Origin of the sequence: Paraburkholderia madseniana (genome assembly GCF_009690905.1) — a bacterium.
GTDB lineage: Bacteria > Pseudomonadota > Gammaproteobacteria > Burkholderiales > Burkholderiaceae > Paraburkholderia > Paraburkholderia madseniana.
The window spans coordinates 56,271-105,896 of the sequence record NZ_VOSW01000021.1 but is presented as its reverse complement, the minus strand read 5'-3'; the positions used below and the strand labels follow the sequence as shown (position 1 = coordinate 105,896).

At 60.4% G+C, this 49,626-nt stretch carries 49 protein-coding genes and 1 pseudogene (1 of these 50 cut by a window edge); 25 read left to right on the top strand and 25 right to left on the bottom strand.

Features of this window, described 5'->3' with window-relative positions; genetic code table 11:
* The 5 genes from FSO04_RS13495 to FSO04_RS13475 form a co-directional block, all read right to left on the bottom strand.
* Positions 1-3,295, bottom strand: a 3,295-nt coding sequence (locus tag FSO04_RS13495) for an efflux RND transporter permease subunit (RefSeq protein WP_154560157.1), incomplete at its 3' end; no start/stop codon positions are given.
* A gap of 3 nt (positions 3,296-3,298) precedes the next feature.
* Positions 3,299-6,421, bottom strand: coding sequence for an MdtB/MuxB family multidrug efflux RND transporter permease subunit (locus tag FSO04_RS13490; protein ID WP_154560156.1), 3,123 nt, complete (start codon positions 6,419-6,421; stop codon positions 3,299-3,301).
* Between the two features lie 18 nt (positions 6,422-6,439).
* The gene (locus FSO04_RS13485) at positions 6,440-7,864 is read right to left on the bottom strand and encodes an MdtA/MuxA family multidrug efflux RND transporter periplasmic adaptor subunit (protein ID WP_154560155.1); all 1,425 of its coding nucleotides are present in this window, start codon (positions 7,862-7,864) and stop codon (positions 6,440-6,442) included.
* 375 nt (positions 7,865-8,239) lie between these two features.
* Positions 8,240-9,076, bottom strand: a complete 837-nt coding sequence (locus tag FSO04_RS13480) for an IclR family transcriptional regulator (RefSeq protein WP_154560154.1) — start codon at positions 9,074-9,076, stop codon at positions 8,240-8,242.
* Positions 9,077-9,734: 658 nt separating this feature from the next.
* Positions 9,735-10,079, bottom strand: a complete 345-nt coding sequence (locus FSO04_RS13475) for a helix-turn-helix domain-containing protein (protein ID WP_166618179.1) — start codon at positions 10,077-10,079, stop codon at positions 9,735-9,737.
* Between the two features lie 636 nt (positions 10,080-10,715).
* Here FSO04_RS13475 and FSO04_RS13470 point away from each other — a divergent pair.
* Positions 10,716-10,988, top strand: a complete 273-nt coding sequence (locus tag FSO04_RS13470; protein ID WP_154560152.1) for a response regulator — start codon at positions 10,716-10,718, stop codon at positions 10,986-10,988.
* Between the two features lie 126 nt (positions 10,989-11,114).
* The gene (locus FSO04_RS13465; protein WP_154560151.1) at positions 11,115-11,540 is read left to right on the top strand and encodes a VOC family protein; all 426 of its coding nucleotides are present in this window, start codon (positions 11,115-11,117) and stop codon (positions 11,538-11,540) included.
* A gap of 239 nt (positions 11,541-11,779) precedes the next feature.
* Here FSO04_RS13465 and FSO04_RS13460 read toward each other — a convergent pair whose 3' ends face one another.
* Positions 11,780-12,112: a hypothetical protein gene (locus FSO04_RS13460; protein ID WP_154560150.1), complete on the bottom strand. Its 333-nt coding sequence runs from the start codon at positions 12,110-12,112 to the stop codon at positions 11,780-11,782.
* A 344-nt stretch (positions 12,113-12,456) separates the two neighbouring features.
* On the opposite strand from FSO04_RS13460, the gene FSO04_RS13455 reads away from it, so the two are divergent.
* Positions 12,457-12,678, top strand: coding sequence for a hypothetical protein (locus FSO04_RS13455; protein WP_154560149.1), 222 nt, complete (start codon positions 12,457-12,459; stop codon positions 12,676-12,678).
* A 221-nt stretch (positions 12,679-12,899) separates the two neighbouring features.
* On the opposite strand, the gene FSO04_RS13450 is transcribed toward FSO04_RS13455, so the two are convergent.
* From FSO04_RS13450 to FSO04_RS13410, 9 genes are all read right to left on the bottom strand, one after another.
* Positions 12,900-13,187: a hypothetical protein gene (locus FSO04_RS13450; protein ID WP_233464830.1), complete on the bottom strand. Its 288-nt coding sequence runs from the start codon at positions 13,185-13,187 to the stop codon at positions 12,900-12,902.
* Positions 13,188-13,413: 226 nt separating this feature from the next.
* Positions 13,414-13,968: a fasciclin domain-containing protein gene (locus tag FSO04_RS13445; RefSeq protein ID WP_154560148.1), complete on the bottom strand. Its 555-nt coding sequence runs from the start codon at positions 13,966-13,968 to the stop codon at positions 13,414-13,416.
* A 234-nt stretch (positions 13,969-14,202) separates the two neighbouring features.
* Complete coding sequence (locus tag FSO04_RS13440) at positions 14,203-14,673, bottom strand: MaoC family dehydratase (RefSeq protein WP_154560147.1); 471 nt, start codon at positions 14,671-14,673, stop codon at positions 14,203-14,205.
* A 118-nt stretch (positions 14,674-14,791) separates the two neighbouring features.
* On the bottom strand, positions 14,792-15,979 hold the full coding sequence (locus FSO04_RS13435) for a porin (protein ID WP_154560146.1): 1,188 nt from the start codon (positions 15,977-15,979) through the stop codon (positions 14,792-14,794).
* Between the two features lie 161 nt (positions 15,980-16,140).
* Positions 16,141-17,361, bottom strand: coding sequence for a CaiB/BaiF CoA transferase family protein (locus FSO04_RS13430; RefSeq protein ID WP_154560145.1), 1,221 nt, complete (start codon positions 17,359-17,361; stop codon positions 16,141-16,143).
* Between the two features lie 179 nt (positions 17,362-17,540).
* The gene (locus FSO04_RS13425) at positions 17,541-18,893 is read right to left on the bottom strand and encodes an MFS transporter (protein WP_154560144.1); all 1,353 of its coding nucleotides are present in this window, start codon (positions 18,891-18,893) and stop codon (positions 17,541-17,543) included.
* A gap of 110 nt (positions 18,894-19,003) precedes the next feature.
* Positions 19,004-20,341: a fumarylacetoacetase gene (gene fahA / locus FSO04_RS13420; RefSeq protein WP_154560143.1), complete on the bottom strand. Its 1,338-nt coding sequence runs from the start codon at positions 20,339-20,341 to the stop codon at positions 19,004-19,006.
* Positions 20,331-21,566 carry a CaiB/BaiF CoA transferase family protein gene (locus FSO04_RS13415; protein WP_154560142.1) on the bottom strand — a complete coding sequence of 412 codons (1,236 nt, stop codon included), beginning with the start codon at positions 21,564-21,566 and terminating at the stop codon, positions 20,331-20,333. Before FSO04_RS13415 ends, fahA begins: the two co-directional genes overlap by 11 nt.
* A gap of 2 nt (positions 21,567-21,568) precedes the next feature.
* Positions 21,569-22,333: an enoyl-CoA hydratase/isomerase family protein gene (locus FSO04_RS13410; protein ID WP_154560141.1), complete on the bottom strand. Its 765-nt coding sequence runs from the start codon at positions 22,331-22,333 to the stop codon at positions 21,569-21,571.
* A 372-nt stretch (positions 22,334-22,705) separates the two neighbouring features.
* On the opposite strand from FSO04_RS13410, the gene FSO04_RS13405 reads away from it, so the two are divergent.
* From FSO04_RS13405 to FSO04_RS13385, 5 genes are all read left to right on the top strand, one after another.
* Positions 22,706-23,410: a TetR/AcrR family transcriptional regulator gene (locus FSO04_RS13405; RefSeq protein ID WP_168435671.1), complete on the top strand. Its 705-nt coding sequence runs from the start codon at positions 22,706-22,708 to the stop codon at positions 23,408-23,410.
* A gap of 32 nt (positions 23,411-23,442) precedes the next feature.
* On the top strand, positions 23,443-23,784 hold the full coding sequence (locus FSO04_RS13400; RefSeq protein WP_154560140.1) for a plasmid pRiA4b ORF-3 family protein: 342 nt from the start codon (positions 23,443-23,445) through the stop codon (positions 23,782-23,784).
* Between the two features lie 112 nt (positions 23,785-23,896).
* Positions 23,897-25,294: an MFS transporter gene (locus FSO04_RS13395; RefSeq protein WP_168435670.1), complete on the top strand. Its 1,398-nt coding sequence runs from the start codon at positions 23,897-23,899 to the stop codon at positions 25,292-25,294.
* Between the two features lie 66 nt (positions 25,295-25,360).
* Entirely contained in the window at positions 25,361-26,344 is a 984-nt protein-coding gene (locus tag FSO04_RS13390; protein ID WP_154560138.1) for a LysR family transcriptional regulator, read from the top strand.
* A complete protein-coding gene (locus tag FSO04_RS13385; RefSeq protein WP_154560137.1) occupies positions 26,337-27,749 on the top strand; it encodes an aspartate ammonia-lyase in 1,413 nt (470 codons plus the stop codon). The genes FSO04_RS13390 and FSO04_RS13385 overlap by 8 nt, the downstream gene beginning before the upstream one ends.
* 128 nt (positions 27,750-27,877) lie before the next feature.
* Here FSO04_RS13385 and FSO04_RS13380 read toward each other — a convergent pair whose 3' ends face one another.
* Together FSO04_RS13380 and FSO04_RS13375 are read right to left on the bottom strand one after the other, a co-directional pair.
* A complete protein-coding gene (locus tag FSO04_RS13380) occupies positions 27,878-28,549 on the bottom strand; it encodes an SDR family NAD(P)-dependent oxidoreductase (RefSeq protein ID WP_233464834.1) in 672 nt (223 codons plus the stop codon).
* 126 nt (positions 28,550-28,675) lie between these two features.
* Complete coding sequence (locus tag FSO04_RS13375) at positions 28,676-29,560, bottom strand: SDR family oxidoreductase (RefSeq protein ID WP_154560135.1); 885 nt, start codon at positions 29,558-29,560, stop codon at positions 28,676-28,678.
* Positions 29,561-29,796: 236 nt separating this feature from the next.
* Here FSO04_RS13375 and FSO04_RS13370 point away from each other — a divergent pair, with 236 nt between their 5' ends.
* The 3 genes from FSO04_RS13370 to FSO04_RS13360 all read left to right on the top strand — a co-directional run bounded on the left by FSO04_RS13370 (position 29,797) and on the right by FSO04_RS13360 (position 31,571).
* The gene (locus FSO04_RS13370; RefSeq protein WP_154560134.1) at positions 29,797-30,156 is read left to right on the top strand and encodes a superinfection immunity protein; all 360 of its coding nucleotides are present in this window, start codon (positions 29,797-29,799) and stop codon (positions 30,154-30,156) included.
* 143 nt (positions 30,157-30,299) lie between these two features.
* Positions 30,300-30,449, top strand: coding sequence for a DUF2934 domain-containing protein (locus FSO04_RS13365; RefSeq protein WP_154560133.1), 150 nt, complete (start codon positions 30,300-30,302; stop codon positions 30,447-30,449).
* Positions 30,450-30,593: 144 nt separating this feature from the next.
* Positions 30,594-31,571 (top strand): helix-turn-helix domain-containing protein, encoded by a 978-nt coding sequence (locus FSO04_RS13360; protein WP_168435669.1) that lies wholly within the window; start codon positions 30,594-30,596, stop codon positions 31,569-31,571.
* Positions 31,572-31,633: 62 nt separating this feature from the next.
* Here the strand turns inward: FSO04_RS13360 and FSO04_RS13355 are convergent, their stop codons facing one another.
* From FSO04_RS13355 to FSO04_RS13345, 3 genes are all read right to left on the bottom strand, one after another.
* Positions 31,634-32,029: a VOC family protein gene (locus FSO04_RS13355; protein WP_154560132.1), complete on the bottom strand. Its 396-nt coding sequence runs from the start codon at positions 32,027-32,029 to the stop codon at positions 31,634-31,636.
* Positions 32,030-32,173: 144 nt separating this feature from the next.
* Positions 32,174-32,530 carry a nuclear transport factor 2-like protein gene (locus FSO04_RS13350; RefSeq protein ID WP_154560131.1) on the bottom strand — a complete coding sequence of 119 codons (357 nt, stop codon included), beginning with the start codon at positions 32,528-32,530 and terminating at the stop codon, positions 32,174-32,176.
* A gap of 80 nt (positions 32,531-32,610) precedes the next feature.
* Positions 32,611-33,150, bottom strand: a complete 540-nt coding sequence (locus tag FSO04_RS13345) for a 2,4'-dihydroxyacetophenone dioxygenase family protein (protein WP_233464828.1) — start codon at positions 33,148-33,150, stop codon at positions 32,611-32,613.
* Positions 33,151-33,375: 225 nt separating this feature from the next.
* Between FSO04_RS13345 and FSO04_RS13340 the strand changes: the two genes are divergently transcribed.
* On the top strand, positions 33,376-34,698 hold the full coding sequence (locus FSO04_RS13340; protein ID WP_154560130.1) for a TIGR00366 family protein: 1,323 nt from the start codon (positions 33,376-33,378) through the stop codon (positions 34,696-34,698).
* Positions 34,699-34,745: 47 nt separating this feature from the next.
* On the opposite strand, the gene FSO04_RS13335 is transcribed toward FSO04_RS13340, so the two are convergent.
* Both FSO04_RS13335 and FSO04_RS13330 read right to left on the bottom strand, forming a co-directional pair.
* Complete coding sequence (locus tag FSO04_RS13335; protein ID WP_154560129.1) at positions 34,746-34,964, bottom strand: hypothetical protein; 219 nt, start codon at positions 34,962-34,964, stop codon at positions 34,746-34,748.
* A gap of 343 nt (positions 34,965-35,307) precedes the next feature.
* On the bottom strand, positions 35,308-35,622 hold the full coding sequence (locus FSO04_RS13330) for a hypothetical protein (RefSeq protein ID WP_154560128.1): 315 nt from the start codon (positions 35,620-35,622) through the stop codon (positions 35,308-35,310).
* Positions 35,623-35,918: 296 nt separating this feature from the next.
* On the opposite strand from FSO04_RS13330, the gene trpS reads away from it, so the two are divergent.
* The 7 genes from trpS (at position 35,919) to FSO04_RS13295 (ending at position 42,003) form a co-directional block, all read left to right on the top strand.
* The gene (gene trpS / locus FSO04_RS13325) at positions 35,919-36,941 is read left to right on the top strand and encodes a tryptophan--tRNA ligase (RefSeq protein ID WP_154560127.1); all 1,023 of its coding nucleotides are present in this window, start codon (positions 35,919-35,921) and stop codon (positions 36,939-36,941) included.
* A 146-nt stretch (positions 36,942-37,087) separates the two neighbouring features.
* The gene (locus tag FSO04_RS13320; RefSeq protein WP_054040088.1) at positions 37,088-37,372 is read left to right on the top strand and encodes a hypothetical protein; all 285 of its coding nucleotides are present in this window, start codon (positions 37,088-37,090) and stop codon (positions 37,370-37,372) included.
* Positions 37,373-37,486: 114 nt separating this feature from the next.
* A complete protein-coding gene (locus FSO04_RS47070; protein WP_154560126.1) occupies positions 37,487-37,825 on the top strand; it encodes a hypothetical protein in 339 nt (112 codons plus the stop codon).
* A 198-nt stretch (positions 37,826-38,023) separates the two neighbouring features.
* The gene (locus FSO04_RS13310) at positions 38,024-38,734 is read left to right on the top strand and encodes a lysophospholipid acyltransferase family protein (protein WP_154560125.1); all 711 of its coding nucleotides are present in this window, start codon (positions 38,024-38,026) and stop codon (positions 38,732-38,734) included.
* 152 nt (positions 38,735-38,886) lie between these two features.
* Positions 38,887-39,372: an aminoacyl-tRNA deacylase gene (locus FSO04_RS13305; RefSeq protein ID WP_154560124.1), complete on the top strand. Its 486-nt coding sequence runs from the start codon at positions 38,887-38,889 to the stop codon at positions 39,370-39,372.
* 82 nt (positions 39,373-39,454) lie between these two features.
* Entirely contained in the window at positions 39,455-40,192 is a 738-nt protein-coding gene (locus FSO04_RS13300) for a BON domain-containing protein (RefSeq protein WP_154560123.1), read from the top strand.
* Between the two features lie 68 nt (positions 40,193-40,260).
* Complete coding sequence (locus FSO04_RS13295; protein ID WP_154560122.1) at positions 40,261-42,003, top strand: tetratricopeptide repeat protein; 1,743 nt, start codon at positions 40,261-40,263, stop codon at positions 42,001-42,003.
* Between the two features lie 71 nt (positions 42,004-42,074).
* Here FSO04_RS13295 and FSO04_RS13290 read toward each other — a convergent pair whose 3' ends face one another.
* From FSO04_RS13290 to FSO04_RS13280, 3 genes and pseudogenes are all read right to left on the bottom strand, one after another.
* Positions 42,075-43,241: a patatin-like phospholipase family protein gene (locus FSO04_RS13290; RefSeq protein ID WP_154560121.1), complete on the bottom strand. Its 1,167-nt coding sequence runs from the start codon at positions 43,239-43,241 to the stop codon at positions 42,075-42,077.
* Positions 43,242-43,382: 141 nt separating this feature from the next.
* Positions 43,383-44,759, bottom strand: coding sequence for a sensor domain-containing diguanylate cyclase (locus tag FSO04_RS13285; protein ID WP_154560120.1), 1,377 nt, complete (start codon positions 44,757-44,759; stop codon positions 43,383-43,385).
* Positions 44,760-44,953: 194 nt separating this feature from the next.
* Positions 44,954-45,160, bottom strand: a pseudogene (locus FSO04_RS13280) (LysR substrate-binding domain-containing protein); the annotation flags it as partial.
* Positions 45,161-45,293: 133 nt separating this feature from the next.
* Here FSO04_RS13280 and FSO04_RS13275 point away from each other — a divergent pair.
* From FSO04_RS13275 to FSO04_RS13250, 6 genes are all read left to right on the top strand, one after another.
* Positions 45,294-45,542: a hypothetical protein gene (locus FSO04_RS13275; protein ID WP_154560118.1), complete on the top strand. Its 249-nt coding sequence runs from the start codon at positions 45,294-45,296 to the stop codon at positions 45,540-45,542.
* A 220-nt stretch (positions 45,543-45,762) separates the two neighbouring features.
* Positions 45,763-46,230 (top strand): rhodanese-like domain-containing protein, encoded by a 468-nt coding sequence (locus tag FSO04_RS13270; protein WP_154560117.1) that lies wholly within the window; start codon positions 45,763-45,765, stop codon positions 46,228-46,230.
* Positions 46,231-46,272: 42 nt separating this feature from the next.
* Positions 46,273-47,250, top strand: coding sequence for a serine O-acetyltransferase EpsC (gene epsC / locus FSO04_RS13265; RefSeq protein WP_168435667.1), 978 nt, complete (start codon positions 46,273-46,275; stop codon positions 47,248-47,250).
* On the top strand, positions 47,247-47,522 hold the full coding sequence (locus FSO04_RS13260; protein WP_154560116.1) for a helix-turn-helix domain-containing protein: 276 nt from the start codon (positions 47,247-47,249) through the stop codon (positions 47,520-47,522). Before epsC ends, FSO04_RS13260 begins: the two co-directional genes overlap by 4 nt.
* Before the next feature lie 108 nt (positions 47,523-47,630).
* Positions 47,631-48,563, top strand: coding sequence for a family 2A encapsulin nanocompartment shell protein (locus FSO04_RS13255; RefSeq protein WP_154560115.1), 933 nt, complete (start codon positions 47,631-47,633; stop codon positions 48,561-48,563).
* Positions 48,538-49,626, top strand: the 5' portion of a protein-coding gene (locus FSO04_RS13250) for a family 2A encapsulin nanocompartment cargo protein cysteine desulfurase (RefSeq protein WP_154560114.1). Its footprint extends 972 nt past the window's final position; the window shows 1,089 of its 2,061 coding nt (coding positions 1-1,089); it begins with the start codon at positions 48,538-48,540; the stop codon falls past the right edge of the window. Before FSO04_RS13255 ends, FSO04_RS13250 begins: the two co-directional genes overlap by 26 nt.

Below are 49,626 nucleotides of genomic sequence, written 5' to 3'. Positions count from 1 at the left end.
GCCCCTTGCGGGCCTCCCACCGCACCCGAATCCGATCCATATACAGATACACCACGGGAGTGGTATACAGCGTCAGCATCTGACTAACAATCAACCCACCCACAATAGCAATCCCCAACGGAGCCCGAAGCTCCGCCCCTTCACCACTTCCAAAGGCCAGCGGCAACGCCCCAAGAAGCGCAGCACAGGTAGTCATCATGATCGGCCGAAACCGCAGCAAACAAGCCTGAAAAATCGCATCCCGCGACGACAACCCCTGCCGGGAGGCCTCAATAGCAAAGTCCACCATCATGATTGCGTTCTTCTTCACGATGCCGATCAGCAAGATCACCCCGATCAACGCAATGATGCTGAACTCAGTCTTAAACAGCAGCAAAGCCAGCAACGCCCCCACGCCCGCGGAGGGCAGCGTGGACAAAATCGTCAGCGGGTGGATATAGCTCTCATACAACATCCCCAGCACGATATACACCGCCGCCAACGCGGCCAGAATCAGGATCGGCTGGTCCGACATCGACTGCTGGAACGCCTGGGCCGTGCCCTGGAAGCTGCCGTGGATCGTCCCCGGCATGCCGATCTGCGCCATCGTGTCGTAGATCACCTGCGTCGCGGTCGATAACGATACGCCCGGCGGCAGATTGAACGAAATCGTCGAGGCCACGAACTGGCTCTGGTGATTCACCGACAACGGCGTATTCCCCGGCCCGAAGCTCGCGATCGCCGACAACGGCACCATCGTTTCCTTCGACGTCGACACGGCCGCACCCGACGAAGCACTCGACTTGCCGCTCGCCGCAATCGAATTGATCGCCTGGTTGCGCGCGGAGTCGGCCGCGATGCTCGCCACGCTCGATGCAGTCGTGCCCGCCGTGCCGCCTGTCGTCGCGCTCGTGCTCGCTGTAGCCGTAGCCGTGGTCCGCGCGGTCACCGTGCCGGCCGGCGCGTTGGTGGTCTGCGCGCCGCTCGCGCTGCCGCCCGAGGTGCTGACGTAAATCTGTTTCAGCATGTCCGGGCTCTGCCAGTACTTGGGCGCCACTTCCATCACGACGTGATACTGGTTCAGCGGGTTGTAAATCGTCGAGACCTGGCGCTGGCCGAACGCGTCGTACAAGGTGTTATCGATCTGCGCCGGCTTGATGCCGAGGCGCGCGGCGGTTGCGCGGTCGATCGTCACCATCGCCTCGAGGCCGCCTTGCTGCTGGTCGGAATTCACGTCGGCGAGTTCGGGGCGCGCCTGCAGCGCCTCAGTCAGCTTCGGTCCCCACAGATACAGATCGGTCGTCGAATCGGCCAGCAGCGTGAACTGATACTGCGCGTTCGATTGCCGGCCCCCTACGCGAATGTCCTGCACCGCTTGCAGGAAAGTCCGCGCGCCGGCCACCTCGCCGAGCGGGGCGCGCAGTTGCTGGATCACCTGGTCGGCGGATAGCTTGCGCTCGCTTTTCGGCTTCAGCGAAACGAACATGAAACCGGAGTTGGTCTGCCGGCCGCCGGTGAAACCCGCCACGCTGTCGACGGCGGGATTCTTGCCGACGATCTCCATCATCTCCGAGAACTTGCTCTTCATCGCCTGGAACGACGTGCTCTGGTCGGCCTGAATGCCGCCGACCAACCGGCCCGTGTCCTGCTGAGGAAAGAAGCCCTTCGGCACGATGATGTACAGCCAGATGTTCAGTCCGATGGTCGCGAGCAGAATCATCACGATCAGGCGCGGATGCCGCAGCGCCCAGCCGAGGGTACGCTCATAACCGCGATGCATCGACATGAAGCCGCGTTCGAGCCAGAGGCCGAAACGTCCTTCTTCCTTTTTCTCATGCGGCTCGCGCAGGAGGCGCGAACACATCATCGGGGTCAAGGTGAGCGAGACGATCAGCGACACGCCGATCGCGAGCGACAGCGTCAGCGCAAACTCGCGGAACAGCCGCCCGACAATGCCGCCCATCAGCAGAATAGGCAGGAACACGGCGACCAGCGAGATACTGATCGACAGCACCGTGAAGCCGACTTCGCGCGCGCCGAGGAACGCGGCCTTCATGCGCGGCACGCCATTCTCGATATGCCGTGAGATGTTCTCCAGCACCACGATCGCATCGTCGACCACGAAGCCGGTCGCGATCGTCAACGCCATCAGCGACAGGTTGTCGATCGAAAAGCCCAGCATATACATCGCGGCGAACGTGCCGATGATCGAGATCGGCACCGCCACGCTCGGAATCAGCGTGGCGCGCCAGTTGCGCAGGAACAGGAACACCACCATCACCACCAGCGCCACCGCGATCATCAGCGTGCGCTCGGTGTCTCTCAGCGACGCGCGGATCGTCGTGGAGCGGTCGGCGGCCGGCGCGATGTCCACGTCGGCGGGCAGCGACGCGTGCAACTGCGGCAGCATCGCCGTCACGCGGTCGATGGTGTCGATGATGTTCGCGCCGGGCTGGCGGTACAGAATCACCAGCACCGAACGCTTGCCGTTGAAGAGGCCCAGGTTGCGCAGGTCTTCGACCGAATCGACCACTTCCGCGACGTCGGACAGCTTCACCGCCGCGCCATTGCGGTACGCGATGACCAGATCCTTATACTGCGACGCCTTGCTCGCCTGGTCGTTGGTATAGATCTGCACGCGGTTCGGGCCGAATTCGATCGAGCCTTTCGGGCTGTTCGCATTGGCCGCGGCGAGCGCCGCGCGTACGTCTTCGAGGCCGATGCCGTAGTGGGACAGGGCATTCGGTTCAAGTTCGACACGCACAGCCGGATTCGCCGAACCGCTCACGTCTACTTCGCCGACGCCGTCCACCTGGGAGAGCGACTGCTGCAACACGGTGGCCGCCGAGTCGTACAGTTGACCGGCGGTCAGCGTCTTCGACGTGAGCGCGAGAATCAGGATCGGCGCGTCGGCCGGATTCACCTTGTGGTACGTCGGGTTGCTGCGCAAGCTCGCCGGCAGATCGGCGCGTGCGGCGTTGATGGCCGCTTGCACGTCGCGCGCGGCGCCGTCGATGTTGCGGTTCAGGCCAAACTGCAGCGTAATGCGCGTCGAGCCGACCGAACTCTGCGAGGTCATTTCGGTGACGTCGGCGATCGAGCCGAGATGCCGTTCGAGCGGACTCGCGACGCTGGTCGCGACCGTGTCCGGGCTCGCGCCCGGCAGCGTCGCCTGCACCGAAATGGTCGGGAAATCGACTTGCGGTAGCGGCGCGACCGGCAGCTTGGTGAACGCGAAAATACCGGCCAGCGCGATGCCGATCGCCAACAGCGTGGTGGCGACCGGGCGGGAAATAAACGGACGCGACAGGTTCATCGCTTAAGTCCCTGCATCGGTGGCGGGCGGCACAGGCTTGCCGCGATTGAAGCGCTCACGCACGCGGCGGGCGAGTGCGTCGAAGCCGAGATAGATCACCGGCGTCGTAAACAGCGTGAGCAACTGGCTGACGATCAAACCGCCGGCAATCGCGATACCGAGCGGGCGGCGCAACTCCGAACCCGCGCCGGTGCCGAGCATCAGCGGCAGGGCGCCGAGCAGGGCGGCGAGCGTGGTCATCAGGATCGGCCGGAAACGCAGCAGACACGCCTGATAAATGGCTTCGCGTGGGGGCTTGCCTTCCTCGCGCTCGGCGTAGAGCGCGAAGTCGATCATCATGATGGCGTTCTTCTTCACGATACCGATCAGCAGCACGATACCGATGATGCCGATGATGTCGAGATCGTGCCCGGTGATCAACAGGGCGAGCAGGGCGCCGACGCCGGCCGACGGCAGCGTCGACAGAATCGTGATCGGGTGGATGAAGCTCTCGTACAGCACGCCGAGCACGATATACATCGTGACGATCGCCGCCAGAATCAGGAACAGTTCGTTCGACAGCGATGCCTGGAACGCCAGCGCCGCACCCTGGAAGCGCGTCTGGAACGACGCCGGCAGCCCGATATCCTTCTCCGCCTGATCGATCGCTTTCACCGCCGCGCCGAGCGACGAGCCGGGCGCGAGGTTGAACGAAACGGTAGTGGCCGGGAACTGGCTCAGGTGCGTGACGAGCAGTGGCGCGGGTTTCTCGATGAACTTCGCGATCGACGACAGCGGCACCTGGCCACCCGACGAGGTGGAAGAGGGCAGGTAGATCGAGTTCAGCGACTCGGTGTAGTGCTGCATCTGCGGCTGCGCTTCCAGAATCACGCGGTACTGGTTCGATTGCGTGAAGATGGTCGAGATGATGCGCTGGCCGAATGCGTCATACAGCGCACTATCCACGGTAGCCGGCGTGATGCCGTAACGCGACGCCGTGGCGCGGTCGATTTCGATGTACACCGACTGGCCGTTGTCCTGCAGGTCGGTGGCCACGTCCGCCAGTTCCGGCGACTGCTTCAGCCGGTCGACCAGCTTCGGCACCCAGGTGGTGAATTCGCTGATGTTCGGGTCGGTCAGCATGAACTGGTACTGCGTCGGGCTGACGGTGGAATCGATCGTCAGATCCTGCACCGGCTGCATGTACAGCGAGGCGCCCGGAATGTGCGCGACGTCCTGCTGCAACTGGCGGATCACGTCGCTCGCGGTGTTGCTGCGGTCGTCGCGCGGCTTCAGGTTGATCAGCATGCGGCCGCTGTTCAACGTGATGTTGCTGCCGTCCACGCCGATGAACGAGGTGAGGCTTTCCACGTCCGGGTTCTTCAGGATCTGCGCGGCGAGTTCCTGCTGACGCTCGGCCATCGACGCATACGACACCGACTGCGGCGCCTGCGTGATTGCCTGGATCACGCCGGTGTCCTGCACCGGGAAGAAGCCCTTCGGAATGTACACGTACAGCACGCCGGTCAGTACCAGCGTGAGCACCGCGACGAACAGTGTGGAGCGTTGCCGGTTCAGCACCCAGGTGAGCGCGACCGCGTAGCGGGCGATCACCCAGTCGATCGATTTATGGGCCTTCGCTTCGAAACTGTGGCTTTCATGCGGCGGCGTGTGGCGCAGGAGCTTCGCGCACATCATCGGCACGAGCGTGAGGGAGACGATCGCCGAAATCACGATCGTTACGGCCAGCGTGATCGCGAATTCGTGGAACAGGCGTCCCACCACGTCACCCATGAAGAGCAGCGGAATCAGCACGGCGATCAGCGAAACCGTCAGCGAAATGATCGTGAAGCCGATCTGTTTCGAGCCCTTCAGCGCGGCTTCCAGCGGCGATTCGCCTTCTTCGACATAGCGCGCGATGTTCTCGATCATCACGATCGCATCGTCCACCACGAAGCCGGTTGCGATGGTCAACGCCATCAACGACAGGTTATCCAGCGAGAAACCGCACAGGTACATCACCGCGAGCGTGCCGATCAGCGAGAGCGGCACCGACAGACTCGGAATGATGGTCGCGTAGACGTTGGCGAGGAACAGGTACATCACCAGCACCACCAGCACGACCGACATCAGCAATTCGAACTGCACGTCGCGCACGGAAGCGCGGATCGTGGTGGTACGGTCGGTGACGATTTCCACGTTGAGCGCAGCGGGCAGCGACTGTTGCAGTTGCGGCAGCAGTGCCTTGATGCTGTCGACCACCTGGATCACGTTCGCGCCCGGCTGGCGCTGCACGTTCAGGATGATCGCCGGCGTGTTGTTGACCCATGCGCCGAGCTTGGTGTTCTCCGCGCCCTGCACGATGTTCGCGACGTCCGTCAGCATGACCGGGCGGCCGCCCTTGTACGCGACCACGGCGCTCTTGTAGGCGTCGGCGTCGGTCAGTTGATCGTTCGCGTTGATCGTGTAGTTGCGGGTCGGGCCGTCGAAGTTACCCTTCGGCGTGTTGACGTTCAGGTTCGAAATCGTGGTGCGCAAGTCGTCCAGATTCAGACCGTACGCGGCGAGCGCGCGCGGGTTCGCCTGAATCCGCACGGCCGGGCGTTGGCCGCCAGACAGGCTCACCAGACCCACACCCGCCACCTGCGAGATCTTCTGCGCGAGACGCGTGTCGGCCAGGTCTTGCACCTGCGTGAGCGGCATCGTCTTCGAGGTGATCGCGAGCGTGATGATCGGTGCGTCGGCGGGATTGACCTTCGCGTAGATCGGCGGCGCGGGCAGATCGGATGGCAGCAGGTTGCCCGCGGCGTTGATCGCCGCCTGGACTTCCTGCTCGGCGATATCGAGCGGCAGATCGAGGCTGAACTGCAGCGTGATGATCGACGAGCCGGCCGAGCTTTGCGACGACATCTGATTCAACGACGGCATCTGCCCGAACTGGCGTTCGAGCGGCGCGGTGACCGACGAGGTCATCACGTCCGGGCTCGCGCCCGGATAGAAGGTCTGCACCTGGATCGTCGGATAGTCGACTTCGGGCAGCGCGGAAAGCGGCAGAAAGCGCAGCGCGACGAGACCGACCAGCATGATCGCCGCCATCAGCAGCGCGGTGCCGACGGGGCGCAGAATAAAGGCGCGGGATGGATTCATGCGATAGTTGCCGTGCCTTTATTGCGAGGCTTGCGCCGCGTGATTGCGATGATGTCCATGCGCGCCGGATGCGCCCGAAGCGGCAGCCGCGCCGCTTGCACCGCTCGCACCACGCGCGCCCGAAGCGCTGCGCGGCTTGTCGGCCGGAATCGTGATCTTCGCGCCTTCCTTCAGCCGGTCCGAGCCGTCGATCACGACGCGCTCGCCGACCTGCAGGCCGGATTTGATGCTGGTGCGTTCGCCGTCCACCGGACCCACCTTGACCGCACGCACCGTCACCGTGTTGTCCGGCTTCACGACGTACACGAACTGACCCATCGAGCCGTTCAATACGGCCGGCGTCGGCACGATCACTGCGTCCTTGATCGTGTCCACGAGCAGGCGCGTATTCACGAACTGATTCGGGAACAGCCGGTTCTTGTCGTTCTGGAAGGTCGCGCGCAGTTTGACCGTGCCGGTCGTGGTGTCGATCTGGTTATCCAGGGTTTCGAGCGAGCCGCCTTCGAGCGAGGTGGTGTTGCTGCGGTCGTACGCGGTGACCGAGAGCTTCGCGCCCGTTTGGGTCTGCTGGATGATCTGCTGAAGGTTGTCTTCGGAGGTCGTGAAGATCACGCTGATCGGCTGCAACTGCGTAATCACGACGATGCCGTTGGTCAGGCTCGGTGTCACGTAGTTGCCCGGATCGACCTGGCGCAAACCGACGCGCCCCGACACCGGCGCGGTGATGCGCGCATAAACGAGGTCGAGCTTGAAGGTGTCGACGTTTGCCTGGTCGGACTTCACCGTGCCTTCATACTGCCGCACGAGCGAGGCCTGCGTATCGACCTGCTGGCTGGCGATCGAGTCTTGCGAGAGCAGCGTCTGATAGCGCTTCAGGTCGAGGCGGGCGGTTTGCAACAGCGCCTGGTCGCGCGCGAGGGTGCCTTGCGCGTTTTCCAGCGAGATCTGATAGGGGCGCGGGTCGATCTGGGCGAGCACGTCGCCCTTCTTGACCATCTGGCCTTCCTTGAAATACACGTCCTGCAGCACGCCGCTCAACTGCGGCAACACGGTGACGTTGGCGAGCGGCGTGACCGTGCCGAGCGCGGTCAGCACCACGGGCATCTCACCTTGTGCGGCGGTCGCCACGTGAACAGGCTGCGCCATGTTGGCGAGGCCGCCAGGGCCACCACGGCCCGGGCGGCCGCCGCTCGCGCCGCTTGCACCGGCAGCCCCGCTCGCGCCTCCGGGCCCGCCCCACGGATGCCAGCGCCACAACACGACCCCAAGGATGACCAGCGCCGCAACGATCAGCGCGATGTTGCGCCCGCGATGGCTTTTTGCTGCGACCGGCGTTTTCCCGGGACCGCCGACAGGTTTCCCGGTGGCTGACGGTTGCGAACCGGGTTGAGAAGCCGGGGCGGCAGGGCGTGTGGTTTCCGAATGCTTTTGTTGTTCGTCCATCGGTTCGGTCTGGTGGCTGGCTTTGATGTGAGCCGCTCGTGCGTTTGTGCCGCTTCAACAGTTCGGCGGACCGGCACGCAGGCGGCATGACAGGCGGTTTCGACAGCGGGCGCGCCGCAAATGTTCAGCGCGATGCTACCCGAGGCGCGGGACAACGATGTTAACGCAGTGCGGCATCATGGCAGCTCGGCGGGACGTTATCGAAGGGCGATAGCGGCAAGCCGGGCGAGCGCCCGCGACGGGAATGCGTGATCCTACGTCGCAGGCTCTGTAACAGTCCACCCGTGTATTTTTCTTTTGATTACGAAGGTTACAGTGCGAGTGGAGGGCGGCTGGAAAATGCCGTGGCCGCCGACCGGCGAGCGTCTGCGCGTTTCAGTTGTCGAGGCGGCGTCCAGGCGTGCCGCCGATCTCGAGAACGATCTTGCTGATGCATTCGAGCAGGGCCGGCGCCGCACGTGAGATCAGCCAGTCGCGCGGACACTGATCCGCGGAGCCGCCGCAATTGACTGCGTAGCGCTCGCCCGAGGGGCCGGTGAATCCTGATGCGATGGCGTTCAAACCGTCGTACCATTCGCCCGTGGCGATCGCGAAGCCTTGCTCCGCCGTTTCCCGTAATGCGCTCGTCAGACGGCTGCTGACGTGGCCCCAGTCGTCGCCTTCGGCGGCCTGCAGGCCGATCAGCAATTTTTCCCGCTCCGGTTCGGCAAGCGCCGACAGATAGGCGCGGCCGACTGCGGTGCGGCTGAGGTTCATGCGCGAGCCGATTTCGAGGCGCGATACCAGCACCGCCGAACGTGGCCGGATCGCGTCGATGACCACCATGTCGAGGCGGTCGCGTACGGCCAGATGCACGGACAACGCGGTGCGTTCGGCGAGTTCGATGAGGAAGGGGCGCGCCCGGGCCCGGATGTCGAAGTTGCGCAGAAAGCCGTTGCTCAACTCCAGTACAGACGAGGTCAGCACGAATCGCTCGCTGTCGGGCAAGCGGAACAGGAAGCCTGCGCCGACGAGCGTGGCGGTAATGCGTGAGACGGTGGGCTTCGGAATGCCGGTCAGCTCGGTCAACTCGCGGTTGCTGAGCGGCGCATCGGCCGCGGCGATCGAACGCAGCACGGTCAAACCACGTGCCAGCGCGGTGACTTCGTCGCCCGAGCCGTCTTTGTCTTTGGCTGGGCCTGCGGCAGTTCGGGAGGACGTGGGTCGGGTCATGTCGTTTTTCTGGAACTATATTTCAGTTTTCTGTTCGCTTGCCTGTCAGCAACCGATCCGCAGAGGTGCGGCGGAGGCCCCAAAATGGGGCGCGAAGTGCATTTTTCGTCAGAAGATTCATTGTATCGGAATATTTTGCCGAGACGAATGAGGTCTCTTTAGATTTTGCTTGACTTAGTCAGCATAACCATAAAAAATGGAACCTCATTTCGAAAGACGGTTTCAGGTTCTGCATTTTGAAATTCTGAACCAACCGTGGTCCGCGGAGTGTCTGGTCGAGTACCTCTAACAGTCCCCCGTAGCAGTCCACGCAGTGTCTGTCTCGAGTCCGGCGTCCAACATCGCGCACCCGTCCAACTTTCGAATACCGTCTCTCAGGTTCTAGCACGGCCCTCGGAATGGCTAGAACTTTTTAAGGCGTCACGGAAACGTGACGCTTTTTTTTTGTGCTATCGGCGCACATCAAAGTCTGCGGCATTCATAAAACGCCCCTTTGCGTGCAACAAAGTCTGCAGGTTTTGGATTAATTCTGCTGCGCGGCAGCAATTCTGGGTCTTTGCCATCACCCTCGATGGTCAATGTGCGGTCCGTCAGTCTGAGCCGACTTTCCCGTTCAGAAGATACTTAATTCGCCCTACGGTGGTTTCTCTTGCCAGTATCAAACCAGTAGTTGCCAGGTTTCAACGCCTACCACCCGCGCCAATGCGTCCAAGGTATCGAGCGTTGCTGCGACCGTCTTGCTTTCAATCTTGTAGGCATAGACGCGTCCGAGACCTGCCGAAGTTGCGGCCTGTTCTTGGGTCAGGCTCAGCCGAAGCCTAAGTCGTTTCAGATTTTGGGCTACCGAGTCGCCAAGCGGCCGCTCGGCGTAGTCTCCAGGCGCTTCCACTGGGTCAGATGACAACGGAAGGCAAGGGTCGACGTCCAGGGCAATGGCAAGCCGGTTGACTGTATCCAGGCGGACATTTGCTGCCTGATTTTCGATATTGGTAACGGTATGCACGCCCAATCCGGCGGCGCGGCTGCTGCCATCCTGTCCGCCCTCATTTAAATGGCGCGGACCATCGCCGCTTCCTCGACGGCGCGAGTTCCCGAAAGCGGCGCCGTCCTTCCTCGCTCCACCGTCAGTTGCCGCTCCCTTGCGTCCACAAAGGGTCCACAATGCAACTCATCATTCTTGGACTCTATGTCCAAGCACCCCCAGGCACCTTTTTGCGAGCAGTCTAAAATTTCACCGGCAGCGCCTCGGCGTGTCACAGGTGACGCTCACCCTCAGCTAGCTTCATCACTGAACTGGGGAGCAGGAGTCGGAGGCGAACGCTGCGAAACAATTAGGTCGCACAAATCACCACTCCTTGCACGATATTTAGAATAGTCGCGCGCTGGCTTAGGTGCTCGTCGGCGCTTAATGCATGGATTGCAGAGTAGCAAGCCAAATTGACCCATCCAGCTACATTTTCTGCGCACTTTCCCATACCTTTGGTAATGCAAGGCGACTATGTAGGGTCTGCAGAAAAGAGGCTTCAAAAATGAGATGCTCGCGACGCCAGCATTGGCGCGGGCTTGCGGCGGACATCAGCGCAATATCGAGGTGTTCGAAAGCGTCCGGCCGCTACTCTTAAGACATGCGTTATAGGGAATGTCCCAGGTTAGGTGCATTACGCACCCTGAGGTTGCAATCATCGACGTGGGGATGCCGGAAATAGACGGCTTCGAAGTCGCACGCGCAGTTCGACTTGAACGAGCACTCGACGACATCGTGCTCGTGGCGCTTACGGGCTATGCATCCGAATCCGACAAATCGAGGGCTTTGGCGGCCGGTTTCGATTTTCATCTGACCAAGCCCCTTTCGCTCGATATGCAGTACATCCTGGTGAAACGTGCCGACGGTACGCTGCGGGGCATTGTCTAAGGTCGGCGCGCCCTTTGTCGCGAGTTTTAGGGCTACAAAAAGTCGGCTGGACTTAGGGGGCATAGGCCCGAGCGGGCAGAAACGCGTCTACCACCTGCCGCATCTGCAGCCAAAGGAGGAGTTCACATGCAAGAGTTTGAGCGTATCAAGGTCCTGTTCGTTGCCGGGTTTGGACCAATCGTCCGCGATAAAATCGCGGGCCGAAACTTGTACGGTGAGACGTTCAACATCTCATTCAAGGAGGAGCCGGGCGGTTATCTGCATACTGAGGCTCTGAAAGGAGTTCAGAGTTTTGCCTTGTGGCCGCTCGAGCAGGCGGCACAGTCCTGCTTTGGCAAAGATTCCTGGCCGGACAGCACGCCCGTTCCCCAGGCATGGCTCGAATTTGATGTCGAGGACGTTGAAGGAGCAACCGCGGAACTGGAATCGCGAGGCTATCGAATTCTCATCAAGAACAAGAAGGAACCCTGGGGTCAGACGGTCACACGATTTCTTTCTCCGGAAGGACTGCTGGTTGGCCTAACAATTACTCCGTCGATGCGGCACTCGTGAATATCACGGGGACCCGTGGTTTCCAGATGTCCGTTTGACCCGAACCAGGGGTGACGATGGAAGTGCCGTGTTGCGGATACTAACCGCTGGATAATTCGGCTAATGGAGCCGCAAGCCTGGTGCATGTGGTCACCCAAACGAATGGGTGCGTTAATTTTCTGAGCCTGCGGCTCCACGACTTAAGATAATGCTATTGCTGCCGCGACCGGTTTCGATAGTGACGACGCGCGTGGGTCTGCTCATGCACCAGCACCGCCGGTTGGGTCCGGACGGAGTGGCGTCTGCAGGAGCGGCGACGGCCCCCACATCTCGACCTTGAAATTGGTCGCGAAGGTCCGTAGTTCTTGCTCCAGCGCGCGCCATGGCCCGTCTGCGAACGTCGCCCAGTCGATTGTGGACCTCCAACAGGTGGTCGTTCGAATCTGCGGGGCGCCCAGCATATTCCGGTTCGCGCGAAGTTCGACCAGACCTGGCTGCTGCACAATCGTTTCCGCCGCCTTCCTGGCCCATTCGGCGTAAGACTCCAGATTCACGCCTAGCTGCAGGTCGTACGTATTCGTCACCTCTATCATGGACGTCTCCTCACCGATGGAGTTGGGTTCCGGCAGGTACATGTCCACTGCCAGTTCGCCGGTATGGCAATGCGCCGCGTCTCTGATACTGCCTTCGTTCGCCCCAGCGGGTCAAGCAGCGCTTCCATGACAAAACATCGAACTTGCTCTCGGAGACGGCCGGAAACGGGACGCTTGGCTTCTCGTCGATTGATACGGACACGCTCGCATCCGCCCACGGGGGCAAGCCGCGGACGGCTGTCGTTCTGCTCGCTCATCTCGTTCTCTTTCGTCGTCGTGGCCGCGCTAGCTCGGCAGGTACGCCTGAAAGCCGCAAATCGCGCGGCACCGATGCCGCAGCGAGGATGAAAACCAATGCATCGCGCTGCTTACTGCCAGCCACAGACATCGTAGTGCTTTTCCGTCACGAGCCTAAGCAATCAGCCTACGTGCCATGGCCCGAGCTGATTAAGGAGTGTGAGCACCTGATGAAACCTACCGAGCATCTGCCGGTCCGCTACGAGGTAAAGGCGTTTCCCGAAGAAGTGCTTTTTCAGGCATGGTGTACTCGCTTCGATAAGGTTTGAAAAGGAAAGCACGCTCCTTAAACGTCCGGGATACACGGCATAAGGACACCGAGGCTAAACCGCAGGCAAAGCAGGCAGCGCGGAGACAGAAGTCAGATGCGCCGCCGGCAAGACGAAAGATGCCGATATCACCAAAACCGAAGCACCACGGAGGTACCGAAGCTCCAATTCGCGAGCGACCTGACCTTGGAATGGCCGCATGCCGGCAATTCTGAAAGGTCTTACTGGACAGTCTTCGTTGACATGCTGCTGTCTTCGTGGCGCATAGTGGACATGCTCATGCCACTCGTGGTGTCCGCGCTCTTGCTCATGTCGCCAGGAACCCGGTTCCACGGGCTCGAGACGGGCTCGCCGTGGTACGTCATCCCAGCGGTTGCGGCACCGTGAGCGCCGCCGCTGCCATTTCCACCGTTGCCATTCCCGCCAGCCTGCGCAAACGTCGCGGCGCACGCGCAGAGCGACGCGACAGCGACACGCGCGAACAGAGCCTTCATCGTCGACTTGTCCATGGTAATTCTCCTGTGATATCGACCCGTGCGTTTGCAGCGCCGAAGTCTCATATACCGCTAAAGTCTGACTGATTGCGCAGCGGCGGAGCGCAAGCAGCTACTCCCATCTGAACAGGGCAGACATTTGCTGCGTCCAGATGCGAGACATGTGAGTCAGTCGTGACTCAGCGCCGAAAATGACAACGCTGCGCTGAATTCGCACTTCTTGTCGTGCGCATTTGCCCTTTTACTTCGGCATCAGTACCTTATCGACCACCATGATGACGCCGTTGCTCTGGGTGACGTCGTAGGTCGATATGTCGGCAGTGTGGCCACTGGCATCCATTACTACGATGTTGTGCGGGCCGTTTTCACTGAACGTCAGAAGCTCTCCATTGACTGTCTTCAGTTCCGCCTTGCCGCCACCGGCCTTGATAGCCTGGTCGAGCTTGCGGAAGTCATAACGTCCAGGAACAACGTGGTATGTCAGGATGCTGGTCAACGTCGCCTTGTTTTCAGGCTTCACGAGCGTGTCGACTGTGCCAGCCGGCAGCGCGGCAAACGCCTCGTTCGTTGGTGCAAAAACCGTAAACGGTCCTGGGCTCTTTAACGTATCGACGAGGCCCGCGGCTTTGACTGCAGCGACGAGCGTGGTGTGGTCAGCCGAGTTGACCGCGTTGTCCACGATGTCCTTGCTCGGATACATCGCCTGACCACCGACCATGACCGTGTCGCTGGCCGCAAAGGCGCCAGAGACGGCTGCTGACAGTGCGACAGCGACGAACATAGGCTTGCATTTCATGGTGCACTCCCCAGAGTTGCCACGCGTAATTGCACGGCTCTGACCGCATATACGGGGAATACTCGCGCCTGGATTCAAAAACGGTCTGCATCCCGACGATGTAGCCTGATGTGTCCCTGCCTTGGGCCCGTCTTCGGGGGAAATTGCATCGACAAAGCTGATCGATCACGGTGCACGACTTGAAGACGCGGATGCGTTGACGAGCAACGCACGGCGGTGCCGTGCTTCCGGACCTTAAGCGGGGCGACCGGCCAGCAACCGCTTCGCGGTGTATGAAAGAACGCGCTCATCACGCTGATTCAACACGTCGATGCGGCTCGTCACGACTGCACGATTGTTTTTGGATGTGGGTTTCACTTCCTCGACTTCCACTATCCCATAGATCGAATCGTTGACGAGAACCGGACCGTGAGCCTTTAACGTCAGATCCAGAAGTGCCAGACCGGTGCCTTGTATCATCGTCTGGAATAACAGTCCTTCGATCAGGCCGCTCGTCAGCGCAGCGGGGACCGCACGGCCACGCATGGCGCCGTGCTCGTAGTCCGCGTCGATGAAAATGGCCTCGAGCATGCCGGTCACCGAGATGAAATTGACAAGGTCGGTTTCGGTTACCGTGCGACGATACGTGCGAAAGCGCTGACCGGCCTGAATCTCCTGCCAGTAGAAACCACGCCCCAGCAGTTGGGCGTCTTGTAGGGAACTCATATTTACTCCGGATGGGTAAGTGACTGTCGATCCCGCCCGCAGTCGGTTCTGCGGGCGATTGTCGGTTGACGGGACGTCGCGTTCGAATAGCAATAACTTTGCTATCGGGGAAGCTGTACTAGAACCTGACGCGCAAGCCAGCGGTAACGGCGAGCTGGTATTTCGAATTGGAGCCCGTTGGACCGCCCACGCTGTCGATCGTTGCGGTCAGGGCATCGCCCAGGGCCTTCTGATAGACCGCGGCGACATACGTTGTCGTAGTTTTGCTAAGCAGGTATTGCGCCCCCAGGTTTATCTGCGCCCAACGAGGGTGGGTCCCATCAGTAATGTTAGCTATTTTCGAGGCACCACCTACCTTTCCGTCGCTGTAAATGAATGCGACGCCAGCAAGAAAGGCCGGGGTAATCTGGTACTTTGTGTTGGCCTCATAGTTCGAAAGAGAAAAGCTCGAATGGTCGACGTACCGCAACTTGGCCACTGTATATGCGAACCCCAGCGTCGCTGCGTCCAACTGGTATGCCACGCCTGCGCCGGTGACGTCCTGGGTCTTGACCGGACGTGCATAGAAGATATCGGTGACGCTCGTGTAATCGCCGACGATGGCGCCGCCAGTATTGCTTCCTCCCGTACCCCCGGCCGAAGGGCTTGAGAGGTGCAGGTGACCAGCTCCCAGCGTTACAGGTCCCGCTGCGTAGCTCGCGCCGACGCTCCATGCGCTATTGTTTGAGAAGCCGGTGCCAGCTGAACCGGCAGCCTGATTGCTGAAGGCGTATAACCCTCCGAAGGCCAGCCCACGATAGGTGGGACTGGTGTACTTGACGGAGTTGTTGATGCGGAAGGTGGTGTAGAGATTGTCGATGTCACCGACGTGCGCGCCATATTGAGTCGCCCATTGTCTGGAAGAAACAAAAGGTCCGACGAAGTCGACGACCGAGTCGTACTGTCTCCCGAAGGTCGCGGTCCCCAGATCCTTGTTGACCAGTCCAACATATGCCTGGCGGCCGAATAAACGTGAACCTTGCAATAGCGTGCCGCTGGCGACGCTGAAGCCGTTCTCGAGCACGAAGATGGCGGAATTGCCGCCACCCAGATCCTCGACCCCGCGAAAGCCCCATCGGGACGGGGCACCGACACCGGATGTTTCCTGTATTTTGCGGGCACCGATGGCTCCGGGCCGGCTGGCCACGTTGTTCACATAACCGATACCTGCATCAACCAGACCGTAGAGCGTCACGCTGCTTTGCGCGCAGGCCGATGCGCTAGCCAGTCCGCTGGTCGCAAGAAAAATCGCCTTCCTCAATTCCATGTATGTCCCCATCGAAGCGTTATAGGTAAATATTGATTCAGCAATGTGCCGTTGGTCTCCTGGCGACCTGAGCGGCGGAACGGCTCACTTCAAAAACCCGCGGTGCTGGCATTGCACTGCCTGACACCGCGCACAAATCGAGGCAGCACCCGGACGGCCCTTCAGATCACCAAGTTTTCGCGTAATGCCGCGATTCGTTCATCGTCATAGCCCAGGACGACGCGCAGAACGTCAGTTGTATGTTCGCCAAGCTGAGGCGGGTGGATGAGCGCCTGAGGCGGCGTTGCGCTCATGTTGATCGGGTTGCGCACCACCTTCACGGTGCCGCCGGATGGGTGGGGCAGGTCGAGTTGCAGTCCGCGCGCCACCACCTGCTCGTTCTCGAATACCTCGCCGAGATCGTTGATTGGGCCGCAGGGCACGCTGGCAGCTTCGAGTGCAGCGATCCATTCATGCTTTCCGCGTACGCGGACCATCTCCGCGAGAATCGGCACCAGGGTCTCGCGATTGCGCACGCGCGCCGGATTGGTGGCGAAGCGCTCGTCGTCGGCCAGTTCCAGCCGGCCGCCGGCTTCGACAAATTTCCGGAACTGCCCGTCGTTGCCGACCGCGACGATGATCCAGCCATCGCTGGTCTGGAAGGTCTGGTAGGGCACGATGTTCGGATGCGCGTTGCCCCAGCGCACCGGCGGCTGGCCGCTGGCGAGGAAGTTCGAGCTAACGTTCGCGAGCATGGCGACCTGCACGTCGAGCAGCGCCATGTCGATGTACTGGCCTTCGCCGGTACGGTCGCGATGGGTGAGGGCAGTCAGCACGGCGACGCTTGAGTACATACCCGTCATCAGGTCTGTGATCGCCACCCCTGCCTTTTGAGGGCCGCCGCCAGGCAAGCCGTCGCGCTCCCCGGTGATGCTCATGAAGCCGCCTATTCCCTGGATGATGAAGTCGTAGCCCGCACGCTGCGCATAGGGTCCAGTCTGGCCAAATCCGGTCACCGAGCAATAGATGATGTCCGGCTTGATTTCTTTCAGCGAGGCGTAGTCGAGGCCATATTTCTTCAACTGGCCGACCTTGTAGTTCTCCAGCACCACGTCGCTGTGGGCGACCAGCTCGCGGACAATGCGCTGCCCTTCGGGCGTCGCGATATCCACGGTCACCGAGCGCTTGTTGCGGTTCGCGGCGAGATAGTAGGCTGCCTCGCGCGTATCTGCGCCGTCCGGCGTCTTCAGGTACGGAGGGCCCCAGTGACGCGTGTCGTCGCCGACTTCGGGTCGTTCGATCTTGATGACGTCGGCGCCGAAATCGGCGAGCGTCTGTGCGCACCACGGACCGGCCAGCACGCGGGTGAGATCCAGCACGCGGATATGATTGAGAGCGCCCATAATTGGTAAAAATATAGTCGTTTAGTAATGCTATTAATTTGGTATGAAGCGTTGCGCAGCGAGTGTCAAGTGCCCGGGCACGGAAGCCGATTTCTGGACTTAAAGGGTTACGCCGGGTTGGCTAAAATCCGGCGCAACGATCGGTTCGCTACGGGGTAGTACGGTCGCGGGCGGCAGCATCATCCCTCACTGGAAAGGAGAGGCTGATTCTTACGGGAAGCAATAGGCAAGATCACAACGAGCATGACCGCGGCCAATGCTTGCATGCACGCAGCGGTGACAAAGCCACTTGTATAGGTGCCGGTAGCTTCCCGTACGTACCCGGTAAGCCACGGCGTCAGAAAACCTGCGAGGTTCGCAACCGAACTGATGAAGGCCACTCCGACCGTGGCCCCACTAGCCTTCAGGTACCGCATCGGAATCTGCCAGAAAAGAGAGATGCCGGCACCTGTGCCTGCGAGCGCGAGGGCGAGCGTCACAAAGGTGGCGGTGCGACTGCTGTGCCACACGAGTACCAGCAGAAGCAGGCTCGCGACGCTCACCACAGAGGCAATCGAGCAGTGGTAGCGGAGGTCACCATGACGGCTCGCGTATGTGCAGAATGCAATGTTGCCGACAGCGCCAAGAATACAGATGGCCGCGATAGCGTTGCCGATCGCTGTGTAGCCACCAAATCCCGCATCCCGCAGAATGGTCGGAATGAAGAAGCTCAGCGCCGTATTGGCACTGAGGATGCAAAAATAGACGGCAACCAGTACCCAGACAACCGGATTGGCAAGCAGCGGTCGCTGGTGGTTCACTTCCGCAGAGGCGCGTTTGCGGTCGCGAGCGAGGTCGGCCCCGATGAGCAGCCGTTCTTCAGGGGACAGCCAGGACGCTGTCTCCGGCCCATCGGAGAGGACAAATAGTACGAGGCAGCCCAGCAGCAGGGTGGGGGCTGCCTGCACCAGAAACATCCAGCGCCAGCCCGCGAGGGACAACACGCCGCTCATATGTTGCAGCACGAAGCCGCCGGACAGGCCTACGGCGACAGTCGAACAAATAGCGGCCGAATGGAAAATGCTGAAGTTTCGGGTTCTCCGTTTCGTTGGAAACCATAGATTCAGATAGAGAATTACGCCCGGATAGAAGCCAGCCTCGAACGCGCCCAGCAGGAACCGCAGAAAGTAGAAGAGCGGCGCGCTACGGACGAACATCATTGCAATGCTGGTGAGTCCCCAACCGATGGCAATCACGGAGATCGTTCGTCTTGCACCGAGCCTTTGCTGAACTGTCGTGCTGGGTATGCCGAACACCACATAACCGAGGAAGAACAGTCCCGCACCGAAGCCGTACACCGTTTCACTGAAGTGCAGATCGGAAAGCATCTGCAATTTCGCGAACGCGACATTGGCACGATCGACCCACGCGAGCAGCCATAGCAGGAAGAGAAGTGGAATGATTCTCCATTCCGAAGCCGAATAGGCGCGTCGTAGCGTGATTTCGGATGCGTCGCTCAAGGCGTTCGTATCGGCGTCATAGAGCGAGTTCATGAAGTGTCTCCTTGGTGATATGCCCGGATCTGTTTGGCCGGTGTCATGACAGTTTCAGTGCGGGAGCGGGCGTTGTTGCCCGCGTTTCCGCGATGGTGCAGCAACGGCTTCTACACCACCGTTCGCGCGGGCAGTACTGCTCCGCGGTTCTCTCCGAACCCGATGCGCGCAAATCCGGGCCGCTCACACCAACCCTTCATGACGACCGCATCGCCGTCCTCCAGGAAGCCGCGCGTTTCGCCATTGCCCAGAGCGACGGGTGTCTTTCCTGCGGCAGTGAGTTCGATCAAGGCGCCAGCCTCAGCGGCCGTTGGTCCCGAGATCGTGCCGCTACCGAGCAGGTCACCGCTCTGCAGATTGCAGCCACCAATGGTGTGATGCGCGACCATTTGCGCGATCGTCCAGTACTGGTGACGGAAGCTCGTGTGCGACAGCCGTGCGGCAGGTGCCTGACTTGCACGCTGCCGCTCGGACTCCAGCCATACCTCGAGTTGGATGTCGATACTCCCTTCGCTGCGGTTGGCGGGCGCATCGAGATACGTCAGCGGTTGAGGCTCGTCTGCGGGCCGCTCCCACGCATGACGAAACGGCGCCAGCGCTTCCATGGTGACGATCCACGGAGAGATTGTGGTAGCGAAATTCTTCGCGAGAAACGGCCCCAAAGGTGTCGATTCCCACATCTGTATGTCGCGAGCGGACCAGTCGTTCAGCAGGCAAAGGCCGAACACATGTTGTTCGGCACTCGTGACGGGAATCGGCTCACCCTGCTGGTTGCCAACGCCGATGAAGATTCCCAGTTCGAGCTCATAGTCCAACCGCGCACACGCGGATACCTCAGGCACGCTGTGCCCCGCAGCAAGTCGTTGTCCAAGCGGTCGCCGGACTTCCTCGCCGGATATTCCAATGCTCGAGACACGTCCGTGATAGGCGATAGGCATCCACTGAAAGTTTGGCGACAGTACCGGGTCAGGGCGCAGCAGCTTGACGATGTTGCGGGCATGGTCGATCGACGTATAGAAATCGGTGTAGTCGCCGATGCGGGCTGGCAAGCTGTATTCGACCAGCGCCTGCGGAACGAGACACCGGCGCAGCACGTCGGTATCAGGCGTCGCCGACACGTTTCCCGCTGGCGCTTCGAAAAGCGCGAAGGCGGCGTGCCTCAAGGCTCGCCATGCGCCCGGGCCCATGGCGAAGAACTCGTTGAGCGAAGGTTGCGTGCAGGCGATGGCCGCCTGCATGGCGAGGCCGCTGAGGCAGCGTTCGCGAAGGAGGGCGGCCAGGTCGATGACCTGGTCTCCCAGCGCGATACCTGCGCGAAACGCCTCCGACTCTCCCTTGCGGCGAAAGATCGCGTAGGGGAGATTCTGCAGCGGAAAGTCGCAGTGAGGCTCATTGGCCGATGCAAGCCAGCTCTTGACAGCCGCATCGTGCGTACGGTCAAGGTTCATCGAATTCACCCCGCAGGCTCCGGCGGCTAAGCAGCACACGGCGTTGACGCAGTTCCTCGATCAAAGCGGGATCGACGTCGCGCTCGGCGAGTAACTCGACGTTGTGTTCGCCCTGGAAAGCAGGGACGCCAGGCGGCGGCAAGGTTGCGCTACTGAAGCGCCATGGCACGCCCGGCATGCGCATCGTGCCGCCCGAGCGATCGTCCACCTGGACAATCGCGCCCCAGTCTTGCGCCCACTCAGATTCCGCGAGGTCATTCGTGCTGCGGACCACACCGACAGCGAGGCCTTGTTCGCTCACCTGCGCCTGAAGTTCCTCCAGGTCGGTGAAGGTGAGAATCCAGGCGCGGACTTCGCTCAGCAGGGCATCGAGGTTCAGGCGGCGCAGTGGCGCGGTCGCAAAGCGCGGGTCGAGCAGCAGATCCGTTCGACGCATCATGGAGCAGTAGCGGACGAACATCGGCGAGTAGATGGGACTCGCGGCGATGGTCAACTGACGTCCGTCCGGTAGCTTGAAGATATGGGATTCAGGCGCGCTCAGCGCCGGTGGCTCGCCCTGTGTGTCAATCCCGGACAGTTGCGCGCCAGCGCGCTCGTTGACCGCGAGCATGGTCGCGGCCATCGCGACATCGACGTGCTGTCCTTCCCCGGTGCGGTTGCGATGCTGGATTGCGGCGAGCACCGCAATTGCGGCATGCAGGCCGGTGTAGACATCCGCATGGCTGCAGGCATCGTTCTTGAGTTCAGAAAGCGATTCGCCGTAGTGCTGTTGCAGAATGTCGGTCAAGCCGGTTTCCGCTTGCACCGTCGGGGCAAACGCGGGTCGGTTGCGCCACGGCCCGGTCTGTCCATAGCCGCTGATGGAAACGTAGACGACTCCCGGATTAAACTCGCGAACCTGCTCATAGCCAAGACCGAAGCGGTTGAGCGTGCCGGGGCGAAAATTCTCAACGATGACGTCGGCGTCGCGGCACATGTCGATCACGATTTCGCGTGCTTCGGGCCAGTTCAGGTCGATGCTGAGATTGCGCTTACCCGCATTCTGCTGCGCATAGTAGACCGACATCCCGTCAATGTGAGGCACGCCTCCGCGGCCCGAGTCGCCACCGGGCGGTTCGATCTTGGTCACGTCGGCGCCGAGATCGCGCAGTGTTTTGGTACACAGCGGGCCCGCGAGCACGCGTGTGAAGTCGATGACTTTCAGCCCGTCGAGTGGTGCGTTCATGATCAGTTCCCCTCGAATACTGCGGAGCCCGGACCGGTCTTCGCGAAGGACTGCAGACCGCGCTTCTGGTCGGCGCTTGCCCACATCATGTTGTTCACCTCGGTCTGCTGTGCATCGGCACCTTCGATGCCACGGCGCGCCGAAAGATTCGCCAATTTCTTGATACCGCCCAGGGCGACCGTGGGGCCGGCTGCAAGCTGGCGGGCCCATGACATCGACACATTCGGCAATTCGGCCTCGGCGACGACGAGGTTGATGGCACCCCAGCGTTCGAGTGCTGCCGGATCGTGACGCCGGCCGAACATTGCCATTTCTTTGGCGCGTGCCACGCCCACACGCTGCACGACTCTCTGAACGCCGCCGAGCAGCGGCAACAGACCGAGAGACGCTTCAGCCATACCGAAGAAAGCCGTGTCGGCCGCCAGGATCATGTCGCAGGTCAATGCCAGTTCGAAGCCACCGCCGAGCGCACCGCCATGCACGGCCGCTACCACAGGGATGCGGATATTCTCGAGGGCATCGAGCAGCGCCTCGAGGTTAGTCTGATCGCGGCGTCGCCCGCCCGCTGCGAATGCTGTCACGTCCGCGCCGGCGCAGAAGTGGCGCATGCCGCTACGCAGGAGAATCGATCGGCACCCTTCCTCGACGGCTCTGCTGTATGCGGCGAGCAGTTCCTGAATAAAGATATCGTCGAGCAGGTTGTGGGGCGGTTTTGCCATGGTGACGACGCCGACGGCGCCGTCTTTTTCAAAGAGAACGATGCTCATGTCTTATCCTGCGTGTTGGTCCGATGGGTTGCCGGACGAATTGTTACGAAGACTGTAAAAAATATAGGAATGCGAAATACAAGGTATATGCCTACCTTGAGAGCGTGTCAGGCCAGGCCGGTTTGCCGTTTTCAACGATCTGGCTGTGCGTTCCGCGCCTACGCCGCGCAAAAACTGTCCATGCCTTGTGCCGTGCGAATCAATGACTTGATCCTAACACTGATAAGTTGGTTTAAAATTAGGGTATTCCCGATGCTGGGGGAGAGGAGAGTGCGATTAGCATGTGCGCCGGGATATCGGCAAGCGGCGTGCGAGGCGTGTTGCGAAGCAGATTTGTACTTTTAATAGTCTGACCACTTTCATGGTGCCATCGTGAATTCAAAAGCATCGACTGACGTGTCCGTGCCATATCACCACGGAAATCTGCGTAATGCACTGATTGCAGAGGGGCGTCGCGCTTTGGAGGAGATAGGCGTGCACGAACTCAGTCTGCGTTACCTGGCACGTAAAGCAGGTGTGTCGGAGGCGGCGCCTTCTCACCATTTCGCCGGCAAGGAAGGCCTGCTGGCTGCCATTGCAGCAGATGGCTTTCGCGATCTTGCGGCGCTGCGCGCCACAATAGCGGCATCCGACGAGACGGCGCTTTCGAAGGCATATCGGATGATGAGGGTCTATGTCGAGTTTGCCCAGCGCTATAACGGGTTATTCGAATTGATGGTCGGTCCTCGGATCGTCGCGCGCGATTCTTACCCGGAGCTCAGCACGGAGATCACGAAGTCGTTCCGGCTTTTCGCTTCGTCTGTTGAGCAATTTGCGTTGGAAAAGCAATGGGAAGAGCAATCGCTGACGCTCGTCACCCATGCTGCCTGGAGCGTGGAGCACGGACTCGCGACGCTGATCCTCTCAGATCGCATGCCTCGATCCGATAAACCGCTTTCAATCGATCAGGTGGTGGAGTTTTCAATCAGCATGTTCCTCAGTGCGGTTGCGGCAGGCGCATCGAGTCTCGAAGAGGTCATTCGGCAACTCCCCGACTCGGAGACCGCGCCAAAGTGGGGGCTGAAGTCTGACCTGTGAATATGGCTCGGGGGAGCAGCTATAGTGGGTCGATGTTCGGTGATTCTTCCCAAACCACTTCCGTGCTCCAGTTGCGAATCAGTCTACGGGGCGTCAGCCCGCCGGTCTGGCGGCGCCTGCTGGTTCCCGAGCAGATTACGATCGCGCAACTGCATCATGTGATGCAGCTCGCCATGGGCTGGAACGACGCACATCTGCACCAGTTCGTCATTCGCTGCTGGCGTTACGGCGGGCATCCCGACGGCGCGCTGCAGTTCTTTGACGGTCCAGACACCCTGTCACTGGCTATGCGCACACAACAAAGTGTGCTCGCAGATCTCGCCATAAGCCTCGAGCTATCTGCAGCTCGCAGATTCAGTTCCAATGCGGCATAGTATTAGAGTTAGTGATACTGACTTGTGACATGCTGTTTTCCTGAAGTCGTCACCATACACTGGTTTCCAAGGTGCAGTCTGATTGAGCACCAGAACGAGACAGGAGACGATTGTGAACAAACAGGTGTTGCTGGAGGATTTACCGCTCCGCCCCTTTCACATAGGGGTGGCTTTCAGCGGAACAGGCGGGCAGTTCAGCGATGGTTTTGTGCTGGGGATTATCGGCATTGCCGTCAGCATGGCTGCCGGTCCGTTACGTCTCAATGCCGTCTGGATGGGGTTGCTTGGAGCGGCGTCGCTGGCGGGGCTCTTCTTCGGCAGCATGCTGGCAGGCCCGATTGCGGACAAGTACGGCCGCCGGACGATTTTTGCGTTCGACATGCTGCTCTTCGCGGTCGTCTCGGCCGCTCAATATTTCGTGACGTCACCCGCACAGTTGCTGGTGTTGCGCCTCGTGCTCGGGTTCATCCTCGGCGCCGACTATGTGGTCAGCAAATCCCTTGTGACGGAGTACTCGCCGCGCCGCTATCGCGGACGTCTGCTTAGCGTGCTCGCTGCGGCGTGGGCAGCGGGGTATGTCGGTGCCTATCTTGCCGGCTTCGCCATGCGGGACATCGGCCCTGACGCATGGCGGCTCATGCTTGCCGCGAGCGGAATTCCGGCCCTGCTGATTCTTCCGTTCCGCCTCATCGTGCCTGAGTCGCCGATGTGGCTCATGAAACGTGGACGTGGCGACGAAGCGCTTGCGATCATCCGTCGCAAGTTCGGCCCTGACGTCATGCTTTCTAAGCCGGCTGGTGCGTCTCAACAGCATCGCGGTGCCTGGTCGGAGCTGTTCTCGCCGCGTTGGCGCAAGAACACCATCGTTGGCTGCGTCTTCTACACGTGCCAGGTCATTCCGTATTTTGCGTTGGGCACGTTTTCGCCGAAGGTTCTCGAGGCGCTGCAAGTAAAAGACAAGTTCGTGGGCGGCCTCGTCTACAACATCCTGCTCTTTGCCGGCGCCGTGATTGGTCTGTTGCTCATCGATAAGCTCTCCCGTCGCACGTTCCTCATCGGGACCTTCTACTTTGCGGCGCTTGCTTTGGCTGTGCTCGCCTATGCCAGCTTTGGACCCATCGGCACGATGCTGGCGTTCGGCCTCTTCGCATGCATTCTCTCGGCTGCGGCGAACCTCGAATTTGTCTATCCGCCCGAACTCTTCCCGACGCACCTTCGAGCATCTGGCGTTGGCCTCGCGGTCGCCGCGAGCCGCTTCGGTTCAGCCATCAGCACGTTTCTGCTGCCGCTCGCCGTTCAGCACGTCGGCATTCACGCTTCATTGGGTGTCTGTGTCGCGGTGCTGCTTTTCGGCGGAGTCTTCTGTCACATGCTGGCGCCCGAAACAGGTGGGGAAAGCCTCGCGGACGTAAAGTCCGACTCCGCAACCGATGACCAACCGATAGCTGAAGAGCGACATGACGCATCCATCGCTGCCTCAGCGTTGGGTAGCAGCAAGCCACGCATCTGATGCCCTTTGGAAGGCAGCGGCCCGGACGCGTGAACATAAGCCAGTACGCTTTTATCAGGACACGCCATGTCGCCGAACAAACCAATCGATATGCATGCGGTACAGGTCTTTGTCGCCGTGGCGGAAGCGGGAAGTATGTCTTCGGCGGCAACCAGGTTGGGCATATCTCAATCAGGCGTGTCGCAAATCATTCGGCAACTCGAAGAAGAACTGGGCGTCGTGCTGGTGAACCGCACGACCCGGCCGCTGGCGCTAACACCCTTTGGCATCGCACTTCGGAACCGGGGCACCGTGTTAAGCGAAGAGATTGCCAATCTGAAGGCACAGGTAGTCGAAGCCGGACGAGGCATCAAACCGGACTTGCGTATCGGACTGGTCGATTCGTTTGCGTCGACTTGCGGCTCGGTTTTCACCAAGAACCTGCTGGGGAAAGTGTCGCAGTTGTCGATACGTACCGGTTTGAGTCCCCAGCAGGGTGAAGCGCTTCTGCGCCGCGACCTGGACCTGATCGTCACGAGCGACCCGCTGGCTGACGCCAATGACGTGGTCCGGTACCGACTCTTCTCGGAGCGCTACTTTGTTATCACGCCGAGGGAGCTAAGAAAGCCTGTGCGAACCATCGAGGATGTACGCGCGCTTGGCAGCAGCTTACCCATCGTCCGGTTCAATCGCACATCACAGGTTGGATTGCAGATCGAGCGGTATTTGCGGCGGATTGAAGTACGGCTTCCAAACCGGCTTGAACTGGACAATGCCGATGCTTTGACCTCGATGGTTGCGGAAGGAATTGGATGGGCCATCACCTCGCCGATGTGTCTTCTTCAGGGTGTCACGCATGCGGGCAACGTTGCGACCCATGTGGTTGAAAAGTTGGGTCTCGAGCGCTCTCTTTATCTGGTAGCGCGCCGGGACGAATACAACGCTTTTTTTGATGATGCGTGCGAGACAGCGCGCGAAGTAATTGAAACATCATTCATGCCGAGGCTGAAAGCTCTCGGCGGAGAAATAGAGAAACTTATTACCGTTGGCGAAAGGAATTCTTATGAATAAGCTTACTCAAGGTGAACAGCGAGTTGAACGTGACTATGTCGGCGAGGTCACCATTCCCGCTAACAGGCTGTACGGCGTGAACACGGTTCGTGGCGTTGAGAACCTCACGGTTTCATCCCTGAATATCGCTCACTTCCCGCAGTTTCGCGACGCTTTCGCCCGGGTCAAGTGGGCGGCAGCTTTGGCCAACCGCGACAACGAAGTACTCACCAAAGAGCAATGTGAGGCTATCGTCAAAGCTTGCCAGGAAGTCATCGAGGGGCACTTCGACTCTTCGCTCGTGGTCGACCTGATGGAAGGGTCGGGCGGGACGTCCACCAACATGAACTTCAACGAGGTCATCGCCAATCGCGCCCAGCAGCTATTGGGTCACGCTGCCGGAAACTACGAATTGATTCATCCAAATGACCACGTCAACCAGTCCCAATCCACCAACGACGCCTATCCAGCGGCGTTGAAAATTGCGACATACGCTATGCTCGAACCGTTAATCAAAGAGGTCACGCAGCTTGCAGCTCTCTTTGATAGCAAAGCCGCCGAGTTCGCCGACGTGCTGCATCTGGGCCGCACCTGCCTGCAGGACGCCCAGCCGATGCGCCTGGGCCAACTATTCGGAGGCTATGCGTCTCTGACAGCCCGTTTGGCAGAGGAACTCGTGGCAGTCCGCGACAAGCTCCGAACACTGCCTCTGGGGGGCACCGCGATTGGCACCGGCTTCGGTGCTCCCGCGGGTTATCGTGCCGCCGTGTACACGCACCTTGGCAGCATCACAGGCGTGGAATACCAGGCACCGGGAAATTCGTTCGATGCAATGCAGAACATGGATGTGTTCTCGCGCGTTTCGGCTGAGCTTCGTACCTGTGCTGTATCCCTTGCAAAAATCGCATCTGACCTGACAGTCCTGTCCTCGGGCCCTGTCGGCGGCCTCGGAGAGTTGAAGCTGCCGGAAGCGCAGGCCGGGTCGTCCATCATGCCGGGCAAGGTCAACCCTGTCCTGCCGATGGCAATCATTCAGCTAAGTTTTGCGGTTGTTGGAAATGACGTTGCAGTTGCGCAGGCCGTGCAGTACGGCGAACTGGAAATCAACCATTTTGAGCCCGTGGTCGCGTCGCGCGTTTTCGACAGCATTGCGCTGCTCACAAACGGCATTCAGCGTTTCTCGCAGAAGTGCGTCAAGGGCATCAAGGCGGATGTTGCGCGTAACGAGCAGCATTTGATGGAATCCATGGCAGTTGCCACGGCACTGGTTCCGAAGATTGGCTACGCCCGAGTCAGCAAACTTGCGCGCCAATCCGTGGCTGAAGGTCGCTCTTTGATTTCGATTCTGGACGAGTCCGGAGTGCTTTCCACGCAAGACACCATCACGGCAATCCGCAACGCGTCGTATCCGGTGTTTGACGCATAAGCGTTCGCTGCGAGCGAGGAGCGAGCAGACCTGGAGCCATTCCGGGTCTGCTCGCCCTTGACTCTATATGAACGGCAGCATGCCAGCAAATGACGAGCTACTGAACTGCGGTCGAAAGACAAGACGCGCTAAAACTTCTCTATCCAGGGTCGCAGTTCAACCTCCCATGTCCACGCACTACGATGCTGGCGATGGATATGGAGGTATTCCTTGGCGATGGCGTCAGGGTCCAACCATTTGTCCTCATGGCTGGCATCGTCCGCTTGAGGACGGCTGCTCGCAATGCCGCCGTCGATGACGAAATGCGCGACATGAATATTTTTCGGAGCGAGTTCTCGCGCCATACATTGGGCCATCCCTCGCAACGCGAATTTGCCCATCGCAAATGGCGTCGAACCAGGCAGCCCTTTCACACTTGCCGTAGCGCCGGTCAGGAGGATGGTGCCGCTGCCGCGCGCCAGCATTCGAACGGCTGCGGCCTGGGCGACTAGAAAGCCACCGACGGCGGTCACTTTAAGCGCGTCCTCAAGTTTCTCTGGGTCGATGTCTTCGACTGCCGCGCGGTAGCGGCCACTCGCGTTGTACACAACGAGGTCGGGCGCGCCGAATGCGTCTTCTACGCGGTCAAAAAGTGCGGTGACATCGTCCGGTTGACTGGCGTCGCAACGTAAGGGCAGAGCGCCCGTCTCGCCGACGAGGTCCGTCAGCTTGCTGGTATCGCGGGCAGCGAGCGCAACCTGCATGCCCTCTGCTGCGAACAGTCGCGCGAGCGAAGCACTCAATCCCTTTCCTGCGCCCACAATCAAAGCGGTCTCAGTTCGACTCACGGTTCCTCCGGATTCAACAGGGACTGGAACTGCCACGTATGAGCGAAGTTAGCAATTCCAGCGTGTGTGACTGCATCCGTATCCACACACCCTAACTTTTTAGCGGGGTGGGGTGCGGGATGCACGCTTCGTCATATTGTCTGCCGGCAACATGCCCGGCAAGGCCTCCACAAAGAAATCCGCTTGCAATGCGGCCCCAGCCTGCACGTCGTACTGTGCAAAGTCGCGCACACCGGCGGCCAGCAGAACTTCGTCGTCGAGGAAGAAGTTTCCTGTGCACTCTTTGGCCGGGCGCGTCAGGATGTAGTGGGCCGCGTCAGCGACTATCTCAGGCGTGCGACATGCTGCAATCATGTCCTTGCCGCCAATTTCATTTTGCACAGCAGCGGTCGCGATCGCTGTTCGAGGCCATAGCGAATTGACGGCGACACCCCGGTCTTTGAACTCGCCGGCAAGCGCCAGGGTGAACAGGCTCATTGTGTATTTGGCAATGGTGTATGCCGGAAAATCGCTAAACCATTTTGCGTCCTGGACCAACGGAGGTGACAGCGTGAGGATGTGCGGGTTCGGCGCATTGAGGAGGTGCGGCAGGCACGCTTGCGCGCATACGAACGTACCTCTGCCATTGACCCCATGCATCAGGTCGTACCGTTTGACGGGTGTGTCCAGCGTGCCTGTCAGTCGAATGGCGCTGGCATTGTTCACGAGGATATCGATGCCGCCGAACAAAGCAACGGCCTCGGCGACTGCCGCCTTCACGCGTTCTTCGTCGCGAATATCCACCACCAGCGGGAGCGCCTTGCCGCCGGCAGCTTCAACAGCCGCAGCCGCCGTGTGAATCGTGCCTTCGAGACGCGGGTCTGGCTCCGCGGTCTTGGCGCAAATCACGACATTGGCGCCGTCGCGTGCGGCTCTGAGTGCAATCGCGAGTCCGATGCCGCGACTGCCACCGGACATGAATAGTGTCTTGCCAGCAAGGCTCATGGTCGTCTCCTGATGATTTACAGCAGCATACGCTTCTGCCGTCATCGGCGCGCAGGGGAGCGCTGCAGCCTACGCGTCGCCGCAAACCTCCTCCAGCATAGGGATCCCCGCCAATCCGCGATGGGCTTTAGCGAGCGCCATTGTCTGGCATTTTGCAATTGTGATTTCACGCTATCGGTCTAGAAAAAAGATAGGCCAGATCTAAACTCCTATCGAAACTGTAGCGAGGTGAAGAAATGTTGAAGCTTATCGAAGGTGCGGTGTTGCTAGGTGCGCTGATGCTGTATTTGGTGCCCGCAATGATTGCAGACGCCAGAGACCGCGAAGACGCCTTTGCGGTGACCATGGTGAACATCCTGCTTGGATGGACCGTTATCGGTTGGTTCGCGGCGCTGATATGGGCGCGGCATCCGGTCAGCGATCGTCGTTTGAAGCAGTTCGCAAAACGGGCACAACGGGCGGTTGCACGAGTCACGATAGATGCCATAGTTGCTCGCGCTGAAGGCCGTGCTGGGTCAATTCCCTTGTTCAACCCGCGTTTGGTGCCGGTAGTGGCGCGCATCGCAGCAAGCAGCCGTTACCAACACAGAAGTTAGTCGGTGACGTGGGCCGAGCGTGAATGGACCGTGCTGACATTCGAGAGGTGGGCGCCGTATTGCGCCCGGCTTTCAGACTTGCTTGTTGATTGACCGGGGCGTCGACGCTCTAGTCAATCGAAGAAATTTTTCTGGAGATTGAAATGGATATGCCTGTTACCGAGGAGCAAGTTCGTACGCTTGCGTTCTATCTGTGGGAGAAAGAGGGAAGTCCCGAGGGACGTTCCCAGGAATATTGGGCAAAGGCACGGCAACAGCTAGGCGCAGATCGCGTGCTGGCAGAATCGGATTGAGATGTTAGTTCGGTGTGACCAGAGCTCCTAAGCGGAGGTCCCCGTGCTCGGAACGTTGACGCTGTTCCACGTATTCAACCGGAAGGGAGGATAATTGGACGCGTCATCGAGCGCATCGTGAAACCGAGGGAAAGGAGCGACGACGTGCGAAATCAATCTACCGAATGGTCGAGCAACGACGTCCCGGCTGGTGACCGCACAGACGCCTGGCAGTCGGTGCTCAGTCACAGCTACAGGGAGTGGCAAGTCCCTCATCGTCTGCCTGCTACGTTCTACGCCCACGTCAAACATCATGATTTCGCGGGAGCCGGGATTGTCGAGACGGTATGCGACCCTTGCAAGGGTCAACGCACGCGAGGGCAAGTTCGCCACGATGATGAACTGTATGTCGGAGTGCAACTCACCACGGGTGGGCGCGAACGATTCAGGATTGGCGATTCAGGCGTGGAGGTCGCGTCCGGCGATGTAGTCGTCTGGACGACTGACCAGTCCATCGAGTTCGAAGTTCTCGAGCGCCTGCATAAGGTGACGCTGATGATTCCATGGTCGGTTATGCGGGAGCGGCTACCGGAACGCAAGCAGCCGCCGACAGGAGGCAAAATCGAAAGCCGCACAGGCGTCGGTTCATTGCTGGCTGTGCACCTGCTGGCCCTTTCAAATGAAATCGCAACACTCGACGAAAGCGTTCAGGGTTCCGTCAGCAGGTCTACGCTCGAACTGCTGGGTATCGCGCTATCCGGCCAGCAACCGTCAGCAACGTTCGACGCCAGCGCGGCGATGCTCAGACGTGTGCAGGACTTCATCCTGCAACATCTGCACGAAGACGACCTGAACCCGACCCGGATTGCCGAGGCAAATCACATTTCGCTGCGTTACCTGCACATGCTGTTTCAGCGTAGCGACATGACCGTTTCCGGGTGGGTTCTGGACAGGCGACTGCACGCCTGCAAGCAGGCGCTGACGGACCCGGCCTACAACCGGCAACGTATCTCGGAGATAGCGTTCCGCTGGGGTTTCAATTCAACTAGCCATTTCTGCCGGGCGTTCAAGGAGAAGTACGGCGCCTCGCCGGGTGATGTTCGCAGGACTGTGGGCGTTGGTTCGTTGGACGAGTTGACATGACAAACGCGGGGCGGAGCTAGCCTTTTCGCTCAATCCGCGTGCCTGTTGTTGCCTGCATGCACTTACACGTAATGCCCCGAACGCTCCAGAACTTCGATTTTGTAGCCATCGGGGTCCTGAATGAAAAAGAACCGGGCGAGCATCTCTTCGCCGCGCTTGAATTCCTTCACGGGCGTGGGATGGATACCGAGCTGCGTCATGCGCTCATGCTCATTTTCAAGCTCTGGGACGGCTACAGCGATGTGCCCATAGCCGTCACCGTGCGTGTATGCCGGCTCGCGGCCTTTGTTCCACGTCAGTTCAATCTCGAAGTCATTCTCTTCGTTGCGAAGATAGACCAGCGAGAAGTCGGGGAAATCAAGGCGGTGACTTGTCGACAGCCCGAGCGCGTCCTGATAGAACTGCAGCGAACGCTCAAGGTCGTGGACCCGCACCATGGCGTGAATGATTTTGGCCAATTTTTACTCCCTAGTTGCGCAATGCGCGACGCAGTTGCCGAGCTGCGCCGCGAGCGTTCAGTTAAACCGGGAAGCGACAGAGCGTCTCACCGCCGTCGATGCGGATGTGGTCACGGACGAGGTCACCGATAAGTCACGCATGAGTCAGGCCGAAAAAGACGTGAACGTCTGAACCGCAATTTTCCCGTCTCTAACGTAAAGGGTGTCTGTTGCGAGTGTGACCCACGGCTTTGCCTCCCAGGCGAGGTACGCTACGTTGCCGATTGTGCTCATGCTTGTAATCTTGAACGCCGGCCAGAACGCTGGGTCTGCACCGTCAAGAAATGCCTTGAAGAAGCTCGCGATCTCGTCGCGACCACGGAAGGTCCTGTCCGGCGTAACGATGGCGGAGCTGTCGTCGTAATCCTTGAGAATCTCCTCAACGCCTTGAGCGAACGCACCGAGATGATGGTCCAGAACCTGCCTGGTTGCTGTTTCTGCCTGTTCAGAGAGATTTGACATGTCGAGTATCCACGAGAGGAGCAACGGGATGTATCGGTAACGATGGTCGTTGCCGATACATGACGTAGACAGCAGTCCCTTCAGCCCGCGTATGCACGTTGGGCTTCGTCCCAGGTCACCACGACGATCGGCGTGCCATCTTCCTTGATGAAGGATAGTGGTCCCAGGAACGTCATGTAGAACTCGCTGTCGACCGGGAACGCGGTTTTGTCGTGACGAGCATTGGCAGACTCGTAACCGTACGCCGGTGCGACGACCGTGTCGCCGCCGTGCTCGCTACCACCGCGGACGTCCATGCGGCCCTTCGTCAGCAAATATTCGCCCGGCCCGACGTGAAAATGCGCGTTGAAGGACGAGCCTGCGGGGCAATCAAAAATTGCGGTCCATGCACCCATTTCGGGGGAGGCGTGAAGCATCTTCCAGCGGATTCCTCCTTGCGAGAGCGCATCCGGGAAGGGCTTCCACGGAATCTCATCGATTTGAACCGCTTCTTCGCGAACCTTTGGTTTGATGTCCATCGTCGTCTCCAGATTTCGCCAAACCGAATTCGAGTTCGGCGTGGTTTGTGGGTGAATCAACGATATCGCAGGAGAGCGCCGGAGGATTGCACGGTAGTGCAAGTCGAGTTGCCTGCCAGCGCACCGGAGGACTCAGAACGCGTCTTATCGGTTTAATTACAACGCGCTTCACGTCCGCCTTCTCGACGACTGCAACAGCAATGTCGTCCTCGACGCAGGATTTTTCGTTGTGTGCAAAAATCGGCGCGCGCGGCCTACGTCCATACGGTTTACGGCCCGTAACAAGGACAGTTGGCCGCATCGATAAAGGTGACGAGGAGTAGACAATTGATTCAGCGTATCTCCGCTTTTTTCACTCAGGTGGTGCATCGGGTGTTGCCCGATCCCCTGATTTTTGCCATTTTGCTTACCGGCGTTACCTTCGCGCTCGCGCTTGGTTTGACGCCGAAAGCGCCTGCCGACCTCGTGATGCTATGGGGCTCCGGATTCTGGAACCTGCTCGCATTTTCGATGCAGATGGCGATGATTCTTGTAACGGGACATGCGCTGGCTAGCTCGGGACCCGTCAAGCGAGTGCTTGTCGCGCTAGCGAGTTCTGCCCGGACGCCAGGTCAAGGGGTGATGTTGGTGGCGTTTGTCGGCGCCGTTGCCTGCGCCATCAATTGGGGATTCGGTCTCGTTCTGGGCGCGATGCTTGCACGAGAGGTCGCCCGACGCGTCAAGGGAACCGACTACCGGCTGCTCGTGGCGAGTGCTTATATGGGTTTCCTGACCTGGCATGGTGGCTTGTCTGGCTCTGTGCCGCTCGTTGCTGCCACCAAGGGCAATCCGATGGAGAAGACCGTCGGTCTGATTCCGGTTTCGCACACTATCTTTACGGGCTACAACGCGTTTATCACAATCGGCCTCATTATTCTTTTGCCCATCCTGGCAAGACTCATGATGCCGAAACCCGAAGACGTGGTTACGGTAGACCCGGCCTTATTGCAGGATCCGCCGAGTGTAGAGCGCAAGCTTGCTCCCGACGCGACGTTCGCTGAGCGAATGGAGGAAAGCCGTGTACTGGCCATCCTCGTGGCAGCACTCTGCGCCGTCTTCCTCGTCATCCGGTTCATCAACAAAGGCTTCGCACTGGATATCGACACCGTCAACCTGGTGTTCCTCGCAGCGGGCATCGTTCTTCACAAGACCCCTATGGCGTATGCACGCGCGGTAGCGGCGGCAGCGAAGGGCGCGTCCGGCATCATGATTCAGTTTCCGTTTTATGCCGGTATCCAGGCGCTGATGGACCACTCGGGCCTGGCGGGCGTCATCACGAAGTGGTTTGTCGATATCGCCAACGTCCACACATTCCCGCTGCTCGCGTTCCTCAGCTCGGCACTGATCAACTTTGCCGTGCCATCCGGCGGTGGCCATTGGGTCGTGCAGGGCCCATTTGTTATGCCGGCCGCGCAAGCGCTTGGCGCAGACCTTGGCAAATCTGCGATGGCGATTGCTTACGGAGAAGCCTGGACAAATATGGCGCAACCGTTCTGGGCTCTTCCGGCGCTTGCCATTGCAGGGTTAGGCGTTCGTGACATCATGGGCTACTGCGTCACCGCGCTTCTGTTCTCGGGCGTTATTTTTGTGGCCGGCATGTACCTGTTCTGACAAAAGGCGGTTCGTCTCGACGTGAGGGGGACCGCCACACCGTACGTCTACCCGTGGCTATCGACCCACGCTCGTGCCCAGTCAAGTCCGGCATGCTGGGCTTGCTCTTCGGTATCGAAATAGCCAAGGACGCCGGATGCTTCAACGAGCTTGTTGTTTCGAGTGATCGTGCCGCTCGCCGCGTACCGTTCCGGCTGGAGCATGCCTTCCTGCTGCAGGATGGCGTGCCCCCACACGCTATAGCCGTTGTAGCTCTCCAATTCCATCAGCGAGTGACCTCAGCCGACATGCCGCGAGAATCAACCCGAAGCACGTTTCCTTCGGGCGTGAATTGGCGCGGAATCTCCGACATATCGGGTTCGTCTGTCGGCGCGGTTTTCTGTATGTGGCTTTGCTTCGCCAGGAGCCTGGGTGCGGATGTCGGCGTGCGCCGCGCATGCACATCCACCGCGTGAGCAACGACGGGTCGATGAACCGCGAGCTTGCGTGCAGCACCGACCCTATGGGGAGCGGTTGCACGGGCCTCCGGTGGATTCCAGACTTCAGTGTAGCTAGCCGCGTACACGGCCGGCGTGAGCGTCGCCATCAGTACGGCCAATCCAATACTTTTCACGCTTTCTCCTTGTCTGCTTTCCGTTGCAGCCACTCTTTGCAACCAAGCCCCTGTCCGACGCAGCCGCCATCGCAGCCGGGACAATAATGCCGGTCTCGTATGTCAGCGCTGACGTGCCAGACATTGTCGTTCGCTGGACTTGCTGTGCCTACAGCGGTGCCGTTTTCGCAGGCATAGAAGGCTGGCTCCCCAGATTTTCCGCGGCTGACTGCATCGTCAATCGCCTTGTCGCCAAAGGCTGAGCGCAATTCTGCGATGAAGGCGGCCATCTCAGGCATTGGATGGACGGGCCTGCGAACGCGTACATCCATGGGTCACCCCCGATTAAAAGTGCCAGTTCGTTGCTGTGAAATTGCGCCTGCAATACTGTATAAATATACAGGTTTTTCGTGCGCCGTGTCCACCGGTACCGTTCCGGGACGCATGCTGCGCTATACTCATCCGATGGAAACGAACCCGATCTTGCTGAACCTGTATCGTTGGTGGCACGCCTGACCCAGGCGGCCCGTTTTCACACGTACATCTACAACGTGATGCCGCCAGTCCTGGCGGCATTTTTGTTTTTGCGCGCGCATGACTGGTGGTGTCCCCAAACACTGAGCTCACCATGTCACAGGCGAAACAACCCGTTATCCTCACCGGCGACCGCACAACCGGTCCCTTGCACCTCGGTCACTACATCGGCTCGCTGCGCACCCGCGTGCAGCTTCAAAACGAAGCGCAGCAGTTTTTGCTTCTCGCCGATGCGCAGGCGATGACGGACAACGTCGGCCGCCACCAGAAGGTGACCGACAACGTCATCGAAGTCGCGCTGGACTATCTGGCTGTCGGCATCGACCCTGCCAAATCAACTATCGTCATCCAATCGCAGGTGCCCGAACTCGCGGAACTGACGCAGTATCTGCTCAATCTCGTGACCGTTGCGCGCCTCGAACGCAACCCGACCATCAAGGCGGAAATCGTGCTCCGCGGGTTCGAGCGGGATATCCCCGCCGGCTTCCTGACGTATCCGGTCAGCCAGGCCGCCGACATCACTGCGTTCAAGGCGACGCGCGTGCCGGTCGGTGACGACCAGTTGCCGATGATTGAACAAACCAACGAACTGGTGCGCCGTTTCAACAGCACGGTCGACAAGCCGGTGCTGGTCGAATGCGAAGCGGTGCTTTCGCACGTCGCGCGGCTGCCGGGCATCGATGGAAAAACCAAGATGAGCAAGTCACTGGGTAACGCCATTACGCTGGGCGCGAGCCCGGACGAAATCACCAAGGCCGTGAACAACATGTACACCGACCCTAACCACCTGCGCGTCAACGACCCGGGCCAGGTTGAAGGCAACGTTGTGTTCGCGTTTCTGGATGCGTTCGATCCGGATGTACCGATGGTCGACGAACTCAAAGCACATTACCGCCGTGGTGGGCTGGGCGACAGCGTGGTCAAGCGCGCACTCAACGATCGGCTGCAGGTGATGCTCGCACCCATTCGGGAACGACGCCGCGAGTTGGCGACCGACCGCGCGGAGGTGCTGAACGTTCTGCGTCGCGGGACCCTGCGCGCTCGGGAAGTGGCGGGTGCGACGGTATCGGAGGTGAAAGCTGCGCTCGGCTTGAATTACTTTCAGAACTCACAGTAGAAGATCAGCAAGCCGCGCAGGTGTAACCCGGCGCAGGCCGGGCGTCGCGCGGTCGTGCTAGCCCAGTCGTAGCTTTGGCGGGGCAACGTGATGTATTGTCACATTCAGTTGATATACAGGACGGGCAATCCTCGAAGGAGATTGATTTGACCGTTCGAAAATCAACGTTGTACGTCGAGAGTGCAACAAAGCATCCATTTGAGAGCTGCTTCGTCGACCTTGGCGGGCACTCCGCAGAGCGGGCCCTCACTGCGCTCACTGCCGCAGTCCATGCGGCTCAACGTGAAATGAATGCTTTTGACTGGATTGCAGACGCGCTTCCCGGCGCGACGCTCAAACCGGCCCTGGCATTCGGCACAGTTGGCGAACTGTATCGGTCATACACGAGACCCGCCGAGCTGGGACGCCTGAAAGGCGTGTTGCGGTCCTGACCAGGGCATTCCAATATGTCCCGCATTCGAACGTAGGCGTCTATAGTGGAGTCATCGCCCCGCCAGGGGCGAGCTTCCTTTTCAGGACCGACGCATTGGACGGGGGACGGCACTATGCCTGCTGATTCTGGTTTGGCTTACGACCCGCAGGGACAAACGCCTGGGTCATTGCTGACGCTGGTTGGATATCTCGAACTCTCGCTGGATGAGGGAGAATGCGTCGTCATGATGCGCCGCGGTACAGACGTCTGCGCTGTCTACATCGGCGACCCAGCGGACGAGGACAACGAGTTGACTGGTCACGGAACTATTGCAGTGGGCGTGGCTGATGAGATTCTCGAACTGACTCACGCCGGCTTGAACCGGATAACGGTCGGCGACCAGACCTACCGGTTCGTTCGAAGCTTCACTCACATCGCAGACGTTGGCGCAGTGATATTTGCGCCAGCGTAGGCTTGTGAGCATCTCTTCCTGCCTTTGCGGCATCGCGCGCCGGTCCTGCCAACGCGTCCGCTTTCATCCCCGGAAGCCCAGTCCCGAACCACTCCACTGTCGTTTGGAGATGGGTGGCATACGAACGCATCTGTCACGGCGTGGTCTCACCTGTCAACGGTGAATGTTCCACCGCAAACCAATCTTAATCAGGCCCCGATGCGTTCGACTTTCACTAAATGGCTGTTCATCGTCTACGTTCTCGGTAGCGGGACACTTTATTCAATGGCCATACTGCTCCTGTTCCCTTTCGTCGGCAGAGCTGGACGATACTGGTTGGCAAAACAATGGTGTCGTGCACTGGTGGCGGTGATGCGCTGGCTGCCGGGAGTCTCATGTTCGATAGAAGGGCTTGAACATATCCCTGAAGGGCCGGCGATACTACTGTGCCGTCACGAATCGACCTGGGAGACACTCGCATTTCTTGCGCTCTTTCCACGGCGCATCAGTTTTGTTTTCAAGGACGAGCTTCTTCGCATTCCGTTTTTTGGATGGGTGCTGCGTGGCCTTGACATGGTTAGCCTGAACCGCGGCTCCGCTCGACAGGCTCATCAGGCTGTGACGCAGGAAAGCGCTGAGAGGCTGGCGAAGGGGGATGTCATCGTCATTTTCCCGGAGGGGACCCGGGTGCCACACGATGCGCCGTTGAGAATGACATCGGGAGGCGTTCGATTGGCTTGCGCGACTGGCGTGCCTGCTGTTCCGGTGGTTCTCAACGCGGGCAAAGTCTGGCCGGCGAAAGGCTGGCCCAGCGGCCGCGGACAAATTCGTGTGGTTGTCGGCCCGGCATTCTCTCCTCGGGACCTGTCACAGCAGGAACTGGGGCGAGCCGTCCACGAGTGGATGAAAGACGAACTGCTGCGGCTTTGATACCGTTCCAGTCGTCGTCACACTCGCGCAGTCGCGGCGCTGCTGTTTGCATGCTGCTGTTTGCATGTTTTCACATGCGAACCAAAGCGACCTATCCTTAAGGGACCGCGAGCAATAGTCTCCCGTTTCCTTTCTTCCGGAGGAGGTGCGTCATGTCGATGTCTGCCACTCTTGAGGAGTGCCTGCGCAGCAAGGGCTCCCAGTACGAAATCGTGCATCATCCGCACAGCCATTCCAGCATCGAAACCGCGGCGGCGGCGCATATTCCCGGCGATCGCCTCGCCAAAACCGTGTTGTTTGAAGACGAACACGGCTATGTGGCGGCTGTGCTGCCATCGACCTACGCCGTGCGGCTGTCCGAGCTTTGGGCACAGACCGGACGCCACCTCCTGCTGGCCAAAGAGGTCGATCTGCGGGAGCTGTTCAAGGATTGCGACGTCGGAGCGCTTCCGCCAGTGTGTACTGCCTATGGCATGTACACCTATCTTGACGAGAGCCTCGCCCGTCAGCCGGACGTCTATTTCGAGGCCGGCGATCACGAAGCGCTGATTCACATGGACACGGATCAATTCCTTGATCTGATGGACCGGGCCGAGCGGACACGCTTCGCTCGTCGCATGGCGGGCACGCCGAGTTGAACGGCGCCCGTCGGGTGCGGCAAGGCTTGCGCAGCGCAGCATAAAGCGCGCTGCGTTACCGAACCTTTGCGCGAGGCAGATCATGCAACGCAGCGACGCGGTCCTGAAGCAGGTGATGGCAGCCTTCGAACGTGAATCACACCTGAAGCTCCGGAATCATCCCATTCATATGAGCTTCGACGACGGCGCCCTGACCGTGGCGGGCGAGGTGCCGGATATCGCATCCAAGAAACGCCTTCTTCAGTTGACCCAGATGCACTGCGATGGAACGCGTCTGGTCGACCAACTGCGTGTTACCGCCAACCCGGCGGTCGGTGATGGCGAGCTACGCACGCGTCTTTGCGAACGGCTGGCGCAGACGGTGGAGTTTCGCAACTGCGTGATCTGTGCGCGCGTCAAGGGCCAGCTGGAAGTGCTGCACGGCACCATGGACGAGGCGGGCAACGACGGCAGCGGCGTCGTCGAAGTGACGGTCGAGGACGGTGTCGTGACCTTGACGGGCCAGGTGGGCAGCCTGTCCCACAGGCGCCTCGCGAGTGTGATTGCCTGGTGGGTCGGCGGCTGCCGCGACGTGGTGAACCTGCTGGAGTTGGTGCCCGCCGAAGCCGACGGTGACGATGAGATTTCCGAGGCTTTGCACCTGGTGCTCGAAACCGATCCGCGTGTGCGCGCCGGGCAGATCACCATCAATGTGGAAAATCACAGGATCACGCTAGCAGGTTGGGTGGCGACCGAAGCAGAAAGACGGCAGGCGGAACAGGACGCCTGGTGTCTGGATGCGATCGATGGCGTCGTCAATCGTATTCAGGTGGGGGCCTGATCTGACTGCAGGCTCGTTTTGTAATCCGGACGTTACTGCTTTCCATAGAACGGCGGGCGTGACGGGAAATGAGTGCGCGCAAGATTTTGTCGGGCGTTGCGATGGTTGCGTTGTCCGTGGGATGCCTCGCTGCTGACGCGGCGAGTTCGTGTTCTCCGGCGTTCTCCGAGGTCGATGTCAAAAACGGCCTCAAAGTACAGGTGGATTGCGGACTCCCCGGTCAAACCCTCAATCGCCTGACCATCCAGTTGAATCGCGTGGTGAAGGGCGCCAAACTCTCCGACGCCCAGACGGTCTCGCTCGCGAGCGCAACCAACGTGATACTAGGCGTGGCGTATGCGCAATCGGGCCGTGTTGGGCGCAAGACCGATACCGCGTTCTCCAACGTCGAACCGCTAGTCGAGCGCCTTGCCGGGCAAATCAGGGCGCAGCCCGACGTAGATCTCGCGGCCGAAGCCCGGCAATGGGCCGCACGTTATGAGAATCTGCTGCGCAGATTCTCGATCGCACGAAGTCCCGATCCTCTTGAATTGCACATCGACGAAGCGCTAGCGCGCTTTGATCTGGAGAGTGCATCTCAGTTGCTGCCCCAACTGCTTGCCGAACAACAGGGAACCCCGCAGGTGTTCGCGGCGCGTTCTTATGAGGCTGGCGAGATTGAATTGCTGCGCTTCGCTCCGCAGAATGCCCTGCCGCATCTGGAAAAGGCCTACGCGTTGCAACCGGAAGATAGCAGCGTGGCGACCGCGCTTGCCGACACTTTGCAAGAGCAACGCGAGTTTGAACGTGCGGAACCGATTTACCGCACGCTGTTGTCGCGCTATCAGTTGCTGGCGCGGGAGAAGCCTGCCGCCTACCAGCCCCAGATTGCGCGCACGTTCGGCAAGCTTGGCAACCTCTACGTTGGGCTGCAACGACCCAAGGAAGCGGAGGCCGCCTATCTGCGGGCGCTGGAGACCTATTGGCTGCTGGCGAAACAGAACCCGGTGGCTTACGGGCCCGCTGTGGCACAAACGTTCGACAACCTCGGCGTGCTATATCGCGATACACAGCGCCTGCAGGAAGCGGCGGATGCTTATCGCGAAGCACTGGACATCGATCGTGCGTTGGCCTATCGCGACCCCGCGACCTACAAACCCGATATGGCGACGACGCTCAACGACCTCGGCATCCTGTACGGCGCCACACAACGTATGAGCGATGCGGAGCAGGCGTATCGCGAGGCGCTGAGCATCCAGCGGGTTCTGGTGCGGAGCAATCCCGCAGCCTACCGCCCGGCACTCGCTCGTACGTTCAACAATCTCGGGAACCTTTATAGCGCGATGCAGCAACTCCGCGAAGCCGAGCATGCCTACAAGGAAGCGCTAACGATCCGGCAGCAGCTTGCCCGGGAGAGTCCGGCACTCTATCGGCCCGATGTCGCGCGCACGCTGACCAATCTTGGCGCGCTCTATCGCGCCACACAACGGCCGAAGGAGGCGCAGCAAGCTTATCAGCAGGCCTTGCAGATCTATCGTGCGCTCGCGGGGGAAACCCCGACTGTCTACCAGCCGGACGAAGCGCGGACGTTGAACAATCTAGGTGTCCTTTTCAGTCACAGCGGGCGCCCACGCGAGGCTGAAGACGCTTACCGGAACGCGCTGGACCTTTACCGGGCTCTGTCGCGAGATGCCCCGGCGGCCTACCGTCAGGATGAAGCGCGGACACTCGGTAACCTGAGCGCACTTTTGAGCCAGACTCAACGACCGCTTGAGGCCGAGGAGATCCGGCGTGAAGCAGCCCGTCTTCTCGACACAACGGAAGCGCCGTAGATCGCACCCACAATATAAAACGCGATCAGTGTGTGCATGACGAGCACCGCAGCGGCGAGCCAGCTCATGAGTTATCTTTGGCTATTCACGGAGGTCATTCGAAAGACTGAGATGCCCTCCATAGGGTCCAGTGTTTCGCGCCAGGGGGCACGCTCAAGCAAGCGGATCGTGTCTTCATAACCTACGGCCCAGCGTCGCTCGATGCCACTCGACGAAAAATCGATATCCCTGTTCAAATCGTTGTTATCGAATGCCGGCGCGTCGAGTTCCAATACTTGCATCGTCGTGCCACAGCCCCAGCCGAGGAGCGCCTGAACCTCCGGCGTATCGCGTTTCTCTTCGGGGATGTGTTGGCTGAGTTCGCGAATCACGTGACGCAGCCGGTGGATCTGCTTCTGTCGATCGAGGTGGCTTTCCGCGCGACTCGAATACTGAATGTCACGCTGCCGGCTCATGACTTGCAGGATGGACTCGGGCTCCGGGCCGCTTGATGGCCACAACTGCACCGAAAAAATCACCGAGCTGTTCCGCGGCCGATCATCGAGCACGGCTTCTAGCGGCGTGTTCGAGTAGATGCCGCCGTCCCAGTACGATTCGCCTTCCAGTCGCACCGAAGGGAAGCCGGGTGGAAAAGCGGCGGATGCCATCACGTGCTCGACGTCCATCGGCGCGTCGCGATTGGTGAAATACCGCATACGTCCGCTGCAGACATTGACCGTGCCGACTGTCAGCCGCGTCGCCTTGCGATTCAGGCAGTCGAAATCGATCAGCGAAGACAGGGTTTCACGCAGTGGCTCGGTCGAATAGAATGCCGCCCGCTCCGGTCCAACGCGCGCCTGAATATTCGCCCATGACCCGGGTTGCGGGGTGAAGAACGACGGCACGCCTTGCGTGACGATTGCCAGGTCGCGCGACCAGTTGGCGAGCCCTGGCAACAGCCAGCTTGCCGCATCGACGCCACGGCGCGCCACGCCGTTCCAGAACTGGGTTAATCGCGCAATGCGGTTCTCGGGCAGATTGCCCGCGATGATCGCGCCGTTTATCGCACCGATCGACGTGCCGATCACCCAGTCGGGTTTGACCTTGCGGTCATGCATTGCCTGATAGACACCAGCCTGATACGCGCCGAGCGCACCGCCTCCCTGAAACACGAGGACCACTTGTCCGGGAATGTCTGGGGCGGCCTCCGACTGGCCTGCCGCATTAGCGTTGCGTTTGCCGTGTGTCTTGTTGCCCATTGCAGGTCTCCCGGACAAATGCTGCGGTGCCGGTGATTTTGCCACGGGTGAGGGCGGCCTGGCGCTGCGGTTTTCCCTTTTTACTGTCGTGGGGAGCTTGCGGGCGGCTTCAGGATTCTGCCGCCTGAAAGGCATGAACCTTTATTGTCCGGGCGTGACGGACTGGACCCGATTGCGTCCCGCACGTTTCGCGCCGTAGAGCGCTGCGTCCGCCGCCTGCACGAGTGCGTTGGGCGTGCTCAGCGTGCTCTGCGCGTTCTGCTCGTTCGTCGCGCACCCCGCACTGATGGTGACCTGACCGCCGGGTATTGGCGCCGTCAGGCCCAACTGCATGATGGCGAGCCGGGCCTGCTCGGCAATGACCGATGCTTCTTCCGATCCCGTGTTGGGTAACACCACGGCGAACTCTTCACCGCCGTAACGGGCGACGAAATCGCTCGACCAGCGTGCTATTCCTGCCAGCGCTTTCGCAATTGCGCTGAGGCAAGCGTCGCCGCGAAGATGGCCGAAGGCGTCGTTGTAATCCTTGAAATTGTCGACATCGATCATGACGAGCGAGAGCGGCTGACCGTTGCGTGTCGCACGGTCGAATTCCCTGCGAAACTGGTCTTCAAAGTAGCTACGGTTATAAATGCGCGTCAGGGCGTCGCGTGTGGACGAGTGCAGCAGGGAAGCGTGCGCCTCGGACAGTTCGCGGTAGAGCACGGTCACTTCCCAGACCAGCACGCATACCAGCACGCCGGGAGCCAGCATGCTGAAGATCCGCGCGACGTACCAGCCAAGGGTGAACTGGGCCATGCTCAATAGATTCAGACTGGCGTCCGCAAGGGAGGCCAGTAGGGCAATGGTGACCCATAGATCGAGCACGGTCCGCAGGCGCCCTTTAAACAGGACCACCGCGATCGCGAGAGCGTCAAGCGAGCAGATGACGAGTCCGGTTCGGCCGCCTGAAAGCGCGTTCGTCTCGGAAGCCGCATGAAAAGGCGCCGACAGGTTCGCATAAATGGCGAGGACGCCAAGCGCTGCGGCAAGCGCAGTGGGAACACCGAGTAACGCCCACGTCCAGAAATCGATGTGAGGCAGCCCGATCGGCTTGCTCGGGAGGCGGTCGCGTATGAGCGCTGCCAGGATGACGAGCAGCGGAAATCCTGCATGCCAGAAAACCCACATCCACGCCGCGCTCTGAGGCCCGGCGCCGAACAGTCCGGTGCGCGTGAAAACGCCAGGGAACATCAGCAGCTGCAAAGCGACGGTAATCGCCGTGAACGCGTACGCGCCGCCTAGCGCGCCGAGCATCGGCTGTTGCGTCACGCTAAAGCGGGCGCCGAGAAGAAACGCGGCGATTCCCGACGTGGTGAACACCGTGAGCGCACACATCGGCATGAAGGGCGTGATTGCCGGCAACGGCTGGTGCGCACGCTGACCCGCAATCGCGAATGTGAGCAGAACGAGCAACGCACATGTACCTGCAAAAACGGCCTGTTTGCGCGTTGCCGGCCCTATAAGCAAGCTGTCCATTCTGACCCGTTTGGTTGGTGTTCTGGTCGCCTCAGTGCATTGGTATCGCCAAAGGCACGACGCATATGCCGTGCCCGACGATACATCGCGGAGTTTGCCATGAACCGCGTCGATGCTTTACCGGCAAGGCGCGATGGAGCGTCGCAGCCGTTAAGAACCTATTGTCCTACAGATCGGCCCCGATAATCGAGTCGTCAGCGTTCGCGATAGTGCCCGGCCATATGGTCGACGAAAGCTCGCACCTTGGGCGCGACATACCGCGTTTGCGGGTAAAGGGCGTAATAGTGGCGCATGCCGAGAGAGTAGCCGGGCAGCAGGTGGACGAGGCGGCCGCGAGCCAGATCGGTCTGAACGGTATGCCGCGTGAACGCGGCGATGCCCACACCTGCCAGCGCAGCGGAGTAAAGCGCGGAGCCGTCAAGGTCTGGCTACGGTCCGATCCGTTCTCCGAAAACCATTCCACAAAAGCTTGTTTGCGATTCCGTATCCAGGTCGCTAGATTCATTAGTATCGCAATGAATCGACGGAGGTCGCATGGTCACACTTTCAGCGACGCTAATCTGGAGCGGACTGCGGCATCCCGTGCGAAGCCTGCAGAAGCAATTGTCAAAACGCGCGCCTGTTACGTCTGAGCAATCCTCCGACGTGAGCGCTGCCGCGACCTATACGTCCCCATCGCCCGAACGACTCGAACGCATTGCGGCTTACGCGCGCTGCGGCTATTTCCATATGGAATACACCGCTGGCATGTTTGTCGTGCCGCTCGAGATCCCACGGGAATAACGCGCGTGCCGGCGGTGGCGCGGCAAATCCGCGGCGCACGGACCTAGCCTGGTTGCTTCAAGCCGGAGCATCCGAACCGATGCTTCTTTAGAAATGACAATTAATTGGTTCGGCTTCGGCTGGCTCTCTTTCATAGTGTCTCCTGATGGCTATAGGCGGTTGCAATCGCAGATGGCTTTGACCAGCGCGTACTGATTCGCGCCATATTGAAGGAGACGTCATGACGCTTGAACTCGCAGAAGGACCCACCCACGCGCTGCTTGAAGCCGCCCGTTCGAGAGCCGCGGAAGCCGGTTTGCCCTATGCCGGTGGCCTGTCGCCACAGGATGCGTGGGCACTCGTCCAGGCGGGCGACGCCGTGCTGGTGGACGTGCGCACCGCCGAAGAACGCAAATTCGTCGGACTAGTACCGGACAGCCTGCATGTCGCGTGGGCGACGGGCACGAGCCTGACGCGCAATCCGCGCTTCGTGCGTGAACTGGAAGCGAAAGCCGGCAAGGACGCCCTCGTGCTGCTGCTGTGCCGCAGCGGCAACCGCTCGGCACTGGCCGCCGAGGCCGCGGCGAAAGCCGGCTTCACGCAGGTATTCAATGTTCTGGAAGGCTTTGAAGGGGAGCTGGACGGCGCGCAACGGCGCGGCGCCAGCAATGGTTGGCGCTTTCATGGGCTGCCATGGATTCAGGACTGACAGCCTGATCGTTCACACTGCACTTTACGGGGAGTAACCGCTGTGGCTGTGTTTGATGTCGATGAAATTGTTCACGCGCTTCAGACGGTCCGCCAGCAATGGCGCGAAGTGCAGAAGCGCTCGCTCGAGCCGGGCGGGCGCGAATTGCCAGGGCGCGAAGCGCTCTCGGAGATCATCGAGACGCTGAAGGGCGTGCTTTTTCCGATGCGGCTCGGACCACCCGATCTGCGTCAGGAAAGCGAAAATTTCTACGTCGGCCATGCGCTCGACGCCGCGCTGCATGCATTGCTGAGTCAGGCGCGTCTGGAGTTTCACTACCGCAGCCGCCATCAACCGCCGCCCGCCGCCACGATCGAGGCGCAGGCCGGCGTCGCGGTGCGCGCTTTCGCGGCGCGCTTGCCGGCGATACGCAGCTTGCTCGATAGCGACGTATTAGCCGCGTTTCACGGCGATCCGGCGGCGGGCAGCGTGGATGAAGTCCTGCTGTGCTACCCCGGCGTGCTGGCAATGATCCACCATCGGCTCGCGCATGAGTTGTATGGGTTGGGGCTGCCGCTGCTGGCGCGCATCATCGCCGAGCTCGCGCATGCGCAGACCGGTATCGACATTCATCCTGGGGCGCGGATCGGCGCGGGGTTCTTCATCGATCATGGGACGGGCGTGGTGATCGGCGAAACGGCCATCATCGGCGAACGCGTGCGGGTCTATCAGGCCGTCACGCTGGGCGCGAAGCGTTTTCCGCGCGACGCACAGGGACATCTGGAAAAGGGCCATGCACGGCATCCGATCGTCGAGGACGACGTCGTGATTTACGCGGGCGCCACCATTCTTGGACGCGTCACGCTCGGGCAGGGCGCGGTAATCGGCGGCAATGTGTGGGTCACGCAAGACGTTGCGCCCGGTTCGCACGTGACGCAGGCCGTGTCGCGCAACGAAGGCACCGGCGCCGCCGCGGTCCGCGAGCGGCCGCCGCGCGATCAGGCAGTCGCGGAGCCCGCCACGGCCGGGTCGGCTCGATGAGCGTGCTCGTCAGGGACTTCGGCGCCGCGGTGCGGCGCTTTCGTGAGGCGTCCGGCTGGTCGCAGGAGCAATTGGCCGAGCACGCCGGACTCAACCGGTCTTATGTCGGCGAGATCGAGCGCGGTTCTGCGATCGCGTCGATTGTCACGCTCGACAAGCTGGCCCGTGCTTTCAACGTGCCGGTCGAACGCCTGCTCAGCCATTCGTCCGATGGCGTGAGCGTTGCCGCACGCCCGCATTCCACACTCATCGATCCTGCGTCCGCCCGTTAGACCGCTGCGTTGCCGTCTATAGCATGTTGAACGGCCAGGGGCGTCTTCCCATAATCACTTTCGTTCATAAGCTTTCCTGTTTTTCTTCTATCAATCCTGGAGCTTCAGATGACAGCAACAGTCGGCGGCCTGACGGCGCTCGGCGATACCGCAGCACGGCAACTAGCCAATGCCACCAAAACCGTTCCGCAACTCGCCACGATCACGCCCCGCTGGCTCACGCATCTGCTGCAATGGCTGCCGGTCGAGGCGGGCATCTATCGTCTGAACCAGGTGAAGAATCCTGAAGCCGTCAAGGCGGCCTGCACCGCGCGTGAAGATGAAAGCATTCTGCCGCGCACATTCGTGCCGTACGAAGAGCAACCGCGCGAGTACTTCCTGAATGCGGTCAGCACGGTGCTCGACGTGCACACGCGGATCTCGGATCTGTACAGCAGCCCGCACGACCAGATCAAGGAGCAATTGCGCCTCACGATCGAAACGATCAAGGAGTTGCAGGAAAGCCAGTTGATCAACAATCCGGACTACGGCCTGCTCGCGAACGTGGCCGAAGAACAGCGCGTGTTTCCGCTGACCGGCGCGCCGACGCCCGACGATCTCGACGAGTTGCTGACCAAGGTATGGAAAGAGCCTGCGTTTTTCCTGACGCATCCGCTCGCGATTGCCGCCTTCGGTCGTGAATGCACACGCCGTGGCGTGCCGCCGCCGACGGTCAGCCTGTTCGGCTCGCAGTTCCTGACGTGGCGTGGCGTTCCGCTGATTCCGTCGGACAAGGTGCCGGTTGCCGACGGCAAGACCAAGATTCTGCTGCTGCGCGTGGGCGACAAGCGCCAGGGCGTGGTCGGCCTGTTCCAGCCGGGCGTGGCCGGCGAACAGGGTCCGGGTCTGTCGGTTCGCTTCATGGGCATCAACAATCATGCGATCGCGTCGTATCTGATCTCGCTTTATTGCTCGCTCGCGGTGCATTCGCCGGACGCGCTGGCAGTTCTCGATGACGTGGAGATCGGCAAGTACCATGACTACCCAGACACCTACAAGTAAGCCCATGGATAGCGTCCTGCCGCACGATGTGCCGACGGGTCCGCCCGCGGGTTTGCCTGATCCGGCGACGTTAGCGTCGCTGGCCAATGCGTTCTTCTCGGCGCTGCCGGGCAACGCGCCGCAGGTAGGCGGTGCGCCCGACGTGGCCGCCACGCTGCCGTTCACGGCGCCTGTGACCAGCGAGATCAGCAATCCGGCCCCGGCCGGTTCGCCGCTCGCGGGTCCCGGCGGCGCGGGCACTGGCGTGCCTGGTGCAGCGTTGCCGCAGGGGCATGTGCCGGGGGGCAACTTGTTGCCTTCAGCGCCGACGCATGTTCTGTCGTTGGGGAATCGCGCGCCTGCGTTGGCTCCCCATGCAGTTGCGCAGAACGGCTTGCCGGATAGCGCGGTGACCGTTGCGCCGGCACTCGATCCGCGCTTTGGCGGGGCGGCGCTGGGCGTGCCTGAAGCACACGGTGCGCAGCGTCCGTCCGCGGGTGGTGCAGCGCCTGCGTCGCCCGTCTCAGCGTCGCCTTATTATTTTCTTGGCGAAACGGCACAAGCCCGGACATCGACAGTTGCGTCGCCGGATATCGTCGTGCCGGGTTGGAACGAAGTCAGCGCACAATCGCTCGGACTCCCTGGTGTCGATCAGCCGCTCGCCGAGCAGCGCTTCCCGTACGACAGGCCGGCAGCATCGCATGCGGCGCCGGGCGTCGCACCGGCGCAGCACACCGCCGGTTCGCACTATTTCCTGAATCTGAATGAGGGATCGCAATTTCCCGGGCACTCTTCCGCTAAGACAGATGGCGTGCCGCATGCCGGGCCGTCAGCGCATCCGCCGTTCGATGTGAATGCGATTCGCCGGGACTTTCCGATTCTGCAGGAACGCGTGAATGGCCGTCAGCTCGTGTGGTTCGACAATGCCGCGACCACGCACAAACCGCAGGCGGTGATCGATCGGCTCGCGTATTTCTACGCACATGAGAACTCGAACATCCATCGGGCTGCCCATGCGCTGGCCGGCCGCGCCACGGATGCGTACGAAGCCGCACGCAGCAAGGTGCAGCGTTTCATTGGCGCG

What these genes read in the sequence shown, in the direction of transcription:
- FSO04_RS13490 (WP_154560156.1), bottom strand. Translation starts at nt 6,421, where the DNA reads ATGAATCCATCCCGCGCCTTTATTCTGCGCCCCGTCGGCACCGCGCTG.
- FSO04_RS13485 (WP_154560155.1), bottom strand. Translation starts at nt 7,864, where the DNA reads ATGGACGAACAACAAAAGCATTCGGAAACCACACGCCCTGCCGCCCCG.
- FSO04_RS13480 (WP_154560154.1), bottom strand. Translation starts at nt 9,076, where the DNA reads ATGACCCGACCCACGTCCTCCCGAACTGCCGCAGGCCCAGCCAAAGAC.
- FSO04_RS13470 (WP_154560152.1), top strand. Translation starts at nt 10,716, where the DNA reads ATGTCCCAGGTTAGGTGCATTACGCACCCTGAGGTTGCAATCATCGAC.
- FSO04_RS13465 (WP_154560151.1), top strand. Translation starts at nt 11,115, where the DNA reads ATGCAAGAGTTTGAGCGTATCAAGGTCCTGTTCGTTGCCGGGTTTGGA.
- FSO04_RS13460 (WP_154560150.1), bottom strand. Translation starts at nt 12,112, where the DNA reads ATGATAGAGGTGACGAATACGTACGACCTGCAGCTAGGCGTGAATCTG.
- FSO04_RS13455 (WP_154560149.1), top strand. Translation starts at nt 12,457, where the DNA reads ATGAAAACCAATGCATCGCGCTGCTTACTGCCAGCCACAGACATCGTA.
- FSO04_RS13450 (WP_233464830.1), bottom strand. Translation starts at nt 13,187, where the DNA reads ATGGACAAGTCGACGATGAAGGCTCTGTTCGCGCGTGTCGCTGTCGCG.
- FSO04_RS13445 (WP_154560148.1), bottom strand. Translation starts at nt 13,968, where the DNA reads ATGAAATGCAAGCCTATGTTCGTCGCTGTCGCACTGTCAGCAGCCGTC.
- FSO04_RS13440 (WP_154560147.1), bottom strand. Translation starts at nt 14,673, where the DNA reads ATGAGTTCCCTACAAGACGCCCAACTGCTGGGGCGTGGTTTCTACTGG.
- FSO04_RS13435 (WP_154560146.1), bottom strand. Translation starts at nt 15,979, where the DNA reads ATGGAATTGAGGAAGGCGATTTTTCTTGCGACCAGCGGACTGGCTAGC.
- FSO04_RS13430 (WP_154560145.1), bottom strand. Translation starts at nt 17,361, where the DNA reads ATGGGCGCTCTCAATCATATCCGCGTGCTGGATCTCACCCGCGTGCTG.
- FSO04_RS13425 (WP_154560144.1), bottom strand. Translation starts at nt 18,893, where the DNA reads ATGAACTCGCTCTATGACGCCGATACGAACGCCTTGAGCGACGCATCC.
- fahA (WP_154560143.1), bottom strand. Translation starts at nt 20,341, where the DNA reads ATGAACCTTGACCGTACGCACGATGCGGCTGTCAAGAGCTGGCTTGCA.
- FSO04_RS13415 (WP_154560142.1), bottom strand. Translation starts at nt 21,566, where the DNA reads ATGAACGCACCACTCGACGGGCTGAAAGTCATCGACTTCACACGCGTG.
- FSO04_RS13410 (WP_154560141.1), bottom strand. Translation starts at nt 22,333, where the DNA reads ATGAGCATCGTTCTCTTTGAAAAAGACGGCGCCGTCGGCGTCGTCACC.
- FSO04_RS13400 (WP_154560140.1), top strand. Translation starts at nt 23,443, where the DNA reads ATGTTCGGTGATTCTTCCCAAACCACTTCCGTGCTCCAGTTGCGAATC.
- FSO04_RS13390 (WP_154560138.1), top strand. Translation starts at nt 25,361, where the DNA reads ATGTCGCCGAACAAACCAATCGATATGCATGCGGTACAGGTCTTTGTC.
- FSO04_RS13385 (WP_154560137.1), top strand. Translation starts at nt 26,337, where the DNA reads ATGAATAAGCTTACTCAAGGTGAACAGCGAGTTGAACGTGACTATGTC.
- FSO04_RS13375 (WP_154560135.1), bottom strand. Translation starts at nt 29,560, where the DNA reads ATGAGCCTTGCTGGCAAGACACTATTCATGTCCGGTGGCAGTCGCGGC.
- FSO04_RS13370 (WP_154560134.1), top strand. Translation starts at nt 29,797, where the DNA reads ATGTTGAAGCTTATCGAAGGTGCGGTGTTGCTAGGTGCGCTGATGCTG.
- FSO04_RS13365 (WP_154560133.1), top strand. Translation starts at nt 30,300, where the DNA reads ATGGATATGCCTGTTACCGAGGAGCAAGTTCGTACGCTTGCGTTCTAT.
- FSO04_RS13350 (WP_154560131.1), bottom strand. Translation starts at nt 32,530, where the DNA reads ATGTCAAATCTCTCTGAACAGGCAGAAACAGCAACCAGGCAGGTTCTG.
- FSO04_RS13335 (WP_154560129.1), bottom strand. Translation starts at nt 34,964, where the DNA reads ATGGAATTGGAGAGCTACAACGGCTATAGCGTGTGGGGGCACGCCATC.
- FSO04_RS13330 (WP_154560128.1), bottom strand. Translation starts at nt 35,622, where the DNA reads ATGGATGTACGCGTTCGCAGGCCCGTCCATCCAATGCCTGAGATGGCC.
- trpS (WP_154560127.1), top strand. Translation starts at nt 35,919, where the DNA reads ATGTCACAGGCGAAACAACCCGTTATCCTCACCGGCGACCGCACAACC.
- FSO04_RS47070 (WP_154560126.1), top strand. Translation starts at nt 37,487, where the DNA reads ATGCCTGCTGATTCTGGTTTGGCTTACGACCCGCAGGGACAAACGCCT.
- FSO04_RS13310 (WP_154560125.1), top strand. Translation starts at nt 38,024, where the DNA reads ATGCGTTCGACTTTCACTAAATGGCTGTTCATCGTCTACGTTCTCGGT.
- FSO04_RS13305 (WP_154560124.1), top strand. Translation starts at nt 38,887, where the DNA reads ATGTCGATGTCTGCCACTCTTGAGGAGTGCCTGCGCAGCAAGGGCTCC.
- FSO04_RS13300 (WP_154560123.1), top strand. Translation starts at nt 39,455, where the DNA reads ATGCAACGCAGCGACGCGGTCCTGAAGCAGGTGATGGCAGCCTTCGAA.
- FSO04_RS13295 (WP_154560122.1), top strand. Translation starts at nt 40,261, where the DNA reads ATGAGTGCGCGCAAGATTTTGTCGGGCGTTGCGATGGTTGCGTTGTCC.
- FSO04_RS13290 (WP_154560121.1), bottom strand. Translation starts at nt 43,241, where the DNA reads ATGGGCAACAAGACACACGGCAAACGCAACGCTAATGCGGCAGGCCAG.
- FSO04_RS13285 (WP_154560120.1), bottom strand. Translation starts at nt 44,759, where the DNA reads ATGGACAGCTTGCTTATAGGGCCGGCAACGCGCAAACAGGCCGTTTTT.
- FSO04_RS13275 (WP_154560118.1), top strand. Translation starts at nt 45,294, where the DNA reads ATGGTCACACTTTCAGCGACGCTAATCTGGAGCGGACTGCGGCATCCC.
- FSO04_RS13270 (WP_154560117.1), top strand. Translation starts at nt 45,763, where the DNA reads ATGACGCTTGAACTCGCAGAAGGACCCACCCACGCGCTGCTTGAAGCC.
- FSO04_RS13260 (WP_154560116.1), top strand. Translation starts at nt 47,247, where the DNA reads ATGAGCGTGCTCGTCAGGGACTTCGGCGCCGCGGTGCGGCGCTTTCGT.
- FSO04_RS13255 (WP_154560115.1), top strand. Translation starts at nt 47,631, where the DNA reads ATGACAGCAACAGTCGGCGGCCTGACGGCGCTCGGCGATACCGCAGCA.